This is a genomic window from Candidatus Blochmannia ocreatus, from assembly GCF_023585745.1.
Lineage (GTDB): Bacteria > Pseudomonadota > Gammaproteobacteria > Enterobacterales > Enterobacteriaceae > Blochmanniella > Blochmanniella ocreatus.
In genome coordinates, this window is record NZ_CP097762.1 from 346,030 (window position 1) to 403,700 (window position 57,671).

Below are 57,671 nucleotides of genomic sequence, written 5' to 3' on the forward strand. Positions count from 1 at the left end.
ACTACATCTTTAAAACTTACTTTATCAGATTTATACATTTTTATAATATTTGCATACATTTGAATTGGAGTTTTGCCTGCAGGCAATCCTAAAACAAAAGGCTTATCAACAGTTGGATGAAAAGCATTAATACAACGCACTACATAATGTGCCACCCATTGAGCAACATGATCAGCAGTATCTAAAAATATAGCTCTCATATTAAATCCTTATTTAAAAGGAAACATTAGTTTTCAAATTAACTCAACTAACAATAAATACTAAAACACACTATTTAATTTGAAAATACTTAAATACCATTATTCAAATTAAAAATTATCCATATTTTATACAAAAACCTGATAATCTAATAGGATTACAAATTTTTACATACTAAGCAAAACTTAAATAATTAACCTGTAATACTACAACACATTTAAACTTATTACTCTAAATATTTTATTAAATAACAAAGATTTTTTATGCAACATTCTATCTTAAATAAAATTAAACGCAAATAACATAATTAATTATTACAAACTGTAATAAAAAATTATATATAAAATATATATATTTAAATACCACTATTTTAATAAATATTAAAATAAAAAATTATACGTAATATACGGCATCAATACACACGTTAAATACTATTAACAAAAAATAAAAATAACCATCTTAAAATAAGATGAATATAATGTATTATTTGTATAATACCAAATATTATGAAAATAAATTTTCATATACTAATATTTTTACAAAAACATCACTTTATCATTAAACAATTTTAATAATTAAAATTATTTGATATTGTGTACTACAATACAAAAATATTTTTATTTTTTTTTACACAAAAATATAACTGTATTAACACACTTGAATGTTAAAATTTTTAATATCAGTAACTTTTTAAAACAAATTTGCAATAAAACTTATTAAAACATATATAAAGAATTTCTTACATTAATATTAGTTGTATATTTAACTACACTAATAAATATAAAGGATATGTATATGAAAGTTCTTAAGAATTTTCAATTCAACTTCATCTATAATATTATTTACAAAGATTTGCAATCAAAAAAAATCAAACAGGTACATACACGATTTCCTCCAGAACCAAATGGGTACTTGCATATTGGACATGCTAAGGCTATTTGTTTAAATTTTGGCATAGCACAATATTACAATGGTAAATGTAATTTACGATTTGATGATACTAATCCAGAAACAGGACGTATAGAATATCGTGAATCTATTAAAAATGATATTAAATGGTTAGGATTTATGTGGGATGGAAACATACACTATACTACAGATTATATTGAAGAACTGTATAACTATGCTATTAAACTAATTAATAAAGGATTAGCATACGTAGATGAATTATCAATGGATGATATTAAAAAATACCGTGGTACATTAAAAAAATCTGGAAAAAATAGTCCATATCGTTCTAGGAGTATTAAAGAAAATTTATTCCAATTTTCTAAAATGCGAGATGGCGGGTTTACAGAAGGTTCAGCGTGTTTACGAGCTAAAATTGATATGTCCTCTCATTCTATAGTAATGCGCGATCCAGTTCTATATCGAATTAAATATGCTACTCACTATCGTATTGGAAATAGTTGGTGTATATACCCAACATATGACTTTAGCCATTGTATTGCAGACGCAATAGAAGGAATCACTCATTCTTTATGTACCTTAGAATTTCAAGAAAACCGTACTTTATATAATTGGATATTAAATAATATTGATATTACCACTACTCATCCTGCTCAATATGAATTTTCTCGATTAAATTTAGCATATACAATTACATCTAAACGTAAACTTAATATTTTAATTAAAAATAATATAGTCGAAGGATGGGATGATCCAAGAATGCCAACTATTTCTGGATTAAGACGACGCGGATATACAGCAGAATCAATCAAAGAATTTTGTTATAGAATTGGTATTAGCAAACAAGACAGTCTAATAAAATTATCATTTTTAGAAGCATGTATTCGTTCCTATTTAAATAAAAGCGCACCAAGAATTATGGCTGTAATAAATCCAATAAAAATTATTATCACTAATTTGCCACAAGAACATACAGAAAATATTCGAGTTCCGAATCACCCAAACTCCCCAGATATGGGGACACGAATTGTAATTTTCAGTAAAGAAATTTTTATAAATAAAAATGATTTTTCTGAGACTGCACTACACACTACACTCCACAAATTAACTATAGGAAAAGAAATAAGATTAAGACATTCTTATATAATAAAAGCAGAATATCTTGAAAAAGATACTTTTGGTAATTTAATTTGCATTTACTGTAGTTATGATCCGTCTACTTTAAATAAACACCCTAAAGATGGGAGAAAAATAACTGGCGTAATTCAATGGGTCTCCGCATATAAATATATAAACACAGAGTTTCGATTCTACAATAATCTATTTCTTCATTCTAATTTATCTACAGTTAAAGACTTTTTACATCACGTTAATCCGAATTCCATAATAACTTATAAAGGTTTCTCAGAAAACAACGAAGAGTTGCTATCTGATAAAAAATTAATTAATCTATGTCAAATTGAACGAGAAGGCTATTTTACTGTAGAAAAATCCCAAAAAAACACTAAAACTATAACACCTACTATAATATTTAGTAGAATTGTAACATTAAAAACACCAAAACTATAAGAAACTATTACAACAAAATTTATATACTATATACACTGACTATAATAATTCAAATAATACTTGCTATCTTTAAGAAAATAATACAAATAAATATATTTCATTTGATTTAATTTTTATTAAACCTAAAAATACAAAAAAACCGTTTTTACCTTAAAATAAATATTTATTAATTACACTAAATTCATAAATGTATCTATTTTGTCTGCACTGAATTAATATTCATTTCATAACAAATCTGATTAACCCATTTTTTCACACGAATTTCCGTCATTTCAGGTTGACGATCTTCATCAATCGCTAATCCAACAAATTTATCTGAATCAATCAAACTTTTAGACCCATCAAAATTATATCCAAATACCGGCCATAATCCTACCACAACAGCGCCATTTTTTGAAATAATATTATATAATATTCTCATAGCATCACAAAAATATTCTGAATAATCTTCTTGATCTCCACATCCAAAAATTGCAACTTTCTTACCAGAAAAATTAATACTTTTTAATACAGGCAAAAAATCATCCCAATCACACTGGGGGTCACCATAATACCAAGTAGGTATGCCAAATAATAATTTGTCATAATTTTCTATATCTTCTTTAGAACTAACGGAAATATCAAAAATATCCGCAATATCAGATCCTAACTGCATACGAATCATATTAGCTAATTTTTCAGTATTACCTGTATCACTACTAAAAAAAATACCTACCAATGATTTTCTCATAATTTCCAACCCATAATATATTATTAACACATATTTTACTAATAATCCTATCTAAATATAGATATATGTCTTATTAAAAAACATTATTGACCTACACATCATAACATAATATGTATTTACGAACCATCTAAAAAAAATCTAAAAGAACAATTTAAAATAACGAAAACGAAAAACATTATGATATATAATGTTATTAAAACTAACTTATAATAAATTTATTTATTTTATCTAATAAATAACTCGGATTATCTCGATGCACCCAATGCTTTGCGTTAGGTACAGTACAAATTTGCGCTTTAGGAAACTGACGATAAATATATTTTATATCGCAATCTTTAATATATGTAGATAATGCACCCTTAATAAATAAAGCAGGACCTCGCCACAACTGATGTATATCCCAGTCACTAATATAGTGATAATTATCTCTGATAGAAAGAAAATTAAACCGCCAAAATCCCTGACAAAAATATTTTAATAAAAATAAAACCATATGTAAATCATACAGCTCTTTTTGCATGATATGCTGTGCATCAATTCTACTAATTACTCCAGATATATTGACACATTCAATCGCATGAAAAATATCATCATGCATATGATTATCATATTTAATGGGGGCGATATCAATAATAATAATCCTACTAACGCGACAAGGCGCTAGAAGTGATAATTGCATCGCAACTTTTCCGCCCATAGAAAAACCAATTACTATACACTTCCTAATTGACAATTTATCTAATAATTTTATAACATCTTCAACCATCACAGAATAACTCATACTCCACTCATGCGGGGAACGCCCATGATTACGCATATCAATTTGCACAACATAATATAATTGTGCTAAATTTTCGGCAATTATATTTAGATTGCTTAGATCTCCAAATAATCCATGAATCATCACTATGGGGTTACCTTGCGATATAGATGTAGGTATTCGCACTCTATAATTAAGCTGCATCATTATCTATTATTAAAATATGATCATTTTATCTATCTAATCTATACAAGATTTTTAATTATGATATACCATATATTTTAGTAAAATATAATACTATTTACTATTATTTAATACATTTAAACCAATATATATATAAAAGCAACCCCTTTTCCAGAGAACGAAAATCTCCACACAATAACACTATTCATGCCAAATTGATGACTCAATACTATATATTATCTCCTGAACCAGACAACACATCACACAAAGTACGATTTGGGACATCAGATCATAGAAATAGCTCTCAGTGGTATAGTTTTAATAAAGCCCATATATTAACAATTAGCCAAATCAATCGTAAAAATACGTACACAACAAGGTATCAATGGACCATATTATATTGGAAAAGATGTATGCATATTCCTTATCCGAATCAGCTTTTATATCTGTACTTGAGGTGCTAACTGCAAATTCTATCAATGTTATTATACAAAATAATTACGGCTATACACCAACACCAATTGTATCACATGCTATCACTCAATATAATAAAACTCATTATCACAACCACACAAAAAGCTAACGGTATTATTATTACATCATCGCATAATCCACCAGATTATGATGGAATTAAATACAACACAATATCTGGATGGCTAGTTTCTCCAGCTATAACGCACGATATTGAACAAATTTCCAATAAATTTTTAATGAAAAACTAAGCACTGTGAAACGTATAACATTAAATAACACGCGAAGAACTGGCTATATACATACCCAAGACTTGTGTTTTAGGTTATATTGTTAAACTATCAAAAATTATTAATATGCAATCTACACAAGGCGCTGGTTTAAAACTAGAGGTGCATCCTTTGAGTGGATCTGGTATAGAATACTGGCAAAATATAGATCAATATTTTAAATTAGATCTAAATTTAATCAGTGATAAAATCGATAAAACTTTTCAAGTTTATTCATATTGATCACAATGGTTGTATTCGAATAGATTACGCCTCTAAAATAGTAATTACTGGAGTATTATCATACAATAATAAATTTAATTCATTTTTAGTTAACGATCCAGATTGCGATAAATATCGTATTATCACTCCCGCAGGTTTTGTGAAACCCCATCATTACCTTATTACTGCCATGTATTATTTTTTCAAAAACCGCATACTATGGCATAGTAACACATTAGCTATGGAAACCACTTATGTTACTAGCTCTGCGATACATCGCGCATCACGTTATTTTCATTATACACTATGAGAAATCCCATCGGGATTCAAATAGTTTTCTACAGGGTTTTATTTAATAGTAAATTAGGTTTCTTAGGTGAGGAAAACGCTGGGCATCTTTTTGGATTTAAATTGTTCTTTATGGGGCACTGATAAAAACGGGCGTATTATATATTTATAAGTAACAGAAATCATTGCTATTAATAATCAATCGTTAAATGAATATTACAAACAAATAATTAAAAATTTTAATATGTTTAGTAGCTATAATATAACTTAAATATCAATTGACCATTCCCAAAAATCTCGTATTACCCAAGCTATATTTAAAAAATCTAATATAATTAAATTAACAAATGACTCTATTATAAATATAATAAATCTGAACTCATCGCATCCAAATATCCCTATGGATGTAATAAAAAATTATCACTAAATGGTTGGATAGCTTGCAGACTATCAGGCACTGAACCAGTATATAAAATTTATTGTGAAAACTTTATAGATTCTTCTCATAAAAAAATTGCAACAGAAATCATAGAACTTATACAATATATAGTAAGCTACTCTTAACTACGTTAAAATATGCAAATAATAAACTTCCATATATTTAAAAACTATAATAATTATAGCATTTAACTTTGATGAATACTATTTGCATGCTACTATGATCAATACATTTTACATTTATGAGTTAAATCAAGATGATATCTTGACCATAAATAAACATTTATACAATTAAACTGTAATTCATTACAAAAAAATTAAAAATTTATGCAAATAAATATTTTTATTACTAATGCGATATATGCGATGGTATGCATTAACTATTAATATTAAACAGTATGATACTGTCTTGTTAAGAAAATAAATTATTTTAAATAAATAAAATTAAATTAAACATAAATCTTCTAGTCAAATAAAAAAATTTAAACATAAAAAATATAATTTCTATATTATGAGATTTATACTCTTTATTGCACTAAAAAATTGAATTTATTTAAATATCAATTTTTTTCATAATATTTATCACTTAATAAATATTACATTTGATACAAAATTTAATTTTTAAAATTTTCATGAAAAACTAGTATCTAAATATTTTTAAAGCACTATAAATTCTATTTAAAATACTCAAAATAATTAAGTCTACATTCTAATTTTATGATATTATTATATTGTTAATAATATACAATATATCGAATATCATTAGTAATTCGTTTCAACAATTTAAACGCCTTAAATAACATGTGCCAAAATACATATATATATCTTTAAAATATATAATACGAAATTTATTTAAAAACATAAAAATATTATATGATGAACAAAGATCATAATACGAGTAGGCCAATACATTTAAATTTAAACATAACACAGCTTCCCATATCAGCTATAGCTTCCATTTTTCACAGAATATCTGGATTCTTATTATTTATAGCTATTGGACCAATCTTATGGTTATTACAATTATCCTTATCGTCTCAAGATAATTTTTATAAAATACAAAAAATTTTTTTAGAAAATTTTTTTATCTTAAGAACTTTTATTTACAGTGTAATAATTACATTGATATATCATATATTTGCAGGGATACGTCAAATTTTAATAGATTTTGGATATTTACATCAAACATTATTTACCGGAATAATAAGTGCAAAAATCATATTCATACTAACTATTTTAATATCAATAATAATCGGATTTTTAATATGGCATCCATAAAAATATTCTTTAAATACCACGGAGTATATGAATGGTTAATAGTAAGATTTTCTGCGATATTAACATTAGGATACATTTTATATTTATTATTTTTTATAGTATTCAGCAATGCCACACCATCTTATGATGACTGGTATGATTTTTTTAATACAAATACTAATAAAATCATCAGTATTATTACTCTAATAGCCATATTAACTCATGCTGGAATAGGCGTCCATCATATACTAGAAGATTATATAAAATTATCTGTATTAAAATTATTAGGAATATGGACAATAAATTCTATATTATTTATATACCTATTATATGGAATAATTATAATTTGGAGCATATAAATGCACAACTTACCAATTAAAGAATTTTTTTCTATAGTCATAGGTGCTGGTGGCTCCGGAATGCAAGTTGCATTACAGATCTCTAAAATGGGTTTTTCTTGCGCCTTAATATCTAAAGTCTTCCCAACCCGTTCTCATACAGTATCAGCCCAAGGAGGCATAACAGTAGCCTTAGGCAATAAACATGAAGATAATTGGCAATGGCATATGTATGATACTGTAAAAGGATCCGATTATATCGGCGATCAAAACGCAATAGAATATATGTGCAAAAATGGACCTAAAGCAGTGATAGATTTAGAACATATGGGATTACCATTTTCTCGGTGTAAAGATGGCCGAATTTACCAGCGCCCATTTGGGGGACAAACTGTATACTATGGAAAATCACAAGCCGCACGCACCGCCGCTGCTGCTGATAGAACCGGCCACGCATTATTACACACGTTATATCAACAAAATTTAAAAAATAAAACTACTATATTTTCAGAATGGTATGCATTAGATTTAGTAAAAAATCAAGACGGTAGAATATTAGGTTGCACCGCATTTTCTATAGAAACTGGAGAATTAATATATTTTAAAGCTCGTGCAACAATTTTAGCAACCGGTGGAGGTGGACGTATTTATAAATCTACTACTAATGCTCATATAAATACCGGTGACGGTATCGGCATGGTAATACGTGCAGGAATCCCGGTGCAAGATATGGAAATGTGGCAATTTCATCCCACTGGGATAGCTGGTGTTGGAATTTTAGTAAGCGAAGGATGTCGTGGAGAAGGAGGGTATCTTATCAACTCCCTAGGAGAAAGATTCATGGAACGATACGCACCTAACGCAAAAGATCTAGCTGGCAGAGATGTAGTGGCACGCGCAATTATGTTAGAAATACAAGAAGGTCGCGGTTATTCAGATGCATACGGCCCTCATGTTAAATTAAAAATAAACCATTTAGGAAAAAAATTATTAGCACTGCGATTGCCTGGAATACTAGAATTAGTAAATACTTTTGCACACATAAATCCTATAAAAGAATTAATTCCAGTTTTTCCTACTTGTCATTATATGATGGGAGGTATTCCAGCAACAATACACGGAGAAGTGCTAACAATAAATGATAAAAATGAAGAAAAAATAGTGCCAGGTTTATTTGCGGTCGGAGAAACTGCGTGCATATCAGTGCACGGTGCTAATCGTCTCGGAGGTAACTCCTTATTAGATTTAATAGTATTCGGTCGAGCTGCAGGGCAACATATACAAAAATATTTATCTGAAGAAGAATACCCAAGATGTAATCCTACTAATTCTGATATAGAAATTGCATTAACTCGATATATCCGTTGGAATACAATAAAATTAAATGAAAAAGAAAATCCAGTCAAAATACGTCAAGACTTACAAAAATGTATGCAAAAAAACTTCTCAGTATTCAGAGAAAAAAATAAAATGCTTAATGGATTAAAAGAACTAAAAGATATAAGAAACAGACTCGACCAAGCCAGTCTAGCAGATAAATCTTATGCATTCAACACTCAACGCGTTGAATGTCTAGAAATCGATAATCTTTTAGAAACTGCCTACGCTACCGCTATGTCTGCTATATTTAGAACTGAAAGCAGAGGCGCGCATAGTCGCTATGATTTTCCTATGCGAGACGATAAAAATTGGTTATGTCACACTTTATATTTACCTAAAGATGATATTATGATTCGCCGATCGGTAAATATGCAACCCAAATTTCGAGCATCCTTTCCTCCAAAAACTCGTATATATTAAAAAACCACGGAATTTTAAAAAATGCACATTAAATTATCTGTTTATCGTTTTCACCCAGAAATTAACAATAATTACTACATGCAGAATTACACACTTGATTTCACAAAAACACATAATTTTACCGTATTAGATGCACTAATAAAATTAAAAACACAAGATCCTACTTTAACTTTTCGTCGTTCTTGCAGAGAAGGAGTATGTGGTTCTGATGGCATGAACATAAACGGAATTAATAAACTAGCATGCACTACCTCTTTAATAAAACTATATAAAGAAAATTATCCAAAACCTATTATAATTCGACCATTAACCGGATTTCCAGTTATTCGAGATTTAGTAGTAGATATGCGCCAATTTTATGAACAATATGAAAAAGTACAACCATTCTTAATAAATTTCCACCATAACCAATCATCACATGAAAATTTACAATCTCCGGAAGAACGATCCAAACTAGATGGATCTTATGAATGTATATTATGTGCATGTTGCTCTAGCGCTTGTCCTTCTGTATGGTGGCATCCAAGCAAATTTATTGGGCCTGCTGGCTTATTAACTTTATACCGTTTTTTAATGGATAGTCGTGATACTAATTATCAAAAAAGATTAGAATCTTTTAATGATTCTTTCAGTGTATTTCGCTGCCACAACATTATGAACTGCATTAATGTATGTCCTAAAAAATTAAACCCTGCTAAAGCTATAGGTCATATAAAACGTATGATAGCAAAAAATGCTATGCGTATAAACAACAAAAAAAAATCATCATAATCACAAAACATATAAGTATATTATCCTATTAACACACACTCATTATATTTTATAAAAATATACACAAAATCTTCAATTTTTTTTAAAATACAACCTGTATTTCATCGTAACTATTACTTAAAATATTTAAAAATAAAAACAAGGATCTTGTCATGCATAACATCACATTACAAAACTGGTCAAATTCTTCATGTCTATCAAAAAACAACCAACTTTATATAGAAGAAATATACAAAATTTTTCTGCAAAATCCCAATTCTGTAGATCCCAGTTGGATAAAAATTTTTCAGTATTTATCTCTTGACAAAAAAATCGACAAAAAAAATGCAAAGCATTTAAACAATACAACATATCTCTCGTCAAAACATGACGCTATCACTAATACACCTAACCAGACTTCTATAACATCCGATATATTTAACAATACTACCTATATACAACTATCACAATTAATCAATGCCTTTAGAACGTATGGATATCAATATGCAATATTAGATCCTTTAAATTTACAAAACAAAACAACACATAATCCTCTTCTAGAATTAGAAAACTATAATTTCTCTTCAAAAAATTTCAAGAACAATATTGACATGACACCATTTGGTTTAAATAAAAAATCAATGAACATTATGGAAGTATACTCGTTGCTTAAAAAAATTTACTGCGGATCAATAGGTATTGAATATATGCATATAATCAATCCAAAAATAATTTTGTGGCTTCAAAAAAAATTAGAATCCTCTACAACAGACTTAAATTTTAACGATGAAGAAAAAAAACAATTTCTTAAAGAAATAGCCGCAGCAGAAGGCCTGGAACGTTACCTGGGAACTAAATTTCCAGGAGTAAAAAGATTTTCATTAGAAGGAGGCGATGCTTTAATTCCTATGTTGAAAGAAACAATACGTCATTCAGTTCATCATCATGGAATTACAGAAATATTTATAGGCATGGCACATAGAGGTCGTTTAAATGTATTAATTAACATTTTAGGAAAAAACCCTAAGAACTTGTTCAATGAATTTTCTAATGCAAATAAAATAAGTAATAAAAGTGGTGATGTAAAATACCATCAAGGATTCTATTCAGATGTTACATTAAATGGTAACACTGTACATTTATCTTTATTATGTAACCCATCACATCTTGAAATTGTAAATCCAGTAGTAATGGGTACCGTCCGAGCACGTATTGACCAACTATCTATACAATCAAAAATTTATCACTGCGATATAACAACCAACAATACAATCCTTCCAATCTTAATTCATGGAGATGCCGCTATTAGTGCTCAAGGAATAGTACAAGAAACTTTTAATTTATCTAAAACCCGAGCATACAGTGTCGGGGGTACAGTACATATTATTATTAATAATCAAATCGGTTTTACTACCTCAAACATACGGGATATGCGCTCTACACAACATTGTACTGATATAGCAAAAATGATACAAGCCCCTATATTTCATGTAAATGCAGATGATATAGAATCAGTAATATACATTACGCGTATTGCATTAAATTTTCGAAATGAGTTTAAACATGACGTAGTAATTGATCTAATATGTTATCGCAGACATGGACATAATGAAGCAGACGAACCCAGCGTCACTCAACCTATAATGTATAAAAAAATTCGAAACCACCCGACATTAATTAATATATATTCCAATGCTTTAAAAAAGCAAAAAATAATTAATCAAGACGACAATATTAAATTAATAAAATCATACCGAGAAATACTAGAAAAAAAACAATGCGTATTGCAAAAATGGCAACCAATTCGCACGAATACTACATTAAATACAAATAACTTAATAAATAACGAAGATATAAAACCATCTAAACACATAACTCAACAATATTTAAAAAATTTAGCTTACCATATCAGTAATATTCCGGCAGAAATTAACATGCATTCCAGGGTAAAAAAAATTTTTTTTGATAGAACAGAAATGGCAAAAGGCAAAAAACTATTCGATTGGGGAGCCGCAGAAATCCTAGCATACGCAACACTGTTAGATCAAGGAATTTCTATTCGTTTATCTGGAGAAGATGTTGCCCGGGGTACTTTTTTTCATAGACATGCTATAATATATGATCAAAATAGTGGTGAAAAATATATTCCCCTAGAACATAGAGGCAAACCTTTAGCGCATAATAAACAAGGACATTTTTTTATATGGGATTCCGTGTTATCTGAAGAAGCAGCGTTAGCCTTCGAATACGGATACGCTAATACAGCAAAAAACATGCTAATAATTTGGGAAGCACAATTCGGAGACTTCTCTAATGGAGCGCAAGTTGTTATTGATCAATTTATTAGTGCTAGTGAACAAAAATGGGGACAATTATGTGGTTTAGTAATGCTCTTACCGCACGGATATGAAGGCCAAGGACCAGAACATTCCTCAGCACGTATAGAAAGGTATCTACAGTTGTGTTCTGAAAACAATATGCAAATCTGTATACCTTCAACACCAGGTCAAATTTATCATAAATTACGCTATCAAGGAACATGCGCGATTAAAAAACCTCTAATTATTATCTCTCCAAAATCTTTGCTCAGACATCCTATGGTTAATACGTCATTAGAAAACTTATCCCATGGATCATTCCAAACTATATTTGGTGAAATAGATAAAAATATACTGATAAATAAAACTAACCGTGTCATTATATGTTCTGGAAAAGTATTTTATGACCTACTGGAGCAACGTCGTAAAAATCAACAACATGATATAGCCATTATTCGTATTGAACAACTGTATCCATTTCCACAATTGCATTTAGAAACCATTCTGAATTCCTATTATGCGCATACAGAAGATTTCGTCTGGTGTCAAGAAGAACCAAAAAATCAAGGCGCTTGGTATTATATGCAGAACCATATACAGAACATAATGCCCTCAAATATTACATTAAAATATATAGGACGTCCTGATGCGGCTGCCCCTGCAACAGGATATTTATCAACACATCAAACACAACAAAAAAAATTAATTAATGATGCATTGCATACAAATTAATTCTTTACACGAAAGGATATAATATGAGTAGTAGTGTAGATATTTTAGTACCAAATTTACCAGAATCAGTTACAGATGCTACTGTAGCTGTTTGGCATAAAAAATCAGGAGATAATATTCAACAAGATGATATCTTGCTAGAAATAGAAACAGATAAAATAATGTTAGAAGTGCCTGCTCCTAATACAGGAGTGCTAATATCTATTTTAGCTCCAGAGGGATCTATAGTAATATCTGGACAAATTTTAGGAAAAATAGAACTAACCTATGATATTCCTGCTGAAAAAGATAATGCACACACCATATCAAAACATCAACAAGCATCTTTCATGTCAATTGCATCTAAAAATATCTTTACTACTAATCAAGATAATGAATTTCATAATGTTTGTTCCCCATCTGTTCGCAAATTAATAGCGGAACATGACTTAAAAAACATAAATATTCAAGGTAGCGGCACAAAAGGACGCATAACACATAAAGATGTAGAAGCACATATCATCCCCCCTAAACAAACTCTACAAGAAAGCACTCAAAAAACATTTGAAAACATACAAACTAATACAAAAATACAAAAATCTTGCGATAATCGTACTACTACACGAGTCACAATGAACCGATTACGACAAAAAATTGCAGAACGACTTGTCGCTGTCACTAATAATACAGCCATGTTAACCACATTTAATGAAGTTAACATGCAACCTATAATAACTATCAAAAATAAATATAAAGAACTATTTCAAAAAAATTATGGGATTAAACTAGGATTTATGTCTTTTTATGTGAAAGCAGTATTAGAAGGTTTACGGAATTTTCCTGAAATTAATGCCTCCATAGATGGAGAAGAAATAGTATACTATAATTATTTTGATATAAATATTGCAGTTTCTACCCCTAGAGGATTAATAACACCAGTATTAAGAAACGTAGATACACTAAGTATCGCAGATATTGAAAAAGATATAAAATCTTTAGCAGAAAAAGGAAGAAATGGCAAGTTAACACTCGAAGAGTTAAGTGGAGGTAATTTTACTATTACTAACGGAGGAGTTTTTGGATCATTAATATCTACTCCTATTATTAATCCACCCCAAAGTGCTATTCTTGGAATGCATGCGATCAAAGATAGACCCGTATCATCAAACGGACAAGTAGTAGTGTTACCCATGATGTATTTGGCGTTATCATATGATCACAGATTAATAGATGGAAAAGATTCAGTAAGATTTTTAGTATACATTAAAGAGTTATTAGAAGATCCAATACGTTTATTATTAAAAATTTAATATAACACCAAATAAATATCACATGATAAAATCACAATAAATACGGTCGTATATTATGAATTTATATGAGTACCAAGCAAAAAAACTGTTAAAAAAATATAATTTACCCATTCCAAATGGTTACAGATTTTCTGCAATAGATGATGTGAAAAATCATATTTTATCAAACCAAATTTCTACTGGACCATGGGTATTAAAATGTCAAATCCAATCTGGAGGCCGAGGAAAAGCTGGAGGAGTACAAATAGTGCACTCTAAAAAAGAAATATTATCATTTACTAATAAATGGCTTGGTAAAACACTAAAAACATACCAAACTGCCGATTCTGGCGAATTAGTACAATCCATATTAATAGAACCAGCGATCGAAATTATACAAGAATTATATTTAAGTATACTAATTGATAGAGAGAAAGCACAAATAACTTGTATGATCTCCAAACAAGGAGGCGTTAATATTGAACAGATTAGTCAAAAAACACCTCATTTAATTTATAAAATAAAAATTAACCCTATATCCGGGTTACAACCTTATCAAGGCAGAATATTAGCATGTAAAATTGGTTTATCAGACAAAAAAATCAATAAATTTGCAGAAATTTTAGTTAAAGCAACACAAATGTTTCTTGAAAAGGAACTTACATTAATAGAAATTAATCCACTAGCTATTACTAATGAAAATAACTTCATATGTTTAGATGCCAAAATTACTATTGATCCAAATGCTATATTTAGACAACCAGAATTGTTTTCAATATATACAGAAGACAACATACATACTCAACAGGAAGTCAATGACTTTAATTACATTCCCTTAACAGGAGGAAACATTGGTTGTATGATAAACGGAGCAGGATTAGCAATGGCTACTATGGATATGATTAAATCATTGGGAGGAACGCCTGCTAATTTTTTAGATATAGGAGGCAACTCTAATAAAAACAGTATCATATCTGCTTTCCACGCTGTTTTAACAGATTCCAAAGTCAAAGCAATACTGGTAAATATCTTCGGTGGTATTATATGTTGCGATCTAGTAGCTGACAGCGTACTCACAACTTTATCTAGATACTACAAATGCATTATTAAAAATAATATGATTCCTATTGTTTTCAGATTAGAAGGCAACAACGCTGAACTAGGTAAAAAAAGATTAATCAATAGTAACCTAAATATTTATGTCACAAATAATTTAATAGATGCTATTCAACAAGTTATAAAAATGGTGAAATTTAAAAATGTCAATATTGATTGATAAAAACACAAAAATAATCTGTCAAGGATTTACAGGTAAAAAAGCTACTCTGCATTCAAAACAAGCATTAAATTATGGAACACAAATAGTAGGAGGAGTAACTCCAGGAAAAGGGGGTAGCACCCATCTTGGATTACCAGTATTTAATACTGTTAATGAAGCATTATATCACACGCATGCATCCACTTCTATAATTTATGTACCTGCTCCTATGTGCAAGGACGCAATTTTAGAAGCAATTCATGCAGGCATTCAATTAATAGTATGTATAACAGAAGGGATTCCAATACTAGACATGCTGATAATCAAACAACAACTCACAAAACATAATACATGTATGATAGGACCAAATTGTCCAGGAATTATTACTCCAGGAGAATGTAAACTTGGAATTATGCCACATCATATACATACTCGGGGAACTATAGGAATTATTTCTAGATCAGGTACTTTAACATATGAAGTAGTAAAACAAATAACTGATTGTAAATTAGGTCAATCTACATGTGTTGGAATAGGAGGAGACCCAATACTCGGGTCTGATTTTATCGATATATTAACACTCTTTGAAAAAGACCCTAAAACATCATTAATAATAATGATTGGTGAAATTGGAGGTAGATCGGAAGAAAACGCCGCAAAATATATTAGACAATATATTAAAAAACCAGTAGTAGCATATATAGCGGGATCTACAGCTCCTAAAGGAAAACGCATGGGGCATGCTGGTGCTATTATCTCTGGACTTGGAAGTACTGTGCAAGAAAAATGTGCTATTTTATCAGAATCAAAAGTACATGTAGTAAAAAATTTTGTTAATATTGGCCAATATATAAAAAACACTATAATGAAATCATAAAAATATTATACATATAAAATAAACTCAACCATATACATAGTTATATGGTTGAGTTTTCATAAAAATGTATTTAAAAATTAATTTTAATTAAACATTATGTTTATGTTAAGTCAATATGTTTGTTATCAAAATAAACACTCTAATTATTACAGATAATTGCATTAAATTAACACCAATATTTGTTGCAACTATAAATTTCTACAACAATCACGCATTACATACTGATCACTCAATACTTTAATTAATTAATAATATGAATATCTTTAATTTATTTTTAAAAACTAATATCCTAGTACAAATCAGCATTTTGATACTTATCATATTTTCTATACTCTCTTGGAGCATCATTTTTCATCGTATTTTTATAATTAAAATAGCAGAAAAAAAATCAAAAATATTTAGAAAAAAATTTTGGTCCGAAATTAATTTATCTAGTCTGTACCAGACCACTATAACTCATCAAAATACATTAAATGGAATAGAACATATTTTCTATACAGGTTTTAAAGAATTTTCTACACTATACCCAATGAAAATATGCTCACCTGAAGTAATAATGACTAGAACTTTAGACACTATGCGCACTACAGTAAATATAGAACTAAAAACATTAGAAAATAATATTCCATTAATTGGAACCATTGGTTCTATAAGTCCATATTTTGGATTATTTGGAACTATATTAGGAATTATGCATATTTTTATTGAACTAGGCTCAATATCAAACAACACATCTAATCAAATAGTTCATATACAAATTATTGCACCAGGAATTTCAGAAGCATTAATTTCTACCGCTATAGGTTTATTCGTAGCTATTCCAGCAGTAATGGCATTTAATTACTTGACGACAAAAATTAATAATTTAGAACAAAACTACGACAATTTTATACAGGAATTCATTACAATGTTATATCATCAATTTTTTTTCAATACTAAAATTACCCAAAATCAGGAATATATACATGCGGAAACAAAATATCAGAAATAAAATTAAATCAGAAATCAATATTGTGCCGCTATTAGATATATTACTAGTATTACTAATTATTTTTATGACAATACCGATAAAATTAATACAAAAATTTGAAGTTAATCTTCCTAACAGCGATATAACAAAAAATTTTATAAAAAATGAAAAAATTACAATTACCATTGAAATTTTAAACAAGGGACTATACAATTTGGTTCTTGATAATACAAAAATAGGACCAATGCCTCTAACACAACTATCATCAGAAATAAATAGTCAAATACATTCTAACAAAACTGCAAATACGCTATGTTTGATAGCTGCATCAAGAACCACAACATATAATGAAATTGTTGTAATATTAAATTTATTACAAATAAATGGTATCCATTCCGTTGGAATATTAACTAATCCGTCTCATTAATAATATTTCTGAAAAACTTAAAAATGACAAAAAAATTTTTTTATCCATCATACAAAACCAAATTTATATACTCTATGATAGCATCCATCATTATACATATGATTATATGTATCTTCTTATATACACGCATAATCGCAGAAAAAAAAAAATACGATACAGACAACAAAATTAATAACGAAAAACACTCAATGTACAATACATTAATCAATGACGAACCAAAAAAAATATTAACAGAAAATAATAATGTTCTGTTATTAAACCAACCCAATCGATTCAAACTCACAGATACACCACAACAAAAACCATCCTCAGTCACACAAAAAAATACAGATCACAGCGACACTACTACTCAAAAAAAACATGCACTAAAAAATAACGTAAAACAAAAAAATATAACAACTGACAATATCGGTCAAAAAAATACGCGTAACAATTCTAACGAATTAGATAATTTATTAAATACATTCATCAATGATATCAAAATCCCTGCTAAAAATAATGCTATTAACAATGACGAAATTAATGCGTATAAAAAAATCATTAGCAAATCAATACAGAATAAATTTTATAATGCTTCTAGTTACTCGGGAAAACAATGTACTATACGAATAAAATTCGCACCTGATGGCGCAATACTATCAGTCTCCTCTATATCAGGAGATCCTGAGCTATGTCAAGCAGCAATAATAGCTGTAAAATCAGCAAAAATTCCGCAACCTCTAAATATAAATATTTATAAAGCTTTTGAAAACACAATATTAAATTTTGCCCCACAATAAATAAAATATTTACATTTTTATAAATAGTAATAATATTTATATGTTAGACATAGTATAATATACTTTGGTAGTACTTAAAAATACACTGTTAACATTTAGGAGAATTTGTTAAAGCTATGCTGTCCTCATTATCGATGTTAATATATTCTTCCATTATACTTGTATGGACATCTATATTACTAGCAGATATGCAAATTAAAATTACTCAAGGTATAAATACAGCATATCCTATTGCTATAATACCTTTTAAATATATCAATAATAATCAATATGATATATTTCAGCCTACTGAAGACATAGCATCAATAATAGCTAATGATTTACGTAATAGCAGTAAATTTAATACAATACCTGTAGAACATTTACCCCATCAACCCGATAACATATCAGATGTTATCCCAATGTTTTGGGAAAAACTGGGTATTAATATAATTGTAATTGGGACAATACAAGAAAACTATGATGAAAGTTATATTATATCTTATAACCTAATAGATACTTCTAAAAATCCAGCATTAGTAATAACTGAAAATCAATTTTCAATAGAAAAAAAATGGCTTCGTTATATAGCTCATACTATCAGTAATGAAATTTTTGAAAAAATAACTGGTATAAAAGGAATATTTTGTACACGTATTGCGTACGTATTACACACTGATCATGATAAATACCCTTTCGAACTATGCATTGCTGACTATGATGGACATAACCAAATATCAATATGTAAGACCCATGAACCATTAATGTCTCCGGCATGGACTCCAGATGGTAATAAAATCGCCTATGTTACCTTCGATTCAGGTCACTCAAAACTTGTAATACAAACACTAAGTACAGGCACAATTAACAATGTTATTAATTTCCCACAGCATAATGGAGCTCCTGCGTTTTCTCCAAACTCTAAAAAATTAGCATTTGCTTTATCAAAAACTGGTAGTTTAAATTTATATATTATGGATTTAGATTCTGGAGAGATTAAACAATTAACTAATAATAGAAATAACAATACTGAACCCAGTTGGTTTCCGGACAATAAAAATATAGCCTATACTTCCGATCAAAGCGGAAAACCACAAATTTATAAAATTAATATTGACACCTATAATAGCACACGAATATCTTGGTCACATACTAGTAACCAAAATCCAGCTGTAAGTTCAGACGGAAAATTTATAATGATGGTTAATAGACACCAAGGAAAACAAAATATAGCTAAAATAAACTTAACAAATAATCAGGAATATATATTAACAGATACTGTACTAGCTAATTCTCCTAGCATAGCACCTAATAATACAATGGTATTATATAGCGATACCAACACTAATATAACAAATAATGTAACAACTTCTACATCTAGTTTAGAATTGATATCTATTGATGGTAAATTTAGAGCTCATATTACAGGAAACAAAAATGACTTAAGATTTCCTACTTGGTCATCAGCATATTTTCATTCGCAATAAAGTTTTATTGAAAAAATTAAATATAAATCTCATAAAATTAATAAAATAAATAACCTATATGCACATAAATATACTTTATAAAAAACTAACATTAATGATTATTATCAGTGCAATAACTAGCGCTTGCACTACAACATTAAATAAAAAAAATAATACTAATTATATTGATTATGATAATGACACAAATTATCTACAGAAATTAAATAGACAGAATACTCAAATAATTCACAAAAAATTAAACATACAAGAATTAAAAGTTAACAATACTATTTATTTTGATTTGAATCAATATGATATTACACACCAATTCTTTAATATATTAAATAATCATGCTGATTTTTTAAGAAATCATCCTTCAAATTCTATACGAATAGAAGGACATACTGATGAACGAGGCACTGCAGAATATAATATTGCGTTAGGTGAACGACGAGCTAATGCTGTAAAATTATACCTTCAAAGCCAAGGGGTGCTACATGAACAAATTTCTACTGTCTCTTATGGCAGAGAAAAACCTGCAATGCACGGTCATAATGAAACAGCGTATTCTAAAAACAGACGTGCCGTTTTAATATACAATAAAACACCATGATTTATGTGTAAAAAAATGATTTTTCTATCAAAATTTAATAATATGATAACTATCATATTATTTATATTTCTTACGTTTTTTGAAAGTAATATAATATATTCACAAGATTTACACAAAAAAATAAATGAAAAAAATAAAAATATTACTCAATTACAACAAATATCCAATGCTCATAGTCAATATTTAATTCAAATACAAAAGCAATTAACCGAAAATCAACACGATATTGATATTTTACGAGGAAATATTCAAGATATTCAATATAATATATCAAACATTATCACTCAACAAGAATCCATGCATCACCAAATAAATAATTTTTTAAAATCAAAAAATTTAAACTTACAATATCGTAATGAAAATAATTCTGATGATGTACCAAATACACAATTACAAAACCAACAAACACATCAACATACTAAAAAATACACAGGTATTGATGCAGAACAACAATCTTATAAAGATGCAGTAAATTTGGTATTAAAAAATAAACAATATGACCAAGCAATACAATTGTTTCATAATTTTGTAAAAAATTATCCAAAATCAATATATCAAGCTAATGCACATTATTGGCTAGGACAATTATACTATCAAAAAGGACAAAAAGATAATGCATCCCATCATTTCGCATTAGTTGTTAAAAATTATCCTAAATCCTCAAAAGCAGCAAATGCATTGTTGAAAATTGGTTTTTTAGTGCAAGAAAAAAAAGTAGACATGGCTAAAAAAATATATCAACAAGTAATAACACTTTATCCAAATAGTGAATCTGCTAAACAAGCTAAAAAGCTTTTATACAGCTTAAAATAATAAGTAAAGAATTTTAAAAATTATTCTTTCTATTAATAATAGAATAACTAAGTGAATCCGTACATAACATATTAAATAAATTTAAACTAACTATACAAAATTCAGTATAGTCTAATCCGACATGGTAAAACTAAACAACATATTAAATATTAATATTTAATTAAATAAAACAAAAAAATTTATAATTTAAATATTTTAATAAAAAATATTTAAATTATATTATTTAATAATATTAAAATATTACTTATTTAAACTAATAACCACACTCGATATTATTTATTTGCATTATATCATTTAATTTTCTATTTTAAACACCGCAATTTTCTATGATTTCTTACTGTATATGATAAAAATTATTATCTAACTAAAATTCATACTATTCACTATGAATGCATACAATACTACTAAATAGTTTTACATAAAATGTTTTCCAGTAAAACGTAATTTTTACGATACATTTTTAGTATTCTAAAATATTTTAGAATAAACATAACAAATTTTTATTTAAAATTAATTACCCTAATATACATTATAAACAAACCCTTACAAATTTTGTGCTATATCAGAACATATCGATTAAAACTTATATATCATCCATCCAACAATGTCACTGTACTAATCCATACAGGACCAAGACCTGAAAAATGACGAGATAAAAAATGCAATCTACCACTAATTAAATTAATACGATATACAGATATATAATTTGATTTTTGACCTGCAACAATCAGAAAGTTCCCAGTATCATCAATCGTGAATCCTCTGGGTTGCGTTTCAGTAATTTGATACCCAACAAATTTTAATTTTTTTGTACGCTGTATTATCTTGAAAAAACTAATAATATTAGTAACTCTATCAGAACAATATAACCAACGACCATTAGAAGTCATATGTATATCAGAAGACCAAAATTGCTGCTTACTAATAAAATTTTTTGGTATCAAACTTATTGTTTGAATAATATTAGGAATACTACAATAATCATCATATTTAATAATATCTATAGTACCCAATAATTCATTAATCACATATGCATAATCTCCAGTCTTATGGAAAACCATATGACGCGGACCCGATCCAATCACACTAGATTTAATACAACCTGGAGTCCAGGGCGTTAATTTCCCACATATATCTATCTTAAATAATTTAATCACATGCTCTTGCAAACAGGGCACCCAAAGCAATACACCATGATTATCTATATTAGCAGAATGACAACCCGACAAATCCGGAATAATTTGTACAGCACAATCCAATACACCAAATTTATTAATAGGTATTACATATACTGCACCTCTTTTGTAAGAGGTGCAGTATAAAAACGTACCATTTATATTGCTCATTAAGTGGGTTGGACTACCAGATAATTTTATACTGCTATTAATTATTAAAAATCCCTCCGAACTTATAGTATAAGTGATGATTCCAAAATCTGGTCGTATCCCAACATATAAAAATTTTTTGTTTGAATTTACAACCATAGGATAGACTTGTCCTGGAGTATTCACTACTTGAACTAATTGTAAAAAACCGTTAATACTGTCCAATTTCCAAACATAAATTTGACAACTATCAGGACTAGCTACATAAACAATTTGCATCATAAATTTCCAAATACATATAAAATTATTTTATATAAATACTATATTCGCATAATATGCATTCATTTAAAATTCTATATCTCAATAAGATATTTTTATAAATTTAAAGTAATAACATAACAATATAAATAGATAAATATAATTTATACAAAAACATGAATCTGCATTTTATACCAATTTTTTAAAAATAAAATTACTTAATTCATATATTGAATACTATTTAAAATTAATATAAAGATTTATATAATATATTCTTAAATATTTACATAACACATGAGGCAATTATGACTACGACTAAACTAAGTTTAATAAGACATGGAGAAAGTCAATGGAATAAAGAAAATCGATTTACCGGATGGGTTGACATAGATTTATCCGAAAAAGGACATACCGAAGCAATATTAGCTGGAAAAATATTAAAAAAAAATGGTTTATTTTTTGAACATGGATATACATCGGTCTTAAAAAGAGCAATTCATACATTATGGTTAATACTAGAACAAATAAACCAAGTATGGTTACCCATCGAAAAATCTTGGAGATTAAACGAACGTCATTACGGAGCTTTACAAGGTCTTAATAAAGACCAAATAATTCAAAAATATGGTTACAATACTGTGCAACAATGGCGACGAAGCTTTAACGCAATACCACCCAAAATCTGTCATCATGAAAATTCTCAATTTATAGCAACAAATGATAAACGCTACAATAACCTAACACCTGAAGAACTACCTAATAGTGAGAGTTTAGCAATGACTTTAAACAGAATACTACCCTATTGGAATTTATCCATACTACCAAATATTAAAAATAAAAAAAATACCATCATAGTAGCACATGGAAATTCCATACGCGCTTTAATAAAGCTTTTAAGCAATATGAATGAATCAGAAATTTTTCAAGTTAATATACCAACAGGAATTCCTTTAATATATGAATTTGATAAAAATACAAATTTGGTTCAACACTACTACTTATATAACGAACCAAATTAAATCACTTAGTATACCACTAATAATCAATGATTAATATCAACTAACTTGCTGCACTTTAAATCACATAAACAATCATAAAATAGTTATACGTACATTTTTAACACCAAATACAACATTTTGTTGCTCATATTTATTGCTTACTATATAATGCACGAAAAGTTATATGTCAATTATTTGTTAAGGTGAAATTTATGAATCGGTTTCCCCGCTTTCAAAATACTGTATCAGAACAAACTAGTAACACAATACAAACATACATACTCCAAGTCTTTGGCTGGATGTCATGCGGATTATTATTAACTGCATTTGTCGCATGGTTTGCTGCCCAAAACCCAGTAATATTGCAATTAATATTTTCTAATCAGATAATATTTTTTGGGCTTATTATTAGCCAGTTAGCATTAGTATTTATTCTTTCTGGAATGGTAACAAGACTCAGTGGTTCTCTCGCAACTACATTGTTTATGTTATATTCCATGCTAACAGGTTTAACCTTATCTAGCATATTTATACTATACACGACCTCTTCTATAGCTAGTGCGTTTTTAGTAACATCTGGTATGTTTGGCGCAATGACATTATACGGATACACTACCAAACGCGATTTAAGCAGTTTTGGTAACTTGTTGTTCATGGGATTAATAGGTATAGTATTGGCGTCATTAATAAATTTGTGGTTAAAAAATACAACATTAATGTGGTTAATTACATATATTGGAGTTATAATATTTGTAGGACTCACAGCCTATGATATTCAAAAACTAAAATCTATCGGATTATCTGTATCTATAGATAATTCTGATCAATTTAGAAAATTATCCATTATAGGAGCGTTAACCTTATACTTAGATTTTGTTAATTTATTTTTAATGATGATTCGTATTTTTGGAAATCGCCGTTAAAATATATAAAATTTATTTCAACAAATCACACCTAAATATTTTTAAAAATTATTTCATGTTAAATATCTAGGTGTGTGTTGTTTACTACAGCATATAATATTATTTTTTTCTACTTCTTCTGTTAAACAGAAACTTTAAGACATCTCCGTCTCGGATACAGTAATTTTTGCCTTCATAAAATATTTTACCGAATTTCTTTGATCCTGATTCTCCCTTATACTTAATAAAATCATTATATTTTATCACTTGTACTTTAATAAAACCATCACTAAAATCACTGTGAACCTTCTGAGAAGCCTCCAAAGCAGTAATTCCCGATTTACATACCCAAGCACGCGCCATGTTTGCATTTACAGTAAAAAAAACACACAAATCTAGCACAGAAAATATCTTACTTGTAATTTCATGTAAAAAATTATTTTTATATAAAATCAATTTATTTTTATTAAATAAAATATTATTTTTACTGTCTAAAAAAAGAGACAAAAAATTGCATAAAATAAATGAAGAGTTTTTAGCAGATAAAAATCTATATAGCTTATCCAAATAAATATTATTCAATCCAGTAGTAATATCATGAGGAGTGTTAATAATATAAATAGTAGGTTTTGCAGTCAAAAGATTAATTTTTCTAAAATACATTTTTTCTGAAACAGCAAACTGTACATTACTCAAAAAAATTCCATCATATAAATAATGCAGACATTTTCTTAATACTGATAACTGTAACTTTATATCATTATTTTTAATAAAAGACTTAGACTGCTTTTCTAACGTAGATATTATTTTTTCACACTGCAAAATATCAAACAAAATAAGTTCATCATTTACAATATTAATGTCCCTGCAGGGATCTATATTATTAAATATATGTGTAATTTTGTTATCAATAAAACAACGAATCATATGAAACAATATCTTCGTTGTATTAATGCAAGAAAAAATTTTATTACCCATACCAATCCCTTGCGCAGCTCCCTTAATTAAACCAGCAACATCAACAAATCTTACTGTGCCCTGTACTACTTCATGAGATTGCGCAATGTCTGCTAACATGTATATTCTATTATCTGGAATATACATTACTGCTACATTAGGTTGAATAGTACAAAAAGGAAAATTAGCAACTCTAACAGATGCATCAGTCAAAATATTAAATAAAGCAGACTTACCAGTATTAGGTAAACCAATAATACTACAATCAATTTGCATAAAATATTATTAAATAACTATAAACAATCTAGTTCTAGTGCTAGATCCACTACAGCGCAATTAGTTTTATTCTAAATACTATATCATTAACGATGTAATATATTCATAACTTTTATAAAATTCCTAGCTACTATATCTTCAGTGCACGCAATAGCTTTATTAATTGCATTATCAATGCTAATACGATCATTAATACTCGGTTTATTTAAAACAAAATCACATACTTTATTTTTATTACCAGGATGTCCTATACCAATACGCAAGCGATAAAAATTACATTTCCTATTTAAACGTAACACTAAATCTTTTACCCCATGATGAGTATCACTGTTTGCTCTGCTACCTAACTTAACACGCACAACACCGGGTAATAAATCAAGCTCATCATAAGCAACTAAAACTTGATCTACACACAATTTATAAAATTTAATACATCTATATACAGACAATCCATTGATGTTCATATACATAGCCGGTATTAATAAATACACAATACCAATATCTAAATTTAATACACCAACATATCCAGAAAGTATATTTTTTTTATTTAAAGAAACTTTATATTTTTTTGCTAAAAACTCAACATATCTAGCGCCAGAATTATGTCTAGTCTCCAGATATCTACATCCAAAATTTCCCAATCCAACTATAAGTTTAATTGTCATATATTTTACAATATACCAATTTAATCAGTTCTATATATAAACCTCATAACATCACTAATAACACAATTATATCAACACATATACACTAACTTTTATAAAAAAATTAAAATACCTTTTTAATAATTAGAAAACTATATACCATTCATTTTAAAAAAAATAAATATTTTCAGTACGCAAACATAGCAGAAATTGATTCTTCATTACTAATACGACGAATCGTTTCAGCTAACATACCAGATAAAGTTAATATACGTACATTAGATAATGACTGAATTTTTGGTTTTAAAGGAATAGTATCACATACAACAATCTCATCAATCATAGAACTTTGGATATTTTCATACGCATTGCCAGAAAAAATTGGATGAGTAATATATGCGAAAACACGACAAGCACCTTTTTCCTTTAAAACATCTGTAGCTTTACATAATGTTTCACCAGTATCAATCATATCATCTACTAATATACAATCACGATTATGTACATCTCCAATAATATGCATAATTTGCGCAATATTAGCACGCGACCTACGTTTATCTATGATAGCCATATCAGTATCATCAAGTAATTTAGCAATAGCACGCGCGCGTATCACGCCCCCAATATCTGGAGATACTACTATAGGATTATTAAAACTTTGTTGCATCATATCTTCTAACAAAATCGGGCTTCCAAAAACATTATCTACTGGAACATCAAAAAACCCTTGTATTTGTTCAGCATGTAAATCTACCGTTAAAATACGATCTACTCCTACGCTAGATAAAAAATTTGCTACTACTCTAGAAGTAATTGGAACTCTAGCTGATCTAACTCTACGATCTTGTCTAGCATAACCAAAATAAGGAATAACAGCAGTAATCCTAGAAGCTGATGCGCGTCTTAACGCATCTATCATGACAATAAGTTCCATTAAATTATCATTTGTAGGAGCGCAAGTAGACTGAATAATAAACACATCTCCCCCGCGAACATTTTCATTAATCTGTACACTTACTTCGCCATCACTGAAACGACCTACAGATGCTTTACCAAGATTAGTATATAATCTATTGGCAATAAGTTGAGCTAATTCTGGGATAGCATTTCCAGTAAAAAGTTTCATATTTAAATTATCTCGTAATTTCATTATATAAAAGATTATAAATATAATATTAACGTACTAAAATATAAATAATAAACTTATTTCTACCCTGTTCTGCGCGGTGTATCTACACATACTTATGTATATAATAGCTTTTGATATAATGGGGATATATTTGCCCCTCGGGTCACTATACTACTCATCCAAGTGGGTAAGTAACTTTGAACAAGATTAGCCAATTGTTTAGTATCAAATTCAGAAAATATACAAGATCCAGTACCTGTAAGTCTAGCAGTTGTATACTGTGACAGATATTTAAAATAAATATTTATTACAGGAAAATATGATCTTACAATGTTTTCAAAGTCATTATAAAATGAACAAGATAACAATTCCCTTACAGAACGATGTGGAGAATAACAATATTTTCTTAATTTATACATCTGAAACACCCAACTAGTACTCACCATAACTGGCGGTATAAGTATAAGGTACCACTTCTCTGGCATAAAAAAAACAGGTGTTAAAATATTTCCAATGCCCTCTGCGATAGATGAATATCCTAATATAAAAACCGGAACGTCTGCGCCTAACATCTCACCTAATTTCATTAAAATCTTCTGACTTAAACAACAACGCCACTTGCGATTAAGCACTACCAAAACAGTTGCAGCATCAGAAGATCCTCCTCCTAAACCAGCACCTATAGGCAACACTTTGTTTAAAATAATATCTGCCCCAAGGAATAAACTATTTTTAATATTTGACCAACAGTACTTTTGCAACAATCTAGCTGCTTTCATAACTAAATTATTTGAATGTAATAAACTGCTGGTTTTAGTAAACAATCGAATTTTTCCATTATTTGTCACAGCTATCTCTATAGTATCGCCATAATTAATAAAATGAAAAAAAGTTTGTAAAAAATGATAATTATCATCCCGACGACCCGTAACATACAAAAATAAATTAAGCTTACCTGGAGCGGGCCAACAGCCACTCATTATTGTCTCCCAATAATACCATTAATATAAAACTAAAAAATTAACTTTTAGTAAATTTAAATATTAATGTATTTCTTTATAAGATATTAAAATTTGTATACATGCATATACTAATATCTATATATTTAACAAATTTAAAAAAATAATAAAATGTTATTTCAATAATAAAAACTAAAAAATTAAATTTTTATCATTAATAAAAACTTATAATACAATTAATTTATATTGTCTATAAGTATATTAATTGTAAATCACACAATTTATGACGAACACAATTTCTAATAATAAATAAACACATACTATATATAAAGCATAATATACTGTATATTATAATTAAATAATAATAAAAAACTATGTAAAAATGGCAAATTTACAAAAATATTGATTGATTTTACTAAAAAATCGAATCAGTATGCAATAAAAATTATTTTGTAATATAAATACACTATGTTAGTAGTACCTAATATTAATCTGATTAAATAAAATTTTTGTTAATCTTTAAAAAATATTCATTAGTATAATAAATACCTAATTTAACCTATTAATCAAAATTATTATTAATTAGCACCATTTAATGTTAATATAATAATATTAATATATAATATCTCTATTATTGTAGTTTTTATTTAAAATTTACATATGTTAAGAAACATATTCCAATATAATAAAAAATTATTATTCTTAATATTCCCAATATATATATAAACATATATACATAATATAATATAAAATTTATAAAACTATATTTTATTAACGCATAAATCTAATCTTAATATTCATATGGATCCTATTATTATAACAAAACTAATTATTTTAAAAAAACGCTTTGACGTTTTAAAAAAATTAATTAATACACCGAAAATACTCTATAACAAAAAAAAATTCCTCCTATTACATAAAGAACATACTCAATTATTTGAAATCGTTACTTGTTTCCAAAATTGGTTAAATACAAAACAAGAAATTAATAACATTAAAAATATGTTAACAGAAAAAGATATGTATGATTTAGTGCAAGATGAATTAAAAATATTTAATGCAAAAAAAATTAATCTAGAAAATCAATTAACCATGTTGTTATTACCTGAAGATAAAAATGATAAACTTGGCTGTTTTATAGAATTACGCGCTGGTACAGGTGGAAAAGAAGCAGCAATATTTACTGCAGAGTTATTTCGAATGTATACTCGATATGCAGAATTACGCCATTGGAATATAGAAATAATCCACATTGCCGATAGTGAATACGAAGGGTATAAAGAAATTATTATTAAAATTCCTAATAAAGGAGCATATAGTCAATTAAAATTTGAATCTGGAGGTCATAGAGTTCAAAGAATACCTCATACTGAATCACAGGGTCGAATACATACCTCTACATGCACAATCGCTGTGATTCCTGAAATACCATATACTGATTTCCCTAAAATTAACTCAAACGATTTAAGAATAGATTCTTTTCGTGCATCCGGAGCTGGCGGACAACATGTGAATACCACGGATTCAGCAATTCGCATTATTCACATACCCAGCGGTTTAACTGTAGAATGCCAAGACGAACGATCACAACATAAAAATAAAGCTAAAGCGTTATCAATATTAAATTCTAGATTACACGCATTAGAAACTAAAAGACGCCAAAAAGAAGAATCTAATACCCGACGTAATTTATTAGGAACTGGAGACAGATCTGATAGAATTCGTACATATAATTTTCAACAAGGCCGAGTTACCGATCACCGAATTTCATTTACGTCCCATAAATTGCATAATATAATGCACGGAGATTTAGATATTTTAATAAAACCTATTATTAATAAATATAAATTTGATCAACTCAATAAATTATTACAATCAAAATAATGCAATGGAATCAATGGTTATCTTGGGCAACTTCACAACTAAAAAACTCTGATACACCTAAAAGAGACGCAGAAATACTATTAGAACAAGTTCTTAAAAAATCCCGCGCTCAATTACTAGCATTTGGTGAAACATTATTAGAACATAATAATATTATCCAATTAAATCATTTAATTACTCGCAGAAAAAATAGAGAACCTATTGCCTATATTATTGGCTATAAAGAATTCTGGTCTTTAAATTTTAAAGTGTCACGGGGCACATTTATTCCCAGGCCAGATACTGAATGCTTAATCCAACATACATTAGATTTATTTAATAATACTGTAAACTTAAACGTCCTAGACTTAGGGACTGGAATTGGCACAATTGCACTATCTATTGCATCAGAACAACCAACCTGGAATATTACAGGAATTGATTGTCAAAACCAAGCGTTAAAACTAGCTGAAAAAAATAAAGCATCATTTAACTTAAAAAATGTCAAATTTTTACATGGAAATTGGTTTCAAAAATTAATGAAAAAAAAATTTAATCTTATAATTAGTAATCCACCTTATATTAGTAAAAATGATCCATGTTTAAAAAATAGTGATTTAATCTTTGAGCCCCCGAGAGCACTGATATCACAAAAATCAGGACTATCTGATTTAACAATTATTAGTAAATATTCTACTCAACATTTATGCCATAACGGATGGTTAATTATGGAACACGGATGGAATCAAGGAGAATATATACGCACATTACTTAAAAAAATTAAATTCACAAATATCTGTACAATTCGAGATCACAATCATCAAGAACGTATAACATGCGGTAAATGGATAATATATTAAATATATATTTTCCACATATATCAAATAAAATATTATAAAATTTAGAAAATTATTATTTAAGTATATAGACTCATATATTAATTGTTGTATATCAAATACATTTTTATATAAAATATATTTGTATATATAATAAAAATTATATTTAATTATATTAAATTTAAACAAATTATATAGTTATATTCAAAATATTTACATCTATTAATGATTAACTTATATTAATAATATATATTATATTACTAATTTATAGTGTAAAACATGAAAACTTTAACAGTAAATATTAAAGATATAAAAATATCAAACACATTACCATTTGTATTATTTGGGGGTATGAATGTTTTAGAGTCACGAGATATAGTAATGCAAGTTTGTGAACATTATATTAACGTAACTCAAAAACTAAACATCCCCTATATCTTTAAGGCATCTTTTGACAAAGCAAATCGCTCTTCAATAGAGTCATATCGTGGACCAGGATTGCAACGAGGTTTATGCCTACTTGATGAAATACGGAAAAACTTCAAAGTTAAAATTATGACTGATATACATGAAATACATCAAATAAATGATGTTTCAAAGATAGTAGATGTCTTACAAATACCGGCATTCCTAGCAAGACAAACCGATTTAATTATATCTGCAGCAAAAACTGGTATGGCAATCAATATAAAAAAACCTCAATATATGAACCCTACACAAATTACTCATATTGTAAATAAATGTCGATCAGTTAAGAACAATAAAATAATTTTATGTGAAAGAGGCACTATTTTTGGGTACGACAACTTAATAGTAGACATGCTAGGTCTGAAAATAATGCATCAAGTTTCTGGCGGATGCCCAGTGATAGTAGATGTCACTCATGCTTTGCAAAACAGACAACCACTTAGTAAAACCTCTGGAGGGAGGAACTCACAAATCTATGAACTCGCTAGAGCTAGTATTGCAATAGGTATTGCAGGGTTATTTTTAGAATCCCATCCAAATCCATACCAAGCTAAATGTGATGGTCTTTCTGCGCTTCCATTAAATAAATTAGAGTTTTTCCTAAAACAAATGAAAACTATCGATGAAGTAATCAAATCGTTATAAAGATAAATACTAATAATATTAGTACATAGTGTATGTATCAAAAAAATTAAAAAAATCAAATTTTATATAAAAATTAATATTTAATAAATAAAATAATATTAACTACATTTTGATTTTAAATAAAACATAAAACTTACTAAGTACTTTGATGCAAAAAGACATATATAACTATACATGATATTAAATATATATGTAAATATACAAAACTATCTAAAATACACTTTTATACTTAAAACAAATTCAATTTAATTCAAAAAAACAATATAACAATTTATATTTTTGATGTAATATAACAATATTATCTGTCAAAAATTAAAAGTTCTACAAAACTAATATATAATTTATGTGAGCGCTCCTATAAATAAATGACATGTTAATAGTAATAAAATTACACTGATATATAATATCATTAATAATAAAATTATTCTAAAATAGAATTTTTCTGATATTATCTGTGATAAATATATAATTATTTTGACTATACTAGTTTCATTTAATCTATAAAAAACAATGAAATTTCTTTAAGTTGTAAGAACTAGTAAACATATTTTATATACACATTATTAAAAATAATACAATAACAAGATCACACTCAAATTTATACCTATTTTAAATAATTTATATCAATAAAAGTACAATACGCACCCTAAAACATAGGGAACTATCAATGCTTGTTATTATTTTGCACAATGAAAACTAATGCTAATAGCATCATATAAAATACCCTTTGAAATTTTTAACGATATAAATCTAAAATTATCCAAACATTGTATAATAACTCAAAATAACAGAAAAACTTATTAAGTTTATTAATACAATTACTGAAGATAATATATTAAAATGTATCATTTTAACAAAAAATTGAATTATATTATAATAAATACCTTTTATGCACATTTATTGAAACATGCAATAAACAATTATGAAAAAACTAAAATGATGCTCATTACTGAAACAAATAAAAATTCTGTTAATCTACGAGACTCAATAATAACTTAATTACAAATGATCTAATGATCCCAGAACAAGATATAGCTAAATCATAAAAATTATGATAATAAAAATAACCACATGTAAACATACTAGAAACACACTTGTTTTACTAAATAAAACATATAAAATATCTACAATACATGAAAAAAATTAACTGCAATAAAGATAATAAATTTCATTATCATAAAAATACATAAATATATGCCGGGAACTGCATGATAAACATCATATCTTTACAAAACTATAAACTACATAATATTTTATTGTTTAATTCAAATAAAAATTTACAACGTATTTATGAAATCACCTAGAATGAAAAAAAAAATTAGCACTCCTAAAAATACGTCGAAAATCTTAAACAAATATGACCATCGTATCCTAGCGAAACAATTAAATTTATACCATACACAAATAGATGCTCCAGGCATGATTTTTTGGCACCCAAATGGGTGGATTTTATTTCAAGAACTAAAAAAATTTATGCGAACACAACTAAAAATATATAAATACCATGAAGTTAAAAGCCCAATGATGATTGATCAAAATCTATGGAAAAAAACTGGTCATTGGGACAACTATTACGAGCATATATTTACTACTGATTCGGAAAACCGAAACTTTTGCATCAAACCAATGAACTGTCCAGGACACATACAAATTTTTAATTACGGTATAAAATCTTATAAAGACTTACCATATCGTATTGCTGAATTTGGTGATTGTCATAGAAATGAATCATCAGGATCTTTGCATGGACTCATGAGAACACGATCTTTTACACAAGATGACGGACATATTTTTTGCACAAAAACACAAATATTTGATGAATTAAACTATTGTATTGAAATGATGTATAATGTATACAAAATATTTGGTTTTAAAACTGTACTGGTTAAATTATCTACTCGTCCATTAAAACGCATAGGGACAGATGCTATCTGGGATGAAACCGAAAAATATTTATACCAAGCATTAAAACATAATAATATTAAATTTCAATACCAACCGAACGATGGTGCTTTTTATGGCCCTAAAATAGAATTTATTCTATTAGATTCACTAAATAGAACTTGGCAATGCGGTACTATACAGTTAGATTTTTCTTTACCAAATTTATTGCACACACATTACATAAATTCTGAAAATATCAAATTAGCACCTATAATGATTCATAGAGCAATATTAGGATCCATGGAAAGATTCATTGGTTTAATAATAGAAGAATATGGAGGTTTTTTCCCAACATGGCTAGCTCCAGTACAAGTTGTTATTATCAATGTTACAAAAAAACAAACCCAATATGTATCTGTAATAGAAAAAAAATTAATAAATAAAAAAATAAGAACTCAAGTAGACTTGAGAAACGAAACAATAGGATTTAAAATTCGGTATTATACCTTGTTACGTATTCCTTATATACTAATCTGTGGAAATACAGAAATGGAAAAAAATACAATCACTATACGTACTTACAAAGGAAAAAACATAAAAAATTATGATATAAATAATTTTATTAAAAAATTACTATGTGAAATTAACAATTATAATTTGTATACAATGGAGGAATAGCATATTATTAAACTAGGAAAAAAAAACCAATTAATACGATCTCATCGTATTAATAACGAAATTAAATCTAAAAAAATCCGATTAACCGGAGCAGATGGAAAACAAATCGGAGTGGTGAGTTTACATGAAGCACTTAATAAATCCGCAGAAATTGGTTTAGATTTAGTTGAAATTAGCCCTAATTCTGATCCACCAGTATGCAAGATTATGAATTATGGAAAATTTTTATATGAAAAGAGTAAATCTACAAAAGAACAAAAGAAAAAACAAAAAACAATTCATATAAAAGAAATTAAATTTCGACCAAATACTGATGAAGGTGATTATCAAATTAAACTGCGTAACTTGATTAAATTTTTAACCGCAGGAAATAAAGTAAAAATAACTTTACGTTTCAGAGGAGGTGAATTAGTACATCACCAAATTGGCGCGCAAGTACTATACCGAATACGTCACGAGCTCAATGCACTCACAATAGTAGAATTTTTCTCTAATAAAATTGAAGGCCGTCAAATGACCATGATTTTAGCCCCAAAAAAACTAAGATAACCATCTATGAGAATAGATGGTTATCTTAATAACTCTATATACAATACAAAACTCAATCAAAAGAGAAGAATATATATGCCTAAAATTAAAACACATCGTGCGTCTAAAAAACGTTTTAAGATTACTGCTTCGGGACAATTTAAATTCAAACACGCCTACATGAGGCACATTTTAACTAAAAAATCTACAAAAAATAAACGTTATTTACGTCAAAAATCTATTCTCTCTAAGATATATTGGTCCACTGTAAAAAAACAACTACCATATCTATAAATATATACTTATATATAATATTTTTAAATAAATGGAAATTTTACAAATTTAGGAAGACTATTAAAAATGACACGTGTTAAAAAAAGCGTATCAGCACGCGCCCGGCATAAAAAAATACTAAAAAAAACTGCAGGATATTACGGAGCTAGATCTAGGACTTATAAAGTTGCTTATCAAGCAGTCATAAAATCTGGTCAATACTCCTATAGAGATCGAAAACAAAAAAAGCGTTTATTTCGTAAATTATGGATTAATCGCATCAATGCAGCATCGCGAAACTACGGGATTTCCTACAATAATGTAATAAATGGTCTACACAAATCTGATATTATCATAAACAGAAAAATACTAGCCGACATAGCCATGCATGATAAAGAAAGCTTTTCTATATTAATAGAAAAAATTAAAACTAATTTAAAAAATTAATTATTTTAAACATTAAAAATTTTTTTAAAAATACTTAGTAATCTGTAAAAATTTACATTAACAAAATAAAATTTAATAAAATATGTAATTTCAGTAATTCTAATTTAATACAGGATTACTGCATTGTATCAATTATATATAAACATATATGTATTCATATAAATCTATAGGATGCTTATGTTATTAAAAAAAATCGATCAGTTGGTTATCCAAGCGAAATCATCTATATTAGAATCTAATAATTTCTCTACTTTAGAAGAGACACGTGTTAAATTTTTGGGTAAAAAAGGACATATACATCAATATTTAAAAACTCTACGTCATGTTCCCTCAGAAATACGAATAAAATTGGGAATAAAAATTAATCAAGCTAAAAAAGATATTTACATATTATACACACAACAAAAAAATACCCTAAAATTAAATAATATAAAAAATACCTTAGCTCTAAATACATTAGATATTACTCTACCGGGTCGTTTTTCAGAAACAGGCAAAATTCATCCAATCACACATACTATAGAGCACATGAAATTTTTTTTCAAAAAATTAGGTTTTTCTATAGAACATGGTCCGGAAATTGAAACAAACTATTTTAATTTTGATGCATTGAACATTCCTGAACACCACCCTGCAAGAGAAGAACATGATACTTTCTGGTTTGACGAAACACAATTATTACGTACGCATACATCCGGAGTACAAATACGCGCTATGATGAAAAACGCTCCACCAATACAAACTATTTCTTTTGGAAAAGTATATCGAAAAGATTATGATCAGCATCATACGCCTATGTTCCATCAAATGGAAGGGTTTATAATAGATACTAAAATAAATTTAAGTAACTTAAAAAAAATATTATATGATTTTCTGTATGATTTTTTTAATAAAAATATTATTCTACGCTTTAGACCATCTTATTTCCCCTTTACAGAGCCATCTGCAGAAATTGATATTTTAGAAAACAACAAAAAAAAATGGTTGGAAATATTAGGATGTGGAGTAATACATCCCAATATATTAGATCATGTTGGAATTAATACAAAACAATTTTCAGGAGTAGCTTTTGGCATTGGAGTAGAAAGAATAACCATGTTATTATACCACTTAAATGATATAAGAACTTTTTTTAAAAATGATTTACAATTTCTTAGACAATTTAAATACCCATAAAGGTATCTAATGAAATTTAGTGAAATGTGGATACGTCAATGGATTAATCCTCCTGTAAACAGCGCTGAATTAGGGGATCAGCTAACTATGGCTGGGCTTAAAGTTACTGAATTACAACCAGTATCTAACAAATTTTATGAAATAATTATTGGCGAAATTATAGAATGTAAAACCCATGAAGCTTTACAAAATATATGGATAACAACAGTAAATATTGGAGATATAAAACTATTAAATATTTTTTGTCAAAAGAAAAATTGCAAAAAAAACATCCGAGTTGCTGTAGCTAAAATTGGAGTGATATTACCAAATGGTAACTACATAAAACCAATAACCATACAAGGAAAACAATCAGAAGGTATTTTATGTACTTTTGCAGAGTTAGGTATTACGAATATTACTGAAGAAATTATAGAACTACCGAACGATGCGCCCATTGGTCAAAATTTATTTAATTATTTAAATCTACATGATAATACACTAGAAATTAACATTACTCCAAACCGAGGAGACTGCCTTAGCGTTATTGGCGTATCTAGGGAAATAGCAGTTATAAATCAACTTAAACTAAAAAAAATTAAAACATCTGCAGTTATTCCAACGATTAGTGATACTATCCCGATATTTATCGACGTACCAGAGGTATGCCCACAATTCTTCGGAAGAATTCTAAAAAATATTAATATAAATACCCCAACACCTGTATGGATAACAGAAAAACTACGACGATGTAATATTAATACAGTTAATATAGTTATAGATACTATCCATTATGTATTACTGGAATTAGGTCAACCCATTTATATATTTGACTATGAAAAACTTGAAGGTCAACTAATTTGCATAAGATTTTCTCAAATTGGTGAAGAACTAGTGTTATCTAATAAAAACAACAAAACATTAAAACTTTTTCCAAACACAATAGTGTTTTGTGACAAAAAAAAACCACTATCAATCGCTGGAGCAGCTATACCGGATACATATAGCGTTCAACCTACAACACATAATATTATTTTACAATCCGCTTTTTTTTATCCTATAACTATAGCCAGACAATCTAAACAATATAATTTACATGATCCTTACTCTTTTCGTTACGCAAGAGGAGTTGATATAAAAATATCCGAAGAAGCTTTAAATCAAGCTACAAATTTATTAATAAATAACTGTGGAGGACAATCCGGTCCAATCATAAATATAACGAACCATAATTTTTTACCAAAAACAATAAAAATTACATTAAATCGATCAAAATTAGATAAATTACTTGGATTTCATATACCTGATCAAAAAATCTCACACATTTTAACGCAACTTGGTTATAAATTTATATTTATAAATGATACTTGGACAGTAACAATACCCACTTGGCGATTTGATATATCTATAGAAGAAAATTTAATAGCAGAAATAATACGTATTAATGGATATAATAATATTCCTAAAAAAACATTTTATCACTATCACTCCAGTACAAATCAAAAATATCATCATAACTTCTCCGATATATCATTATCCAGAGCAAAAACTTTACTTATCGATAAAGGATATCAAGAAATAATAACATACAGTTTTATAAATCCTAAAATTCAAAAACTATTACACCCAAAACAAACACCTTTAATTTTAAAAAATCCAATTACATCAGAAATGTCGGTTATGAGATTATCTTTATGGACTGGTCTCATAACAACGCTATTATATAATTATAATAGACAGCACAAACAAATTAAACTCTTTGAGAGCGGTATATGTTTTGTTCCCAAAAATCATTCTAATAAACAAGTAGAACAAAATCTTATGATATCTGGAATACGCTCTGGTCTCAGATTTAATAAACATTGGGATCTAGGAATATATCCTGTAGATTTTTACGATATAAAAGGTGATGTAGAAGCACTATTAAATATCACTATTAAAATGCATTGTGTAAAATTTAGGGAATATACACATCCTGCTCTACAACTTGGACAGAGCGCTGCTATTTACGTAAAAAATATATGTATTGGCTATATTGGAATGATTAATCCTATGATACAAATGCAACTAAACATACGTCCCAAAATATTAATGTTTGAACTATCATGGAACATGATGAAGCAATGTACATTTTCTGAAGTTCATAATACTATCTCTGTTTCTAAATTTCCTAAAAATTACCGTGATATTTCCGTAATAATACCCGAAGATATCTGCATAGATTCTATTATTACTGCATGCAAATCGCTTTCTAAAAAAGATAAAATTATTGACATTCAATTATTTGATATCTATAAAGGCCAGAAAATACCAAAAGGTTTCAAAAGTATTACTATGCAATTATCCATACAAAGTAATACACATACTCTAGAAGAAACAGAAATTTCTGATATAATTAAAAAATGCGCAATAATTTTACAAACACATTTTAACGGCACTATAAGATAAACGCACTAATAAATTACAGTTTTAAAAGATAAATCAAACCCAAATAAATAAACTATATTATATTTAATTCAATTAATATTTAAATTTTATTAAAATCTTTAAATAGAATAGAACACTAAACACGATAATTTAATTAAAACATTTTTACCAATCTACTAATAAATTAAAAATTTAATATATAAAATCTTTTAACCCATACATAATTTATTAATTTAAACAAATCTATAAAATACTGCATTATCTATACCGTTAGATAAAAAACTTAAATTTCATAAATATTCATGCTAACATAATAAGTATGTTTTAAATATCTAAAATAAAGGAAAAAAATGTACTCTTTAAGATTATTACTATCTGATTCATATGATCCATGGTTTAATTTATCGTTAGAATCATATATATTCCAAAACATGCCTAAAAATCAAACTATACTATTTTTGTGGAGAAATCAAAACACAGTGGTTATAGGACGAGCACAAAATGCATGGAAAGAATGTAATACTCGCCGTATGGAAAGAGACGGCATTAAATTAGCTAGAAGAAGTAGCGGAGGCGGCGCTGTATTTCATGATTTAGGTAACACCTGCTTTACCTTTATGTCAACTCAAGAAAACCATGATAAGAAAATATCTACAAAAATAGTGTTAGATGGATTAAATAATATTGGCATACAAGCTAAAATCTCTGGGAGAAACGATCTCGTAATATCTACAAAAGACGGAGAACGTAAAATTAGTGGTTCTGCCTATCGTGAAACATCTAATGGAGTATTTCATCACGGTACTTTATTATTACATGTAGATATTAATAAACTTACTTATTATCTTAATCCAGATTTAAAAAAATTAGAAACTAAAGGTATCTCTTCTATACAATCAAGAATTACTAACCTAAATACAATTCAACCTGATATTAACCATCAAAAAATTTGTCAAGGATTAATAGACGCTTTTTTCAAACACTATAAAACACGCACAATACCTGAAACATTGTCTATGAATAATGTTATGCATATACCAGATTTCAAAAAACAATTCAATAAACAACAAGATTGGAATTGGAATTTTGGAAACGCTCCAGCATTTACACATCAATTAGATACACGTTTTCACTGGGGTAATGTAACATTACATTTTGATATAGAGCGCGGAATAATAAGTAGAAGTCATATTTTTACAGATAGTTTAAATCCAGATCTATTAGAAATATTAGCTAAAAAATTAATAAATACTCCATATAATACTAAAAGCATCAAACAATGTTGTAAACAATGGATAGAAGAAGCATCAACCAAAAATAAAATGGAAACATATGATGTTTGCGATTGGTTAATAAAAAGTATATCTTAAACCAATATTACATCTAACATTTAATAGAATTACAATATTAACCTAGAAAGTTACACAAAATCTTATTCAACTTTATAATAGTATATCATCAACAATAAAATAACCAGTACTTATGATATAGTATACTCATCACACCTAATAAAACATATAATATTTCATTTTCCTTGAAATAAGGAATTTTCTTTTTAAAAAACACACGTTTCAATATCTATCTTCAAAAAATTTTTAATTATCTTAATAAAACAACCACAATTGTTTGTTTACATTACTAAACTATAATATATTTAATAAAAATATTATCATGTAATTACTTCATAATATTACATATCAAATACTATAAATTTATCATCTGTGCACTATTGATAACAACCAATAAAATTAATCAAAAAAATTTTTATAATCTTTCATAACAAACCTATAGGTTTAGTACCATGAAAATTCAAAAAAGTGTAAAATACAACATATATTCTGGGTTAAAAAAAAATACTGCCTGGAATGGGATAAAATTAACAAATTCAGCAATAAAACAAATTCTACATATAATAGAAAAAGATCCTACTATTTTAGGATTAAAAATTAATATAAAAAAATCAGGATGCGCAGGATTTACATATATCATGGAAACAGTTAAAACATTAAATGATGATGACTTAACTTACAAAATTAATAGCATCAAACTATTTATACCACATGATAAAATGCCGTTTATTGACGGAACAGAAATAGATTATGTGAAAGAAGGACTAAATTATACATTTAAATTTAATAACCCACAAGCACGAAATTTATGCGGGTGCGGTGAAAGTTTTAATATTTAAAAGGCATTATTATGAATAATAATAACTACAAAACACATGATTTTAATAAAAACTTAATAAAAAATAATAATTTACATTATAAAGAAGGATTTTTTACTGAATTAAACAATGATGAACTTAAAAAAGGTATAAATGAAACTGTAATTCATGCCATTTCAAAAAAATTATCCGAACCAAAATGGATGTTAAATTTTAGACTATCTGGTTATCACGCTTGGTCTAAAATGCAAGAACCTCATTGGCTAAAAGGATATTACCAAAAACTTGATTATAATTCCTATAGTTATTTTTCTGCTCCAAAATGTTCTAATAACCATAAAAACACACAAAAAAATACAAATATCATTTCTCCTATAAATCAACCAAAATATCTTATTAAAGAGGTCCAAGATACCTTCAGTAAACTTGGCGTACCAACACAAGAATCAGGAAATGTAGCAATTGATGCAATATTTGATTCAGTTTCTGTATATACTACTTTTCAAAATAAATTAGCAGAAAAAGGTATAATTTTTTGTTCATTGCACCATGCAATTCATAATTATCCAGACTTGGTACGCCAATATTTAGGTACTGTGGTATCTTGCAAAGATAATTTTTTTGCCGCATTAAACGCAGCAGTAGTATCTGATGGTACATTTGTATATATCCCTAAAAATGTACGATGTCCTATGGAGCTATCAACATATTTTCGCATAAACTCTAAAAACACTGGTCAGTTTGAACGCACTATTATAATTGCTGAATCAGGAAGTTATGTAAGTTATATTGAAGGATGTTCCGCTCCTATTCATGATCATTATCAATTACATGCAGCAGTTGTAGAAGTTATCGTACTAAAAAATGCGCAAGTAAAATACTCAACGGTACAAAACTGGTTTTCTGGAAATACACAAACAAAGAATGGAATTTTAAATTTTGTCACTAAACGTGCATTATGTGCTGGAAAAAACTCTAAAATGTCTTGGACACAATCCGAATCCGGATCTGCCATTACTTGGAAATACCCGAGTGTAATATTAAAAGGAGAAAATTCTATTGGCGAATTTTTTTCAGTTGCTGTAACAAATGGTATGCAACAAGCAGATACTGGAACTAAAATGATTCACATAGGTAAAAATACAAAATCCACGATTATTTCTAAAGGCATATCTCTCGGAAGCAGTCAAAATACCTACAGAGGTCTAGTAAAAATTATGAACACTGCTTCAAACGCTCGAAACTTTACACAATGTGATTCTATGTTAATAGGAGAAAAATGTAGTTCTCATACATTTCCTACAATTAAATCACATAATCATAATGCACAAATAGAACATGAAGCTACAACATCAAAAATAAGTGAAGATCAATTGTTTTATTGTAGACAACGTGGTATCAATGAAGATAATGCTATTTCTATGATTGTTAGTGGATTCTGTAAAGATATATTTTCAAAATTACCTCTAGAATTCTCTGTAGAAGCGCAAAAATTACTAGCTATTACTTTAGAACACAGTGTTGGTTAGTAAGTTTACTCTATGTTTATATATAATAATAAAGGATAATTTAATGTTATTAATAAAAAATTTGGATGTTACAATTAACAACACTTCCATCTTAAAACAATTAAACTTAAAAATTAATTCCGGAGAAATACATATAATTATGGGACCAAACGGATCTGGAAAAAGCACATTATCCTCTGCTATATCTGGACATAAAGATTGTATTATCACTCATGGTGAAATTTTATTTAAAAACAAAAACTTATTAACATTAAAACCAGAAGAGAGAGCTGGAGAAGGAATTTTTATTGCATTTCAACATCCAGTAGATATACCAGGAATCAGTAACCAGTTATTTCTATATACCGCAGTAAATGCTGTACGTGAATATCGTAAACAACCTCCTATAGACCGATTTGATTTTATTAAAATGGTTCAAAAAAAAATGACACTATTAAAAATGCCCTTTGATTTTTTAAACAGATCAATAAACGTCGGATTTTCCGGTGGTGAAAAAAAACGTAATGATATTCTGCAAATGATGTTATTAGAACCATTACTATGTGTTTTAGATGAAACTGACTCCGGATTAGATATAGATGCAATAAAAATTGTTTATGACAATCTAAAAACACTAAAAAATAAAACACGTTCATTTATTATTATTACACATTACCAAAGAATACTAGAATACATTCAGCCAGACTATGTTCACATATTATATAATGGACAAATAGTAAGATCTGGTGGAATTTCTTTAGCAAAAAAACTTGAGGAAAAAGGCTATGGTTGGTTGTCCAAATAATGAAGACAGAGTATTAAATGAATGGTTTAAACTATTTAAACAAAAAAATCATACATATTCGGATATAGCACATAAATATTGGAACTATATCAAAACATCAAAGTTAAACACTCTTAATAATAAAAATTGGAAAACTAATATATTTAATGAATTACTTACATATAATTTGGAATTTTCTAAAAATGAAAAAATAGACATAGCCCAATACAAAAAATTAAGTCTACCCATAGACGCTTATAAATTAGTGTTTATCAATGGAAAATTTTCATATGAACTAAGTAATAAAAATATTAAACCATGGATAATAAAAATAAATCATAATCCTAATCGCTATGAAGTCCATACTGCTATAAAACCAAATACCTTTCTATATTTAACACAATGCTTAAGTGATGCGACAATACATATAAATTTGCCCCCAAATAATGCTACAACAAAACCATTATATTTAATATATATTACTGAAGGATCTAATATAAAAAATCAACTTATAACATCACATTATAACCACTATATAGAAATAGATAATAACTCCAAAACACATATTATAGAACATTTTGTCAATACTAATTCAAATAGTCATTTTAGTGGCTCATACATATCTATGGTAGTTAAAAATAATGCTACATTAAATCATATCAAATTAATATTCGAGAATCGTGCAAGCTATCATATATCTCATAACGATATAAATATCGGAAAAAATTCCCAAGTAAAAAGTAACACTTTCGTAATTCTTGGTCCTAAACTCACCTATAATAATACTTATGTAAAACTTAATTATCCACACACCTCTGTATCACTGAATAACTTATTTTTCTTATCAAAAAAAGACATTGGCACTATAAACTCATATATTGAACATAATAATCAAGGGTATTCTTTAAGTAGACAATTACATAAAATAATAGCCTGTGAAAAAAGCACCGGCATATTTAATGGATTAATAAAAGTACAACCAAATTCCACTCAAACTGATGGAAAAATGACCAATAACAATTTATTACTTAATAATAATGCTACCATTAACAGCACACCTAAACTTGAAATTTATTCTGATAATGTAAAATGTAGTCATGGAGCAACAATAGGTCAAATTAATAACGACCATTTATTCTATTTAAGAACAAGAGGTATATCACAGAAAAATGCATTAAAAATGCTTATTTATGCATTTTCTGTTGAAGTCATAGAATTAATTAAAGATGATATGCTAAAAAGCATCATTATATCAAAAATAAATACAGCTTTAAAGGAATGTACATATGACTACTACAATATATCCCATTAAAAAAATTAGATCCGATTTTCCAATATTAAAAAAAATGATAAATCAGTACCCTTTAACTTATCTTGATAACGCTGCTACCACTCAAAAACCCAATGTAGTTATAGATGCACAAACCAATTATTATTATAATAATAATGCCTCTGTACATAGAGGAGTACATACATTAAGTACTGTATCAACTAATCAAATGGAAAAAATTAGATTACACATTGCTAACTTTATTCATGCATCGCCAGAAGAGATAGTATTTGTTAAAAGCACTACTGAAGCGATTAACTTAGTTGCCTGTAGTTGGGGATATAATTTTATAAATTATAAAGATAATATTATTATTAGTGAAATGGAACATCATTCCAATATTCTTCCTTGGCAACAACTTTCAAAAAGAAAAAATATTTTATTACGTTATATTCCGATAGCTCCAAATGGGACATTAGATCTATCTAATTTATCAAAATTAGTAGACCACAATACTAAATTATTAGCAATATCACACATGTCTAATGTATTAGGAACAATAAACCCTTTAAAAGAAATAATCAGCATAATAAGAAAAAAAAGTAATGCCTTAATATTAATAGATGGCGCACAAGGTATTGCGCACCAAACAGTAAATGTAAAAAAATTAGATTGTGATTTTTATATATTTTCTGGACACAAAATATATGGGCCACCTGGAATTGGTATAATGTATGGAAAAAAAGAATTACTACAAAAAATGCCCCCATGGATTTTAGGAGGCGGTATAGTACAAGATGTTAGTTTAAAAAAAGAAGCAAAATTTATAGATGCCCCATGGAAATTTGAATCTGGATCTCCTAATATTATCGGCATCATAGGCCTAGGAGCATCTATTCAATATATTAATGATATTGGTATTAAAAATATTAATAACTATGAACTTGAATTAACACACTATGCTATAGATAAATTAAAAAAAGTTCCAAATATAATTTTATACGGATTAAATACACAACAGACTAGCATTATTCCTTTCAACTTAAAAGGAAAAAACCCATATGACATCGGGATATTATTAAATCAATACAATATAGCAATACGCACTGGACATCATTGTGCAATACCCACAATGAATTATTTTAAAGTCTCAAGTATGTGTCGAGTATCACTTGCCATGTATACAAATAAAGATGACATAAATCACCTAACACAAAAATTAATAAAAATACAAAATATATTATTTTAATTTTGTAACCAAAAATATAAAATGCAATATTTTCCAACAAAAGCTCAACTAATAAAAAATTTTTCAATTTGTAATAATTGGGAAGAAAAATATATTTATATAATGGAATTAGGCAGATTATTACCTAAATTTCCCAATAATTTAAAACAACAAAAATACCAAATATCTGGATGTCAAAATAAAACTTGGATAGCTTTAATTCTTACTAAACAAAATAACCGTATTCAAGATACTGCTATTCAAAATACACCATCAATAAAATTGTATGGAGATAGTGATTCTGCTATTGTCAAAGGAATTATTGCTATAATATTTAATCTATATAAAGGACGAAATTTAGAAGAAATTATTCACGTTGATGTTACAACATTTTTAATTAACCAATTACAACTAAAGCAAAATCTAACTATATCCAGATCGCAAGGAATATTTTTAATACTACGTTCTATACATTCTCAAGCTGATGAGTTACTACATCAAAAAATCTATTCTTCAAATATTAAAGCTATACTGAAAATTATTTAAACACTAAATTTTGTTACATACCACATACGCACCTATACATTATTGACAATCCCAACAATTCTCCAATTTTTTATATAAATAAAAAATTTTTGATATTTTAATGAAAATTATCTGTATATTATAAATATATATAAAAAATAACTAATAAAAACAACACACAATACAATATTTTCCGCATTAATATTATAATTAAATACTTATAATAAAAAATTATTTGATTATTTCTAAATCATTATTAGCCAATCTGCTGTATGTTTAGTATTTTCTAATTCCAGACGTATAATTTTATCTACATTATTACTAACCTTCCAACTGTTTCATTTAAATCATGAATTTCATCAGATATTACTTTAAATGGAACATGACTCACACAATTTAGAAATGTAAAATCACTTAAAATTATTGAAATACACACCAGAATATTATTCTGCATATAATATACCTTACGCTATAAAATTACAAAAAAATTTCTTCCAAAAAATTACCATTCTATACATTACCCTAACATGCAGTATTTATATATTGTGATATTATCTTTCAAATAACTTCTAAAAATTATATCTAATATTTCCTAATATCATTTTATAGAGTAATTATGTTAATTTTACATTGTATTTCATAATAATAAAAATTATCAACTAAAATATTAAAATTATCTATTTACCCATTTTGCACAAAAAATAATGAAATTATACAAGATATTTGTTATGTTAAACATAACAAATATCTATGCGTTCTAATGGATTTGAACCATCGCCCTCTACCATGTCATAGTAGCGCTCTACCATCTGAGCTAAGAACGCATATATAATATATAATAATGTATTTTAATACAAAAATATATAACTTACATAAATCAAAAAATACATTTAAATATGTACACTATTATCATACATAACAATATGTTACAAATACAATTATAATATATGTACAAAAACTTTTAAATAATATAAGATACCTATCTTCCAATTTAAATGTTTAACAAGTATTACTCAATATAATATATTATATGTTATACTACTTTATAAATAAAGTATCATGTTATTTATTAATAATATTTAGAACATATGTTTTCAGGTATTATACAAGCTGTTGTCCCCGTGCACGCTATTCACGAAAAAAACAATCTAAAACAATTCTCAATTATTTTACCTAATTATTTACTTACCAACTTAAAAATTGGTTCTTCTATATCAAACAATGGATGTTGTTTAACAGTAATTTCCATTAAATCAAATTTAATTAGCTTTGAATTAATATACGAAACACTAAAATTAACTAATATGAATTTGTTAAGAATAGGAGATCTCATTAATATAGAAAGATCACTAAATTACAATGCTGAAATTGGAGGACATTTGATGTCTGGGCACATTGATTGCACAGGAACAATTAAAAAAATAATCCAATCAACACACCAAAAAATATTTTGGTTTAATTTAAAAAACCAAACTTTTCAAAAGTATATTTTACCACATGGCTCAATAGGTATTGAGGGAGTTAGTCTTACAATAAATAAAATAATAAAAAATAATATACGTATTTGCTTAACACCATATACTGCAATAAACACAACACTTGGAAAAAAAAATAGGTGATATAATAAATATTGAGATTGATATAATAACAAAATCTATTGTTAATAGCATTAACAGAACACTATCGATAATTGATTAAAAAAACAAAACCCGAACTATTAATTTTTTTAGATGAAAATATAGAAAATCTTCTAAACTACACGCACAATAAAAACCTATTTAACCCGTTTATGCTAATAAACTATTAATAAAAAAATTAGCTATTATGATAAATATGAAAGATACAATAAAAAAAATTGAAGATCAAATAAAAAAACACCCAGTAACTTTATACATGAAAGGTACGCCGGAGACTCCTAAATGCGGATTTTCTGCAAAAGCTGCTCAAATACTATCTATTTATACAAAAAATTTTTTTTATATAGATGTATTATCATATCCAGACATTAGGTCTACTTTACCAATTTTTTCCAATTGGCCTACTTTCCCGCAGCTGTGGATAAAAGAAAAATTAATAGGAGGCGTAGATATAATGCTGGAATTACACAATTCAGGAAAATTAAAAATCCTTATTAATTCAGCAACATTATAACATACTACACAGTAACTTACTACAACATATATATTATGTGTAATCCACATCTTATTTAAAAAATTCACACGTATGTTATTACATAATCTACAATTGATACTGGAATTAAGATACGATAATGTTGTGATGCTCTGATACTGGCCATCCACCAAGCCTTTTCCACTTATTAACTAATGCACAAAATAATACCGCTGTTCTTTCAGTGTCATATAAAGCAGAATGAGCCTTGCTTTTATCAAAAAATATACCTGCATAAGCACATGCTTTAGCTAATACTGTCTGACCAAAAACTAATCCACTTAAAGTAGCAGTATCAAAAGTAACAAAAGGATGAAATGGATTATTTTTCATAAAACTAACACGATCTACCGCTGCCATTAAAAAACTATGATCAAAAGAAGCATTATGCGCTACGATAATAGCACGACTACATTCTTGAGCATCAAGACCTTGATGTACCATATTAAAAATTTTCCTTAATGCCTCTTTTTCAGTAACCGCAGAACGCTTTGGGTCATTAGGATCAATTCTGTTAAACGCTAAAGACTCCGGTTGAATAATAGCTCCTGGAAAAGATTTAATATTAAAATGCAAAGAACTATCAACAGATAACCAACCAAAATCATCCATTTTTACTGTAATAATAGCAATTTCTAACAAAGCATCAGTTTTAGCATTCAAACCGGCTGTTTCTACATCAATTACTACCGGATAAAAACCACGAAACCGAGCCTTCAAAGTATTTTGATTAACTTTACAATAAATCATATTTTTTATAAAATTATTTTATATCTTAACTAACATCATAAAATTCTAACACGTTTATACTGTTATCCTATATTATAAATATAATTAACTAATTATACTAAAACAAATAATAATCTTTATTTAAAAATAAAAAATCTAAATAACACAATAATATTTACTAAATAAAACTATAACGTAATCATTAATTAATATTTGTATAAAATAAATTACTTATAAAATTAAACAAAAAATTAATTTAATTAAAAATTAACTAAAGAATCAATTAGAATCAATAATTATTATTGTACAATATATCTAACAATAAAAACGCCTAATTTATAAAATAATTGAAATATTAATTAATAATAAAATATTTTTTCTATAAACACTAAATACACACGCTTTAAAAAACTCAAATTTCATGTAAATTAAGAAAATGACAGTGATAAAAAATTTATCATTAGATAAATCTAAATTAAATTTAGATTTAATAATTTATATACATATAATAAATATGTGTTTTAATTTAATAAATTAAAGTATATAATTATACATATAATAATACTATATATTTACTATTTAATAGCTATAAATCTTTATAAAAAGATACATAAAAAATTTAAAATAAAATATTTTTTATAAAAACGCTTTCAAAAACATATCTTCAAAAGAAGATAATTATTTATTAAAATATATAAGGAAAAACAATTGGAATCGCCTTTAGGTACTGATTTAGCGCGCCTTGTAAGGATGTGGAGAACTTTGATAGATCATCGTTTAAAACCATTAAAACTTACGCAAACACATTGGGTTACACTACATAATATTTACCAATTACCTCCGGAACAATCTCAAATTCAACTTGCAAAAGCTATAGGAATAGAACAACCGTCTTTAGTAAGAACATTAGATCAGCTTGAAGAAAAATCGTTAATAGTTAGACATATCTGTGTTAACGATAGACGAGCCAAAAGAATAAGATTAACTGAAACAGCTAAACCTGTAATACACGCAGTAAACCAAGTTATACTTGCTACAAAAAACGAAATTTTTCACAACTTCAGCTATGAAGAAATAACACTACTAAATAACATACTTTCTAAGTTAGAAAAAAACATCATAAATATTTACAATAAAAAATAAAAAAAATTGATAAATATCATCGCAATAATATCCAATAAAAATATATAAACATATTAATTAAATTAAACACAACTATACTAATGAAATATTTTATCCAATAATAATCATTGCTATTTATAAGTTATAAATAAATTTATTTTTATTGAATATACTTATTAAATTTTAAATATAAATTTTGTTTAAAGATTTATAAAAAATATTTTAATGCTGATTAATATATAATTATTAATACTAATATACTGGTTAATGATGAAAAAAATCGATATTTCTAATATTAGACGAGAATATACTCTAGGAGCAATAAACTACTCAGATTTACCTGATAAACCTATAAAATTATTCTCAGCATGGTTAAAACAGGCATTTTCTTCTAAAATACCCGACCCAACTGCAATGTGCTTAGCTACAGTAGATTATACTGGACAACCTTATCAACGTATAGTACTACTAAAAGACTTTTCTGAAACAACAATGACATTCTATACTAATCTTAATAGTCGTAAAGCTTTCCATTTAAATCATAATCCAAAAGTTAGTCTATGTTTTCCTTGGAATGTAATAGATAAACAAGTTACAGTAATTGGCGAAATTTCTAAACTAGCAGAAAATATAGTCTTAAAAAATTTTTACGCACGACCTAAAAATAATCAAATTAGCACATGGGTTTCTAAAAACCAATCCTCAACTATATCATTTACAACATTACTTGAAAAAAAATTTTTAGAATTAAAACAAAAATACTTATTCAAAGAAATACCATTTCCCAAATTCTGGGGTGGATATACAGTTCACATACATAGCATAGAATTTTGGCATGGAAGAATATATAGACTACACGATAGATTTATATATAAAAAAAGCAACCACACATGGTGCATCTATAGATTGTCTCCATAACCTCTATTGTATATAATACATAACCTCTAAATCACTAATACATAACCTAACATATCTGACATATTTATAATATAAAAAATTAACTATATGAAATATACAAATATTATACAATACTTATATACAAGAAATTCAATAGCACAAATTACTAATAAAGAAAAATTAATCAATATAACACAATCACAATCAATAACTTTATATTGTGGATTTGACCCAACCTCTGATAGCCTACACATAGGACATTTAATTTTACTAATTAACTTAAGAAGATTTCAACTGTTTGGGCATCATCCTGTTATTTTAATAGGTGGAGCAACAGGACTTATTGGAGACCCAAGTTTCAAAAATTCAGCAAGAAAAATATGTGCAATTAACACTGTACAAAAATGGGTAGAAAAAATTAAACACCAAGTATCTAAATTCATTAACTGCTCAAATAATCATGCTTCACAAGCTCACATAGTAAACAACTATAATTGGCTGTCTTCTATATCTCTGCTAAAATTTCTCAGAGAAATAGGGAATTTTTTTTCCATTAACAAAATGATAAATAAAGATTCTATAAAAAAAAGATTACAAAAAAATAACCATGGAATTTCCTATGCTGAATTTTCCTATAATTTATTACAAAGTTATGATTTTAGTTATCTATATCAAAATTACAATACAATTCTACAAATTGGAGGCTCGGACCAATGGGGCAATATTATATCAGGCATAGAACTAATACATCGTATACATAAACACAATACTTACGGAATTACTATGCCTCTACTTACTACAAAGTACAATACTAAATTTGGTAAAACAGAAAAAAATACAATATGGTTAGACCCTAAAAAAACTAGTCCGTATAAATTTTATCAGTATTGGTTAAATATTTCTGATAAAAAAGTGTATAATTTTTTAAAAATATTTACTAATATGCCAATAGAGCAAATTGAGGATCTAAAAAAAGAAGATAAAAAAAATCATAAAAAACCAAAAGCTCAAACTATCTTAGCTAAAAAAATTACTCAATTGGTTCATGGTCGATACGGACTAAAAAACGCGCAAAATATTACCAATTGTCTTTTTACTGGGAAAATACACACACTTACTTTAAAAGATTTTAAACAATTATCACAAGATGGAATACCATTCCTATCACTAAAATTCAATACAACACTGACATTGCAACAAGTATTAGTAGAATCAACACTAGCATTTTCAAAAACACAAGCCAAGACATTAATACTCTCTAAGAGTATTAGAATAAACTCGATGAAACAAACAAAAATAAATTATATTTTTTGTGCTACTGACAAACTATATAACCGCTATACGATATTACAACGAGGGAAAAAAAGTTTTTGTTTAATAACATGGGAATAGAAAATTAATCGTAATTACTATACAAATTCAAAATTTTAAATATTAGAACTAATTACACTACACATGTACACTACATAAATTCATATTAATATCCACCGCTACTTATTTAAGTAATGGTGCTTATCTTTAAATTCACATAAATTATTAATAATACAAACACGACAACTGGGATGCTTAGCACGACACACATCTCTACCATGCGATACAAACCATTTGTGACAACATTTTTTAAATTCTCCTGGAACCACTGATAGTAATTTTTTTTCCACAGAAAAAACATTTTTTCCTATTGCAAAACGACTTCGATTACAAAACCTAAAAACATGTGTATCTACAGCAATAGTTGGCCAACCAAACACTATATTTAAAATAATATTAGCAGTTTTTCGACCAACACCAGGTAAAGACTCTAAATCAACACGACTTTCCGGCAATGTTCCATTATACTTTTCTATCAACAAATGACACGTTTCAATAATATTTTTAGCTTTATTATTAAATAAACCAATAGATCGAATATAATTTTTAATATTTTCTATGCCAAGACGCAACATACCTTCGGGTGTGTTAGCAACTTGAAATAAACTTTTAGTCACTCGATTAACTTGAATATCATTAGTTTGAGCGGACAACAAGACCGATATTAATAATTCAAATGCTGAATTATATATCAATCTTACATCCGAGGAATAAATATTATCTCTAAATTTACATAAAATCTTATAACGTTTAATAAAATTCATAAAATATTTATATTTAATGAAATCAAAACATATATGACAACACAAAACTAATATTTAATTTTACTAAAAAACATAAGCTAACTATTCAGACTATAATTTAAACCAATAATTTTTATATTTTAAATGAACTAATCATATTTTTATAACAAACCCACTCATCAAATTGTTTTTCACTTATATAGCCTAATTTTAATGCCGCTTCTTTTAAACTTAAACCATAAAAATCTGCTGCTTTAACAATTTCTGCAGCTTTATCATATCCAATATAAGGAGTTAAAACAGTAACTAACATTAATGATTTCTTAAGTAATTCATTAATACGTTTATGCTGCGGTTGTAAACCCACAATACAATAATCATGAAAACTCGCTATTCCATCAGATAATAAACGCACTGATTGTAAAAAATTATATATAATTAACGGTCTATAAACATTAAGTTCTAAATGACCAGAGGCACCACCTATATTTATACTAACATCATTACCCATAACTTGAGCGCATAACATAGTCATTGCTTCACATTGAGTAGGATTAACCTTGCCAGGCATTATAGAGCTACCTGGTTCGTTTGCAGGGATACTTAATTCTCCAATACCACATCTAGGTCCAGAAGATAATAAACGAATATCATTAGCAATTTTCATCATAGAAACTGCCAAACCTTTTAAAGCTCCATGACTATGTATTAATGCATCACATGTTGATAGCGATTCAAATTTATTTGAGGCACTAACAAAATCATGCTTAGTAAGCATTGCTACTGTATTAGCGATACGTATAGAATACTCTGGATGTGTATTCAAACCAGTACCAACAGCTGTACCTCCTAATGCCAATTCATATAAATGAGGCATAGTAGACTCTATATGTTGAGTATTATGTTGTAACATTGATACCCAAGCAGAAATTTCTTGACCCAATGTTAAAGGAGTAGCATCTTGTAAGTGCGTACGTCCAATTTTAATAATATTATTAAACTTATGCGACTTATCAAGTAAAGTCTTTTTCAAAATATTAATCTTCGGTATTAACTGTTCACGAACACCTATCACTGCCGCAATATGCATTGCGCTAGGAAACACATCATTTGAACTTTGACTTTTATTAACATGATCATTAGGATGAACTAATTCTGCATGAATTTTTTTTTTGCTTCTTAATAAAGCATTAGCACGATTTGCTAAAACTTCGTTCATATTCATGTTGCTCTGCGTACCAGAACCAGTTTGCCATACCGATATTGGGAACTCATTATTATGAATTCCAGATAATACTTCATCTGCAGCTTGCATAATAACGCGCATTATTTTACTATCTAATAAGCCCAAATCACAATTTACTTGAGCGGCTGCACGTTTAATTTGCGCTAATGCTTTTATTAACGAAAATGGCATTTTTTCATTAGAAATATTAAAATATTTTAATGCACGTTGAGTTTGAGCGCCCCATAAATTATCTTCAGATACTGAAATAGTGCCCATAGTGTCTTGTTCAATACGCATAACTATATATATTTCCTATTAATTTTAAATTATACTATTTTAGTAATATATAAAAATGTATAATATACAGTTTTAATAAATATTAAAATATAAATATAAAATAAACTAATAAAAATTAAATTTCAGTAGAATAATTTTAAAAATATACTGTAATATTTCTAACAATATAAATAAATTTAAACAAAAAATATGCAAATAATTACTGCGATCAGTGTCATATTTTTTATATTATTATATAATTTAGAAGCAAAAGCTAGTAATATAAAACATATTAAACACTATTTTGATAACAACAATTCCCTTCTAGAATATATACATATACCAACCACAAAATTACCTATTAACAATTATTATGTTCCTTACAATTTAAATAATCATTTTAATAACAAAATAAAAAAAATAAATACCCCACTGTATACATATACAGAACCTTTGCGTTCAAAGCGCAATTCAACAATAATACAATTAAAAAACGATTCAATAGATGTGTTATATTCATTTTTAGGTCAGAATAACACACTAAAACACACCACATCCTTTATACAATTAGGAATAAATAAAAATTGCTGCTCAAAAAATAAAATAATTAATATAGGAGTCGGAAAAAAATATTCACTTAATAAATATTGTGGAATTGGATACAATACTTTCTATCATTGCCCTATTTCTACAGAAATATATAAACCACATGCAATTAATGTAAATCTAGAATATTGGATAAAAAATACTTCATTAACAATAAAAAATTATTTTAATTTATATAGTAACAACGACTTTCATCAACATCTATATCAACGATGCCATATAATGCATCCCAAAAATGGCCAACAAATTAACATTCAAACTAAATCCAAATATTTTCCACAATTTACCGGAATAATAAAATTAGAACAATTTAATTATGACAAACAATACAAAAAATTTTTTTATAGAAAAAATAACCGTTATGTATCACTGGAATTAAATTACCAACCTATTCCAATATTAAATTTTAACATAAACAATATTTTTACAGATAAAAAACATAAAAATACTATTTGTCAATTTATTATAAATTACCAATTTGGTATACCTATCTTACAGCAAATACGCTCTGTAAAGGATAAACTAATATTACCGTATCATCATGATATAAAAATCATACAATTCTTTATTCCTACTGCAACACAATTAAATAATTATACACTATTTAATCAATTTAAAAGTTATAAAGAATTTGTACAACAAAACACTAACATAGTTTCTGGATATCCTGGAGAAATTAAAATTATTCAACCTTATAAAAATAAGCTGTCTACA

Annotated in this window: 56 protein-coding genes and 1 tRNA gene (2 of these 57 only partly in view); 44 read left to right on the forward strand and 13 right to left on the reverse strand. The window is 27.3% G+C overall.

The features are described 5' to 3' along the window. Positions 1 to 200 carry the 5' portion of a glucosamine-6-phosphate deaminase gene (gene nagB, locus M9405_RS01515; protein ID WP_250223510.1) on the reverse strand. It extends 580 nt beyond the left edge of the window, so 200 of the gene's 780 nt are visible here — the first part of the coding sequence; the start codon lies at positions 198 to 200; its stop codon lies beyond the left edge, outside the window. Positions 201 to 993: 793 nt separating this feature from the next. Between nagB and glnS the strand changes: the two genes are divergently transcribed. Continuing rightward, entirely contained in the window at positions 994 to 2,676 is a 1,683-nt protein-coding gene (gene glnS / locus M9405_RS01520) for a glutamine--tRNA ligase (protein WP_250223511.1), read from the forward strand. Positions 2,677 to 2,869: 193 nt separating this feature from the next. Here glnS and fldA read toward each other — a convergent pair whose 3' ends face one another. Then, positions 2,870 to 3,406 (reverse strand): flavodoxin FldA, encoded by a 537-nt coding sequence (fldA, locus tag M9405_RS01525; RefSeq protein ID WP_250223512.1) that lies wholly within the window; start codon positions 3,404 to 3,406, stop codon positions 2,870 to 2,872. Between the two features lie 199 nt (positions 3,407 to 3,605). Continuing rightward, a complete protein-coding gene (locus M9405_RS01530) occupies positions 3,606 to 4,373 on the reverse strand; it encodes an alpha/beta fold hydrolase (protein WP_250223513.1) in 768 nt (255 codons plus the stop codon). Positions 4,374 to 4,567: 194 nt separating this feature from the next. Here M9405_RS01530 and M9405_RS01535 point away from each other — a divergent pair, with 194 nt between their 5' ends. The 19 genes from M9405_RS01535 to ybgF all read left to right on the forward strand — a co-directional run bounded on the left by M9405_RS01535 (position 4,568) and on the right by ybgF (position 21,682). Then, positions 4,568 to 4,813, forward strand: coding sequence for a hypothetical protein (locus tag M9405_RS01535; protein ID WP_250223514.1), 246 nt, complete (start codon positions 4,568 to 4,570; stop codon positions 4,811 to 4,813). Between the two features lie 15 nt (positions 4,814 to 4,828). After that, complete coding sequence (locus tag M9405_RS01540; protein WP_337250212.1) at positions 4,829 to 5,071, forward strand: hypothetical protein; 243 nt, start codon at positions 4,829 to 4,831, stop codon at positions 5,069 to 5,071. 105 nt (positions 5,072 to 5,176) lie between these two features. Further along, positions 5,177 to 5,332, forward strand: a complete 156-nt coding sequence (locus M9405_RS01545; protein ID WP_250223516.1) for a hypothetical protein — start codon at positions 5,177 to 5,179, stop codon at positions 5,330 to 5,332. After that, positions 5,292 to 5,621 (forward strand): hypothetical protein, encoded by a 330-nt coding sequence (locus M9405_RS01550; RefSeq protein ID WP_250223517.1) that lies wholly within the window; start codon positions 5,292 to 5,294, stop codon positions 5,619 to 5,621. The genes M9405_RS01545 and M9405_RS01550 overlap by 41 nt, the downstream gene beginning before the upstream one ends. A gap of 359 nt (positions 5,622 to 5,980) precedes the next feature. Continuing rightward, positions 5,981 to 6,163, forward strand: a complete 183-nt coding sequence (locus M9405_RS01555; RefSeq protein ID WP_284345881.1) for a hypothetical protein — start codon at positions 5,981 to 5,983, stop codon at positions 6,161 to 6,163. Between the two features lie 747 nt (positions 6,164 to 6,910). After that, entirely contained in the window at positions 6,911 to 7,315 is a 405-nt protein-coding gene (gene sdhC, locus M9405_RS01560; protein WP_250223518.1) for a succinate dehydrogenase, cytochrome b556 subunit, read from the forward strand. After that, entirely contained in the window at positions 7,303 to 7,653 is a 351-nt protein-coding gene (gene sdhD / locus M9405_RS01565; protein WP_250223519.1) for a succinate dehydrogenase, hydrophobic membrane anchor protein, read from the forward strand. Before sdhC ends, sdhD begins: the two co-directional genes overlap by 13 nt. Beyond that, positions 7,654 to 9,432 carry a succinate dehydrogenase flavoprotein subunit gene (gene sdhA, locus M9405_RS01570; RefSeq protein WP_250223520.1) on the forward strand — a complete coding sequence of 593 codons (1,779 nt, stop codon included), beginning with the start codon at positions 7,654 to 7,656 and terminating at the stop codon, positions 9,430 to 9,432. A 21-nt stretch (positions 9,433 to 9,453) separates the two neighbouring features. Further along, the gene (locus tag M9405_RS01575; RefSeq protein ID WP_250223521.1) at positions 9,454 to 10,203 is read left to right on the forward strand and encodes a succinate dehydrogenase iron-sulfur subunit; all 750 of its coding nucleotides are present in this window, start codon (positions 9,454 to 9,456) and stop codon (positions 10,201 to 10,203) included. 152 nt (positions 10,204 to 10,355) lie between these two features. Further along, positions 10,356 to 13,232, forward strand: coding sequence for a 2-oxoglutarate dehydrogenase E1 component (locus M9405_RS01580; RefSeq protein ID WP_250223522.1), 2,877 nt, complete (start codon positions 10,356 to 10,358; stop codon positions 13,230 to 13,232). 23 nt (positions 13,233 to 13,255) lie between these two features. Next, a complete protein-coding gene (odhB, locus tag M9405_RS01585) occupies positions 13,256 to 14,521 on the forward strand; it encodes a 2-oxoglutarate dehydrogenase complex dihydrolipoyllysine-residue succinyltransferase (RefSeq protein ID WP_250223523.1) in 1,266 nt (421 codons plus the stop codon). A gap of 55 nt (positions 14,522 to 14,576) precedes the next feature. Then, positions 14,577 to 15,776: an ADP-forming succinate--CoA ligase subunit beta gene (gene sucC, locus M9405_RS01590; protein ID WP_250223524.1), complete on the forward strand. Its 1,200-nt coding sequence runs from the start codon at positions 14,577 to 14,579 to the stop codon at positions 15,774 to 15,776. Further along, positions 15,760 to 16,635 (forward strand): succinate--CoA ligase subunit alpha, encoded by an 876-nt coding sequence (gene sucD, locus M9405_RS01595; protein WP_250223525.1) that lies wholly within the window; start codon positions 15,760 to 15,762, stop codon positions 16,633 to 16,635. Before sucC ends, sucD begins: the two co-directional genes overlap by 17 nt. Positions 16,636 to 16,888: 253 nt before the next feature. Then, a complete protein-coding gene (gene tolQ / locus M9405_RS01600) occupies positions 16,889 to 17,626 on the forward strand; it encodes a protein TolQ (RefSeq protein WP_250223526.1) in 738 nt (245 codons plus the stop codon). After that, on the forward strand, positions 17,601 to 18,032 hold the full coding sequence (locus M9405_RS01605; RefSeq protein ID WP_250223527.1) for a biopolymer transporter ExbD: 432 nt from the start codon (positions 17,601 to 17,603) through the stop codon (positions 18,030 to 18,032). The genes tolQ and M9405_RS01605 overlap by 26 nt, the downstream gene beginning before the upstream one ends. A 98-nt stretch (positions 18,033 to 18,130) precedes the next feature. After that, a complete protein-coding gene (gene tolA / locus M9405_RS01610) occupies positions 18,131 to 18,811 on the forward strand; it encodes a cell envelope integrity protein TolA (protein ID WP_250223528.1) in 681 nt (226 codons plus the stop codon). A 134-nt stretch (positions 18,812 to 18,945) separates the two neighbouring features. Next, positions 18,946 to 20,277 carry a Tol-Pal system beta propeller repeat protein TolB gene (tolB, locus tag M9405_RS01615; RefSeq protein ID WP_423775047.1) on the forward strand — a complete coding sequence of 444 codons (1,332 nt, stop codon included), beginning with the start codon at positions 18,946 to 18,948 and terminating at the stop codon, positions 20,275 to 20,277. A 94-nt stretch (positions 20,278 to 20,371) separates the two neighbouring features. Next, positions 20,372 to 20,869 carry a peptidoglycan-associated lipoprotein Pal gene (pal, locus tag M9405_RS01620; protein ID WP_250223530.1) on the forward strand — a complete coding sequence of 166 codons (498 nt, stop codon included), beginning with the start codon at positions 20,372 to 20,374 and terminating at the stop codon, positions 20,867 to 20,869. A 42-nt stretch (positions 20,870 to 20,911) separates the two neighbouring features. Continuing rightward, positions 20,912 to 21,682: a tol-pal system protein YbgF gene (ybgF, locus tag M9405_RS01625; RefSeq protein ID WP_250223531.1), complete on the forward strand. Its 771-nt coding sequence runs from the start codon at positions 20,912 to 20,914 to the stop codon at positions 21,680 to 21,682. Between the two features lie 590 nt (positions 21,683 to 22,272). On the opposite strand, the gene pgl is transcribed toward ybgF, so the two are convergent. After that, positions 22,273 to 23,289 carry a 6-phosphogluconolactonase gene (pgl, locus tag M9405_RS01630; RefSeq protein ID WP_250223532.1) on the reverse strand — a complete coding sequence of 339 codons (1,017 nt, stop codon included), beginning with the start codon at positions 23,287 to 23,289 and terminating at the stop codon, positions 22,273 to 22,275. Between the two features lie 281 nt (positions 23,290 to 23,570). Here pgl and gpmA point away from each other — a divergent pair, with 281 nt between their 5' ends. After that, the gene (gene gpmA, locus M9405_RS01635) at positions 23,571 to 24,284 is read left to right on the forward strand and encodes a 2,3-diphosphoglycerate-dependent phosphoglycerate mutase (RefSeq protein WP_250223533.1); all 714 of its coding nucleotides are present in this window, start codon (positions 23,571 to 23,573) and stop codon (positions 24,282 to 24,284) included. A gap of 191 nt (positions 24,285 to 24,475) precedes the next feature. Beyond that, on the forward strand, positions 24,476 to 25,186 hold the full coding sequence (locus tag M9405_RS01640) for a Bax inhibitor-1/YccA family protein (RefSeq protein ID WP_250223534.1): 711 nt from the start codon (positions 24,476 to 24,478) through the stop codon (positions 25,184 to 25,186). A 99-nt stretch (positions 25,187 to 25,285) separates the two neighbouring features. On the opposite strand, the gene ychF is transcribed toward M9405_RS01640, so the two are convergent. The 4 genes from ychF to ispE all read right to left on the reverse strand — a co-directional run bounded on the left by ychF (position 25,286) and on the right by ispE (position 29,151). Continuing rightward, positions 25,286 to 26,398 (reverse strand): redox-regulated ATPase YchF, encoded by a 1,113-nt coding sequence (gene ychF, locus M9405_RS01645; protein ID WP_250223535.1) that lies wholly within the window; start codon positions 26,396 to 26,398, stop codon positions 25,286 to 25,288. Positions 26,399 to 26,484: 86 nt separating this feature from the next. Further along, positions 26,485 to 27,063: an aminoacyl-tRNA hydrolase gene (pth, locus tag M9405_RS01650; protein WP_250223536.1), complete on the reverse strand. Its 579-nt coding sequence runs from the start codon at positions 27,061 to 27,063 to the stop codon at positions 26,485 to 26,487. A 166-nt stretch (positions 27,064 to 27,229) separates the two neighbouring features. Next, positions 27,230 to 28,192, reverse strand: a complete 963-nt coding sequence (locus M9405_RS01655) for a ribose-phosphate pyrophosphokinase (protein WP_250222973.1) — start codon at positions 28,190 to 28,192, stop codon at positions 27,230 to 27,232. Positions 28,193 to 28,284: 92 nt separating this feature from the next. Next, positions 28,285 to 29,151 (reverse strand): 4-(cytidine 5'-diphospho)-2-C-methyl-D-erythritol kinase, encoded by an 867-nt coding sequence (gene ispE, locus M9405_RS01660; protein WP_250222975.1) that lies wholly within the window; start codon positions 29,149 to 29,151, stop codon positions 28,285 to 28,287. A 780-nt stretch (positions 29,152 to 29,931) separates the two neighbouring features. On the opposite strand from ispE, the gene prfA reads away from it, so the two are divergent. The 16 genes from prfA to M9405_RS01740 all read left to right on the forward strand — a co-directional run bounded on the left by prfA (position 29,932) and on the right by M9405_RS01740 (position 47,837). Further along, the gene (prfA, locus tag M9405_RS01665) at positions 29,932 to 31,014 is read left to right on the forward strand and encodes a peptide chain release factor 1 (RefSeq protein ID WP_250222976.1); all 1,083 of its coding nucleotides are present in this window, start codon (positions 29,932 to 29,934) and stop codon (positions 31,012 to 31,014) included. Next, entirely contained in the window at positions 31,014 to 31,853 is an 840-nt protein-coding gene (gene prmC / locus M9405_RS01670) for a peptide chain release factor N(5)-glutamine methyltransferase (RefSeq protein WP_250222977.1), read from the forward strand. Before prfA ends, prmC begins: the two co-directional genes overlap by 1 nt. A gap of 255 nt (positions 31,854 to 32,108) precedes the next feature. Then, positions 32,109 to 32,942, forward strand: a complete 834-nt coding sequence (gene kdsA, locus M9405_RS01675; RefSeq protein WP_250222978.1) for a 3-deoxy-8-phosphooctulonate synthase — start codon at positions 32,109 to 32,111, stop codon at positions 32,940 to 32,942. A 1,290-nt stretch (positions 32,943 to 34,232) separates the two neighbouring features. Then, positions 34,233 to 35,504, forward strand: coding sequence for a threonine--tRNA ligase (gene thrS / locus M9405_RS01680; RefSeq protein WP_250222980.1), 1,272 nt, complete (start codon positions 34,233 to 34,235; stop codon positions 35,502 to 35,504). 6 nt (positions 35,505 to 35,510) lie between these two features. Further along, complete coding sequence (gene infC, locus M9405_RS01685; RefSeq protein ID WP_250223551.1) at positions 35,511 to 36,053, forward strand: translation initiation factor IF-3; 543 nt, start codon at positions 35,511 to 35,513, stop codon at positions 36,051 to 36,053. A 75-nt stretch (positions 36,054 to 36,128) separates the two neighbouring features. Then, positions 36,129 to 36,326, forward strand: a complete 198-nt coding sequence (gene rpmI / locus M9405_RS01690) for a 50S ribosomal protein L35 (RefSeq protein ID WP_250222981.1) — start codon at positions 36,129 to 36,131, stop codon at positions 36,324 to 36,326. A gap of 66 nt (positions 36,327 to 36,392) precedes the next feature. Further along, complete coding sequence (gene rplT / locus M9405_RS01695; protein ID WP_250222983.1) at positions 36,393 to 36,752, forward strand: 50S ribosomal protein L20; 360 nt, start codon at positions 36,393 to 36,395, stop codon at positions 36,750 to 36,752. Positions 36,753 to 36,929: 177 nt separating this feature from the next. Next, on the forward strand, positions 36,930 to 37,928 hold the full coding sequence (gene pheS, locus M9405_RS01700) for a phenylalanine--tRNA ligase subunit alpha (protein ID WP_250222984.1): 999 nt from the start codon (positions 36,930 to 36,932) through the stop codon (positions 37,926 to 37,928). Between the two features lie 9 nt (positions 37,929 to 37,937). Next, entirely contained in the window at positions 37,938 to 40,355 is a 2,418-nt protein-coding gene (gene pheT / locus M9405_RS01705) for a phenylalanine--tRNA ligase subunit beta (RefSeq protein ID WP_250222985.1), read from the forward strand. A 329-nt stretch (positions 40,356 to 40,684) separates the two neighbouring features. Then, the gene (locus M9405_RS01710) at positions 40,685 to 41,704 is read left to right on the forward strand and encodes a lipoate--protein ligase (RefSeq protein WP_250222986.1); all 1,020 of its coding nucleotides are present in this window, start codon (positions 40,685 to 40,687) and stop codon (positions 41,702 to 41,704) included. 431 nt (positions 41,705 to 42,135) lie between these two features. After that, on the forward strand, positions 42,136 to 42,522 hold the full coding sequence (locus tag M9405_RS01715) for an iron-sulfur cluster assembly accessory protein (protein ID WP_250222987.1): 387 nt from the start codon (positions 42,136 to 42,138) through the stop codon (positions 42,520 to 42,522). 11 nt (positions 42,523 to 42,533) lie between these two features. Continuing rightward, complete coding sequence (sufB, locus tag M9405_RS01720; RefSeq protein ID WP_250222988.1) at positions 42,534 to 44,030, forward strand: Fe-S cluster assembly protein SufB; 1,497 nt, start codon at positions 42,534 to 42,536, stop codon at positions 44,028 to 44,030. Positions 44,031 to 44,073: 43 nt separating this feature from the next. Continuing rightward, positions 44,074 to 44,814 carry a Fe-S cluster assembly ATPase SufC gene (gene sufC, locus M9405_RS01725; RefSeq protein WP_250222989.1) on the forward strand — a complete coding sequence of 247 codons (741 nt, stop codon included), beginning with the start codon at positions 44,074 to 44,076 and terminating at the stop codon, positions 44,812 to 44,814. Continuing rightward, a complete protein-coding gene (gene sufD / locus M9405_RS01730) occupies positions 44,795 to 46,105 on the forward strand; it encodes a Fe-S cluster assembly protein SufD (protein WP_250222990.1) in 1,311 nt (436 codons plus the stop codon). Before sufC ends, sufD begins: the two co-directional genes overlap by 20 nt. Continuing rightward, entirely contained in the window at positions 46,080 to 47,312 is a 1,233-nt protein-coding gene (locus M9405_RS01735; protein ID WP_250222991.1) for a SufS family cysteine desulfurase, read from the forward strand. Before sufD ends, M9405_RS01735 begins: the two co-directional genes overlap by 26 nt. A gap of 21 nt (positions 47,313 to 47,333) precedes the next feature. Next, on the forward strand, positions 47,334 to 47,837 hold the full coding sequence (locus M9405_RS01740; RefSeq protein ID WP_250222992.1) for a SufE family protein: 504 nt from the start codon (positions 47,334 to 47,336) through the stop codon (positions 47,835 to 47,837). Positions 47,838 to 48,126: 289 nt separating this feature from the next. On the opposite strand, the gene M9405_RS01745 is transcribed toward M9405_RS01740, so the two are convergent. Beyond that, positions 48,127 to 48,270: a hypothetical protein gene (locus tag M9405_RS01745; RefSeq protein ID WP_250222993.1), complete on the reverse strand. Its 144-nt coding sequence runs from the start codon at positions 48,268 to 48,270 to the stop codon at positions 48,127 to 48,129. 297 nt (positions 48,271 to 48,567) lie between these two features. Continuing rightward, a tRNA-Val gene (locus M9405_RS01750) sits at positions 48,568 to 48,640 on the reverse strand. A 264-nt stretch (positions 48,641 to 48,904) separates the two neighbouring features. On the opposite strand from M9405_RS01750, the gene M9405_RS01755 reads away from it, so the two are divergent. Both M9405_RS01755 and grxD read left to right on the forward strand, forming a co-directional pair. Beyond that, positions 48,905 to 49,435 carry a riboflavin synthase subunit alpha gene (locus M9405_RS01755; protein ID WP_250222994.1) on the forward strand — a complete coding sequence of 177 codons (531 nt, stop codon included), beginning with the start codon at positions 48,905 to 48,907 and terminating at the stop codon, positions 49,433 to 49,435. Between the two features lie 214 nt (positions 49,436 to 49,649). Next, positions 49,650 to 49,967, forward strand: coding sequence for a Grx4 family monothiol glutaredoxin (grxD, locus tag M9405_RS01760; RefSeq protein WP_250222995.1), 318 nt, complete (start codon positions 49,650 to 49,652; stop codon positions 49,965 to 49,967). 105 nt (positions 49,968 to 50,072) lie between these two features. Here grxD and rnt read toward each other — a convergent pair whose 3' ends face one another. Next, positions 50,073 to 50,735, reverse strand: coding sequence for a ribonuclease T (gene rnt / locus M9405_RS01765; protein WP_250222996.1), 663 nt, complete (start codon positions 50,733 to 50,735; stop codon positions 50,073 to 50,075). Positions 50,736 to 51,422: 687 nt separating this feature from the next. On the opposite strand from rnt, the gene slyA reads away from it, so the two are divergent. The 3 genes from slyA to tyrS all read left to right on the forward strand — a co-directional run bounded on the left by slyA (position 51,423) and on the right by tyrS (position 54,125). Further along, entirely contained in the window at positions 51,423 to 51,857 is a 435-nt protein-coding gene (slyA, locus tag M9405_RS01770; RefSeq protein WP_250222997.1) for a transcriptional regulator SlyA, read from the forward strand. Positions 51,858 to 52,103: 246 nt separating this feature from the next. After that, the gene (gene pdxH, locus M9405_RS01775; RefSeq protein WP_250222998.1) at positions 52,104 to 52,754 is read left to right on the forward strand and encodes a pyridoxamine 5'-phosphate oxidase; all 651 of its coding nucleotides are present in this window, start codon (positions 52,104 to 52,106) and stop codon (positions 52,752 to 52,754) included. An 87-nt stretch (positions 52,755 to 52,841) separates the two neighbouring features. Continuing rightward, entirely contained in the window at positions 52,842 to 54,125 is a 1,284-nt protein-coding gene (tyrS, locus tag M9405_RS01780) for a tyrosine--tRNA ligase (protein WP_250222999.1), read from the forward strand. Between the two features lie 98 nt (positions 54,126 to 54,223). On the opposite strand, the gene nth is transcribed toward tyrS, so the two are convergent. Both nth and fumC read right to left on the reverse strand, forming a co-directional pair. Beyond that, positions 54,224 to 54,868 carry an endonuclease III gene (nth, locus tag M9405_RS01785; RefSeq protein ID WP_250223000.1) on the reverse strand — a complete coding sequence of 215 codons (645 nt, stop codon included), beginning with the start codon at positions 54,866 to 54,868 and terminating at the stop codon, positions 54,224 to 54,226. Positions 54,869 to 54,980: 112 nt separating this feature from the next. Next, on the reverse strand, positions 54,981 to 56,372 hold the full coding sequence (gene fumC / locus M9405_RS01790; RefSeq protein WP_250223001.1) for a class II fumarate hydratase: 1,392 nt from the start codon (positions 56,370 to 56,372) through the stop codon (positions 54,981 to 54,983). 189 nt (positions 56,373 to 56,561) lie between these two features. Here fumC and M9405_RS01795 point away from each other — a divergent pair, with 189 nt between their 5' ends. Next, positions 56,562 to 57,671: the 5' portion of an inverse autotransporter beta domain-containing protein gene (locus tag M9405_RS01795; RefSeq protein ID WP_250223002.1), read on the forward strand. 897 nt of this gene lie beyond the right edge of the window; only the first 1,110 of its 2,007 coding nucleotides appear in the window; its start codon is at positions 56,562 to 56,564; its stop codon lies off the right edge, out of view.

Excerpts from the sequence above, each read along its gene's own strand:
- sucD (WP_250223525.1), top strand. The coding sequence starts at position 15,760 with ATGTCAATATTGATTGATAAAAACACAAAAATAATCTGTCAAGGATTT.
- nth (WP_250223000.1), bottom strand. The coding sequence starts at position 54,868 with ATGAATTTTATTAAACGTTATAAGATTTTATGTAAATTTAGAGATAAT.
- tolQ (WP_250223526.1), top strand. The coding sequence starts at position 16,889 with ATGAATATCTTTAATTTATTTTTAAAAACTAATATCCTAGTACAAATC.
- grxD (WP_250222995.1), top strand. The coding sequence starts at position 49,650 with ATGAAAGATACAATAAAAAAAATTGAAGATCAAATAAAAAAACACCCA.
- rpmI (WP_250222981.1), top strand. The coding sequence starts at position 36,129 with ATGCCTAAAATTAAAACACATCGTGCGTCTAAAAAACGTTTTAAGATT.
- M9405_RS01580 (WP_250223522.1), top strand. The coding sequence starts at position 10,356 with ATGCATAACATCACATTACAAAACTGGTCAAATTCTTCATGTCTATCA.
- sucC (WP_250223524.1), top strand. The coding sequence starts at position 14,577 with ATGAATTTATATGAGTACCAAGCAAAAAAACTGTTAAAAAAATATAAT.
- pal (WP_250223530.1), top strand. The coding sequence starts at position 20,372 with ATGATTATTATCAGTGCAATAACTAGCGCTTGCACTACAACATTAAAT.
- sdhC (WP_250223518.1), top strand. The coding sequence starts at position 6,911 with ATGATGAACAAAGATCATAATACGAGTAGGCCAATACATTTAAATTTA.
- fumC (WP_250223001.1), bottom strand. The coding sequence starts at position 56,372 with ATGCGTATTGAACAAGACACTATGGGCACTATTTCAGTATCTGAAGAT.
- M9405_RS01540 (WP_337250212.1), top strand. The coding sequence starts at position 4,829 with ATGTTATTATACAAAATAATTACGGCTATACACCAACACCAATTGTAT.
- ispE (WP_250222975.1), bottom strand. The coding sequence starts at position 29,151 with ATGAGTGGCTGTTGGCCCGCTCCAGGTAAGCTTAATTTATTTTTGTAT.
- ychF (WP_250223535.1), bottom strand. The coding sequence starts at position 26,398 with ATGCAAATTGATTGTAGTATTATTGGTTTACCTAATACTGGTAAGTCT.
- fldA (WP_250223512.1), bottom strand. The coding sequence starts at position 3,406 with ATGAGAAAATCATTGGTAGGTATTTTTTTTAGTAGTGATACAGGTAAT.
- tolB (WP_423775047.1), top strand. The coding sequence starts at position 18,946 with ATGTTAATATATTCTTCCATTATACTTGTATGGACATCTATATTACTA.
- M9405_RS01655 (WP_250222973.1), bottom strand. The coding sequence starts at position 28,192 with ATGAAATTACGAGATAATTTAAATATGAAACTTTTTACTGGAAATGCT.
- prfA (WP_250222976.1), top strand. The coding sequence starts at position 29,932 with ATGGATCCTATTATTATAACAAAACTAATTATTTTAAAAAAACGCTTT.
- M9405_RS01740 (WP_250222992.1), top strand. The coding sequence starts at position 47,334 with ATGCAATATTTTCCAACAAAAGCTCAACTAATAAAAAATTTTTCAATT.
- sufC (WP_250222989.1), top strand. The coding sequence starts at position 44,074 with ATGTTATTAATAAAAAATTTGGATGTTACAATTAACAACACTTCCATC.
- sdhD (WP_250223519.1), top strand. The coding sequence starts at position 7,303 with ATGGCATCCATAAAAATATTCTTTAAATACCACGGAGTATATGAATGG.
- M9405_RS01745 (WP_250222993.1), bottom strand. The coding sequence starts at position 48,270 with ATGCAGAATAATATTCTGGTGTGTATTTCAATAATTTTAAGTGATTTT.
- M9405_RS01640 (WP_250223534.1), top strand. The coding sequence starts at position 24,476 with ATGAATCGGTTTCCCCGCTTTCAAAATACTGTATCAGAACAAACTAGT.
- M9405_RS01605 (WP_250223527.1), top strand. The coding sequence starts at position 17,601 with ATGCGGAAACAAAATATCAGAAATAAAATTAAATCAGAAATCAATATT.
- M9405_RS01710 (WP_250222986.1), top strand. The coding sequence starts at position 40,685 with ATGTACTCTTTAAGATTATTACTATCTGATTCATATGATCCATGGTTT.
- sdhA (WP_250223520.1), top strand. The coding sequence starts at position 7,654 with ATGCACAACTTACCAATTAAAGAATTTTTTTCTATAGTCATAGGTGCT.
- sufB (WP_250222988.1), top strand. The coding sequence starts at position 42,534 with ATGAATAATAATAACTACAAAACACATGATTTTAATAAAAACTTAATA.
- pdxH (WP_250222998.1), top strand. The coding sequence starts at position 52,104 with ATGATGAAAAAAATCGATATTTCTAATATTAGACGAGAATATACTCTA.
- thrS (WP_250222980.1), top strand. The coding sequence starts at position 34,233 with ATGAAATCACCTAGAATGAAAAAAAAAATTAGCACTCCTAAAAATACG.
- M9405_RS01530 (WP_250223513.1), bottom strand. The coding sequence starts at position 4,373 with ATGATGCAGCTTAATTATAGAGTGCGAATACCTACATCTATATCGCAA.
- ybgF (WP_250223531.1), top strand. The coding sequence starts at position 20,912 with ATGATAACTATCATATTATTTATATTTCTTACGTTTTTTGAAAGTAAT.
- M9405_RS01545 (WP_250223516.1), top strand. The coding sequence starts at position 5,177 with ATGCAATCTACACAAGGCGCTGGTTTAAAACTAGAGGTGCATCCTTTG.
- M9405_RS01715 (WP_250222987.1), top strand. The coding sequence starts at position 42,136 with ATGAAAATTCAAAAAAGTGTAAAATACAACATATATTCTGGGTTAAAA.
- pheS (WP_250222984.1), top strand. The coding sequence starts at position 36,930 with ATGTTATTAAAAAAAATCGATCAGTTGGTTATCCAAGCGAAATCATCT.
- gpmA (WP_250223533.1), top strand. The coding sequence starts at position 23,571 with ATGACTACGACTAAACTAAGTTTAATAAGACATGGAGAAAGTCAATGG.
- tolA (WP_250223528.1), top strand. The coding sequence starts at position 18,131 with ATGATTATATGTATCTTCTTATATACACGCATAATCGCAGAAAAAAAA.
- M9405_RS01755 (WP_250222994.1), top strand. The coding sequence starts at position 48,905 with ATGTTTTCAGGTATTATACAAGCTGTTGTCCCCGTGCACGCTATTCAC.
- pth (WP_250223536.1), bottom strand. The coding sequence starts at position 27,063 with ATGACAATTAAACTTATAGTTGGATTGGGAAATTTTGGATGTAGATAT.
- pheT (WP_250222985.1), top strand. The coding sequence starts at position 37,938 with ATGAAATTTAGTGAAATGTGGATACGTCAATGGATTAATCCTCCTGTA.
- M9405_RS01575 (WP_250223521.1), top strand. The coding sequence starts at position 9,454 with ATGCACATTAAATTATCTGTTTATCGTTTTCACCCAGAAATTAACAAT.
- tyrS (WP_250222999.1), top strand. The coding sequence starts at position 52,842 with ATGAAATATACAAATATTATACAATACTTATATACAAGAAATTCAATA.
- rplT (WP_250222983.1), top strand. The coding sequence starts at position 36,393 with ATGACACGTGTTAAAAAAAGCGTATCAGCACGCGCCCGGCATAAAAAA.
- odhB (WP_250223523.1), top strand. The coding sequence starts at position 13,256 with ATGAGTAGTAGTGTAGATATTTTAGTACCAAATTTACCAGAATCAGTT.
- prmC (WP_250222977.1), top strand. The coding sequence starts at position 31,014 with ATGCAATGGAATCAATGGTTATCTTGGGCAACTTCACAACTAAAAAAC.
- pgl (WP_250223532.1), bottom strand. The coding sequence starts at position 23,289 with ATGATGCAAATTGTTTATGTAGCTAGTCCTGATAGTTGTCAAATTTAT.
- sufD (WP_250222990.1), top strand. The coding sequence starts at position 44,795 with ATGGTTGGTTGTCCAAATAATGAAGACAGAGTATTAAATGAATGGTTT.
- glnS (WP_250223511.1), top strand. The coding sequence starts at position 994 with ATGAAAGTTCTTAAGAATTTTCAATTCAACTTCATCTATAATATTATT.
- rnt (WP_250222996.1), bottom strand. The coding sequence starts at position 50,735 with ATGATTTATTGTAAAGTTAATCAAAATACTTTGAAGGCTCGGTTTCGT.
- M9405_RS01735 (WP_250222991.1), top strand. The coding sequence starts at position 46,080 with ATGACTACTACAATATATCCCATTAAAAAAATTAGATCCGATTTTCCA.
- M9405_RS01535 (WP_250223514.1), top strand. The coding sequence starts at position 4,568 with ATGACTCAATACTATATATTATCTCCTGAACCAGACAACACATCACAC.
- kdsA (WP_250222978.1), top strand. The coding sequence starts at position 32,109 with ATGAAAACTTTAACAGTAAATATTAAAGATATAAAAATATCAAACACA.